43 protein-coding genes and 2 pseudogenes (1 of these 45 running past the window's edge) are annotated in these 57,671 nt (G+C 40.7%); 22 read left to right on the top strand and 23 right to left on the bottom strand.

Features of this window, described 5'->3' with window-relative positions; all coding sequences use genetic code 11:
* On the top strand, positions 1 to 464 hold the 3' portion of the coding sequence (locus U2718_RS26495; protein ID WP_341997145.1) for a hypothetical protein. 91 nt of this gene lie to the left of the window's left edge; only the last 464 of its 555 coding nucleotides appear in the window; its start codon lies beyond the left edge, outside the window; its stop codon occupies positions 462 to 464.
* On the opposite strand, the gene U2718_RS26490 is transcribed toward U2718_RS26495, so the two are convergent.
* From U2718_RS26490 to U2718_RS26470, 5 genes and pseudogenes are all read right to left on the bottom strand, one after another.
* Positions 461 to 1,621 (bottom strand): histidinol-phosphate transaminase, encoded by a 1,161-nt coding sequence (locus U2718_RS26490; RefSeq protein ID WP_341997147.1) that lies wholly within the window; start codon positions 1,619 to 1,621, stop codon positions 461 to 463. The two genes, U2718_RS26495 and U2718_RS26490, sit on opposite strands and share 4 nt — an antisense overlap.
* Positions 1,622 to 1,674: 53 nt before the next feature.
* Positions 1,675 to 2,316: a YqiA/YcfP family alpha/beta fold hydrolase gene (locus U2718_RS26485; RefSeq protein ID WP_341997149.1), complete on the bottom strand. Its 642-nt coding sequence runs from the start codon at positions 2,314 to 2,316 to the stop codon at positions 1,675 to 1,677.
* Positions 2,317 to 2,407: 91 nt separating this feature from the next.
* The gene (gene gor, locus U2718_RS26480; protein WP_341997151.1) at positions 2,408 to 3,787 is read right to left on the bottom strand and encodes a glutathione-disulfide reductase; all 1,380 of its coding nucleotides are present in this window, start codon (positions 3,785 to 3,787) and stop codon (positions 2,408 to 2,410) included.
* 33 nt (positions 3,788 to 3,820) lie between these two features.
* The gene (gene gorA, locus U2718_RS26475; RefSeq protein WP_341997242.1) at positions 3,821 to 5,170 is read right to left on the bottom strand and encodes a glutathione-disulfide reductase; all 1,350 of its coding nucleotides are present in this window, start codon (positions 5,168 to 5,170) and stop codon (positions 3,821 to 3,823) included.
* A 345-nt stretch (positions 5,171 to 5,515) separates the two neighbouring features.
* Positions 5,516 to 5,819 (bottom strand): annotated as a pseudogene (locus U2718_RS26470) (TROVE domain-containing protein); the annotation flags it as partial.
* A gap of 236 nt (positions 5,820 to 6,055) precedes the next feature.
* Here U2718_RS26470 and U2718_RS26465 point away from each other — a divergent pair.
* Positions 6,056 to 6,802, top strand: a complete 747-nt coding sequence (locus tag U2718_RS26465; RefSeq protein WP_341997153.1) for a hypothetical protein — start codon at positions 6,056 to 6,058, stop codon at positions 6,800 to 6,802.
* A 48-nt stretch (positions 6,803 to 6,850) separates the two neighbouring features.
* On the opposite strand, the gene U2718_RS26460 is transcribed toward U2718_RS26465, so the two are convergent.
* Positions 6,851 to 7,993 (bottom strand): quinone-dependent dihydroorotate dehydrogenase, encoded by a 1,143-nt coding sequence (locus U2718_RS26460; protein WP_341997244.1) that lies wholly within the window; start codon positions 7,991 to 7,993, stop codon positions 6,851 to 6,853.
* A 184-nt stretch (positions 7,994 to 8,177) separates the two neighbouring features.
* Here U2718_RS26460 and U2718_RS26455 point away from each other — a divergent pair, with 184 nt between their 5' ends.
* The 3 genes from U2718_RS26455 (at position 8,178) to U2718_RS26445 (ending at position 12,636) form a co-directional block, all read left to right on the top strand.
* Complete coding sequence (locus U2718_RS26455) at positions 8,178 to 11,033, top strand: GAF domain-containing protein (RefSeq protein ID WP_341997155.1); 2,856 nt, start codon at positions 8,178 to 8,180, stop codon at positions 11,031 to 11,033.
* Positions 11,034 to 11,449: 416 nt separating this feature from the next.
* Positions 11,450 to 11,620 carry a DUF2256 domain-containing protein gene (locus U2718_RS26450; protein WP_341997157.1) on the top strand — a complete coding sequence of 57 codons (171 nt, stop codon included), beginning with the start codon at positions 11,450 to 11,452 and terminating at the stop codon, positions 11,618 to 11,620.
* A 50-nt stretch (positions 11,621 to 11,670) separates the two neighbouring features.
* Positions 11,671 to 12,636 carry an isoaspartyl peptidase/L-asparaginase gene (locus U2718_RS26445; protein WP_341997159.1) on the top strand — a complete coding sequence of 322 codons (966 nt, stop codon included), beginning with the start codon at positions 11,671 to 11,673 and terminating at the stop codon, positions 12,634 to 12,636.
* Between the two features lie 160 nt (positions 12,637 to 12,796).
* Here U2718_RS26445 and glmU read toward each other — a convergent pair whose 3' ends face one another.
* The 3 genes from glmU to U2718_RS26430 all read right to left on the bottom strand — a co-directional run bounded on the left by glmU (position 12,797) and on the right by U2718_RS26430 (position 17,037).
* Positions 12,797 to 14,152, bottom strand: a complete 1,356-nt coding sequence (glmU, locus tag U2718_RS26440) for a bifunctional UDP-N-acetylglucosamine diphosphorylase/glucosamine-1-phosphate N-acetyltransferase GlmU (protein ID WP_341997161.1) — start codon at positions 14,150 to 14,152, stop codon at positions 12,797 to 12,799.
* A 110-nt stretch (positions 14,153 to 14,262) separates the two neighbouring features.
* On the bottom strand, positions 14,263 to 15,504 hold the full coding sequence (locus tag U2718_RS26435; protein ID WP_341997163.1) for a two-component system response regulator: 1,242 nt from the start codon (positions 15,502 to 15,504) through the stop codon (positions 14,263 to 14,265).
* Positions 15,505 to 16,080: 576 nt separating this feature from the next.
* Entirely contained in the window at positions 16,081 to 17,037 is a 957-nt protein-coding gene (locus U2718_RS26430) for a tRNA (5-methylaminomethyl-2-thiouridine)(34)-methyltransferase MnmD (protein ID WP_341997165.1), read from the bottom strand.
* Between the two features lie 143 nt (positions 17,038 to 17,180).
* Here U2718_RS26430 and U2718_RS26425 point away from each other — a divergent pair, with 143 nt between their 5' ends.
* A complete protein-coding gene (locus U2718_RS26425) occupies positions 17,181 to 17,993 on the top strand; it encodes a sulfurtransferase (RefSeq protein ID WP_341997167.1) in 813 nt (270 codons plus the stop codon).
* A 69-nt stretch (positions 17,994 to 18,062) separates the two neighbouring features.
* Here the strand turns inward: U2718_RS26425 and U2718_RS26420 are convergent, their stop codons facing one another.
* The gene (locus U2718_RS26420) at positions 18,063 to 19,451 is read right to left on the bottom strand and encodes a hypothetical protein (RefSeq protein WP_341997169.1); all 1,389 of its coding nucleotides are present in this window, start codon (positions 19,449 to 19,451) and stop codon (positions 18,063 to 18,065) included.
* 373 nt (positions 19,452 to 19,824) lie between these two features.
* Between U2718_RS26420 and U2718_RS26415 the strand changes: the two genes are divergently transcribed.
* Complete coding sequence (locus U2718_RS26415; protein WP_411813371.1) at positions 19,825 to 21,282, top strand: hypothetical protein; 1,458 nt, start codon at positions 19,825 to 19,827, stop codon at positions 21,280 to 21,282.
* A 70-nt stretch (positions 21,283 to 21,352) separates the two neighbouring features.
* On the opposite strand, the gene U2718_RS26410 is transcribed toward U2718_RS26415, so the two are convergent.
* Positions 21,353 to 23,764: a serine/threonine-protein kinase gene (locus U2718_RS26410; protein ID WP_341997174.1), complete on the bottom strand. Its 2,412-nt coding sequence runs from the start codon at positions 23,762 to 23,764 to the stop codon at positions 21,353 to 21,355.
* Between the two features lie 709 nt (positions 23,765 to 24,473).
* Here U2718_RS26410 and U2718_RS26405 point away from each other — a divergent pair.
* The 4 genes from U2718_RS26405 (at position 24,474) to U2718_RS26390 (ending at position 29,090) form a co-directional block, all read left to right on the top strand.
* Positions 24,474 to 24,998 carry an NYN domain-containing protein gene (locus tag U2718_RS26405; RefSeq protein ID WP_341997176.1) on the top strand — a complete coding sequence of 175 codons (525 nt, stop codon included), beginning with the start codon at positions 24,474 to 24,476 and terminating at the stop codon, positions 24,996 to 24,998.
* An 86-nt stretch (positions 24,999 to 25,084) separates the two neighbouring features.
* Positions 25,085 to 26,680 carry a 2-isopropylmalate synthase gene (locus U2718_RS26400; protein WP_341997178.1) on the top strand — a complete coding sequence of 532 codons (1,596 nt, stop codon included), beginning with the start codon at positions 25,085 to 25,087 and terminating at the stop codon, positions 26,678 to 26,680.
* A gap of 144 nt (positions 26,681 to 26,824) precedes the next feature.
* Positions 26,825 to 27,223: a photosystem II protein Psb27 gene (gene psb27, locus U2718_RS26395; protein ID WP_341997181.1), complete on the top strand. Its 399-nt coding sequence runs from the start codon at positions 26,825 to 26,827 to the stop codon at positions 27,221 to 27,223.
* A gap of 400 nt (positions 27,224 to 27,623) precedes the next feature.
* On the top strand, positions 27,624 to 29,090 hold the full coding sequence (locus U2718_RS26390) for a family 10 glycosylhydrolase (RefSeq protein ID WP_341997185.1): 1,467 nt from the start codon (positions 27,624 to 27,626) through the stop codon (positions 29,088 to 29,090).
* A gap of 16 nt (positions 29,091 to 29,106) precedes the next feature.
* On the opposite strand, the gene U2718_RS26385 is transcribed toward U2718_RS26390, so the two are convergent.
* From U2718_RS26385 to U2718_RS26375, 3 genes are all read right to left on the bottom strand, one after another.
* On the bottom strand, positions 29,107 to 29,832 hold the full coding sequence (locus U2718_RS26385; RefSeq protein ID WP_341997186.1) for a hypothetical protein: 726 nt from the start codon (positions 29,830 to 29,832) through the stop codon (positions 29,107 to 29,109).
* Positions 29,833 to 30,139: 307 nt separating this feature from the next.
* The gene (locus U2718_RS26380; protein WP_341997188.1) at positions 30,140 to 30,544 is read right to left on the bottom strand and encodes a hypothetical protein; all 405 of its coding nucleotides are present in this window, start codon (positions 30,542 to 30,544) and stop codon (positions 30,140 to 30,142) included.
* Positions 30,545 to 30,546: 2 nt separating this feature from the next.
* Positions 30,547 to 31,518 carry a hypothetical protein gene (locus U2718_RS26375; RefSeq protein WP_341997190.1) on the bottom strand — a complete coding sequence of 324 codons (972 nt, stop codon included), beginning with the start codon at positions 31,516 to 31,518 and terminating at the stop codon, positions 30,547 to 30,549.
* Between the two features lie 226 nt (positions 31,519 to 31,744).
* Here U2718_RS26375 and U2718_RS26370 point away from each other — a divergent pair, with 226 nt between their 5' ends.
* The gene (locus tag U2718_RS26370; protein ID WP_341997191.1) at positions 31,745 to 32,065 is read left to right on the top strand and encodes a hypothetical protein; all 321 of its coding nucleotides are present in this window, start codon (positions 31,745 to 31,747) and stop codon (positions 32,063 to 32,065) included.
* On the top strand, positions 31,984 to 32,382 hold the full coding sequence (locus tag U2718_RS26365) for an HNH endonuclease signature motif containing protein (RefSeq protein WP_341997193.1): 399 nt from the start codon (positions 31,984 to 31,986) through the stop codon (positions 32,380 to 32,382). Before U2718_RS26370 ends, U2718_RS26365 begins: the two co-directional genes overlap by 82 nt.
* 149 nt (positions 32,383 to 32,531) lie before the next feature.
* On the opposite strand, the gene ndhD1 is transcribed toward U2718_RS26365, so the two are convergent.
* From ndhD1 to U2718_RS26345, 4 genes are all read right to left on the bottom strand, one after another.
* Entirely contained in the window at positions 32,532 to 34,118 is a 1,587-nt protein-coding gene (ndhD1, locus tag U2718_RS26360; RefSeq protein ID WP_341997195.1) for a photosynthetic/respiratory NAD(P)H-quinone oxidoreductase subunit D1, read from the bottom strand.
* 214 nt (positions 34,119 to 34,332) lie between these two features.
* Positions 34,333 to 36,429: an NAD(P)H-quinone oxidoreductase subunit 5 gene (locus U2718_RS26355; protein WP_341997198.1), complete on the bottom strand. Its 2,097-nt coding sequence runs from the start codon at positions 36,427 to 36,429 to the stop codon at positions 34,333 to 34,335.
* 422 nt (positions 36,430 to 36,851) lie between these two features.
* Positions 36,852 to 37,232, bottom strand: coding sequence for a thioredoxin family protein (locus U2718_RS26350; RefSeq protein ID WP_341997200.1), 381 nt, complete (start codon positions 37,230 to 37,232; stop codon positions 36,852 to 36,854).
* A gap of 422 nt (positions 37,233 to 37,654) precedes the next feature.
* The gene (locus U2718_RS26345) at positions 37,655 to 38,371 is read right to left on the bottom strand and encodes an NnrU family protein (RefSeq protein WP_341997201.1); all 717 of its coding nucleotides are present in this window, start codon (positions 38,369 to 38,371) and stop codon (positions 37,655 to 37,657) included.
* A 213-nt stretch (positions 38,372 to 38,584) separates the two neighbouring features.
* Here U2718_RS26345 and U2718_RS26340 point away from each other — a divergent pair, with 213 nt between their 5' ends.
* From U2718_RS26340 to U2718_RS26325, 4 genes and pseudogenes are all read left to right on the top strand, one after another.
* The gene (locus U2718_RS26340) at positions 38,585 to 39,604 is read left to right on the top strand and encodes a LysR family transcriptional regulator (protein WP_341997203.1); all 1,020 of its coding nucleotides are present in this window, start codon (positions 38,585 to 38,587) and stop codon (positions 39,602 to 39,604) included.
* A gap of 89 nt (positions 39,605 to 39,693) precedes the next feature.
* Positions 39,694 to 41,109 carry a serine/threonine-protein kinase gene (locus tag U2718_RS26335; RefSeq protein WP_341997205.1) on the top strand — a complete coding sequence of 472 codons (1,416 nt, stop codon included), beginning with the start codon at positions 39,694 to 39,696 and terminating at the stop codon, positions 41,107 to 41,109.
* Positions 41,110 to 41,263: 154 nt separating this feature from the next.
* On the top strand, positions 41,264 to 42,298 hold the full coding sequence (locus tag U2718_RS26330; protein WP_341997207.1) for a PstS family phosphate ABC transporter substrate-binding protein: 1,035 nt from the start codon (positions 41,264 to 41,266) through the stop codon (positions 42,296 to 42,298).
* A gap of 84 nt (positions 42,299 to 42,382) precedes the next feature.
* Positions 42,383 to 43,434: pseudogene (locus U2718_RS26325) on the top strand (PstS family phosphate ABC transporter substrate-binding protein).
* Positions 43,435 to 43,629: 195 nt separating this feature from the next.
* Here U2718_RS26325 and U2718_RS26320 read toward each other — a convergent pair.
* Complete coding sequence (locus U2718_RS26320) at positions 43,630 to 44,388, bottom strand: Crp/Fnr family transcriptional regulator (RefSeq protein ID WP_016874375.1); 759 nt, start codon at positions 44,386 to 44,388, stop codon at positions 43,630 to 43,632.
* Between the two features lie 263 nt (positions 44,389 to 44,651).
* Here U2718_RS26320 and U2718_RS26315 point away from each other — a divergent pair, with 263 nt between their 5' ends.
* A complete protein-coding gene (locus U2718_RS26315) occupies positions 44,652 to 45,476 on the top strand; it encodes a DALR anticodon-binding domain-containing protein (RefSeq protein WP_341997209.1) in 825 nt (274 codons plus the stop codon).
* A gap of 371 nt (positions 45,477 to 45,847) precedes the next feature.
* Here the strand turns inward: U2718_RS26315 and U2718_RS26310 are convergent, their stop codons facing one another.
* The gene (locus U2718_RS26310) at positions 45,848 to 46,726 is read right to left on the bottom strand and encodes a Cof-type HAD-IIB family hydrolase (RefSeq protein ID WP_341997212.1); all 879 of its coding nucleotides are present in this window, start codon (positions 46,724 to 46,726) and stop codon (positions 45,848 to 45,850) included.
* 631 nt (positions 46,727 to 47,357) lie between these two features.
* Here U2718_RS26310 and U2718_RS26305 point away from each other — a divergent pair.
* Both U2718_RS26305 and polA read left to right on the top strand, forming a co-directional pair.
* Positions 47,358 to 48,191, top strand: a complete 834-nt coding sequence (locus U2718_RS26305; RefSeq protein ID WP_341997214.1) for a DUF4114 domain-containing protein — start codon at positions 47,358 to 47,360, stop codon at positions 48,189 to 48,191.
* A gap of 48 nt (positions 48,192 to 48,239) precedes the next feature.
* On the top strand, positions 48,240 to 51,203 hold the full coding sequence (gene polA / locus U2718_RS26300; RefSeq protein ID WP_341997216.1) for a DNA polymerase I: 2,964 nt from the start codon (positions 48,240 to 48,242) through the stop codon (positions 51,201 to 51,203).
* Between the two features lie 104 nt (positions 51,204 to 51,307).
* Here the strand turns inward: polA and U2718_RS26295 are convergent, their stop codons facing one another.
* Positions 51,308 to 53,080, bottom strand: coding sequence for a serine/threonine-protein kinase (locus tag U2718_RS26295; protein ID WP_341997218.1), 1,773 nt, complete (start codon positions 53,078 to 53,080; stop codon positions 51,308 to 51,310).
* 399 nt (positions 53,081 to 53,479) lie between these two features.
* Positions 53,480 to 54,097, bottom strand: coding sequence for a PEP-CTERM sorting domain-containing protein (locus tag U2718_RS26290; protein WP_341997220.1), 618 nt, complete (start codon positions 54,095 to 54,097; stop codon positions 53,480 to 53,482).
* A gap of 738 nt (positions 54,098 to 54,835) precedes the next feature.
* On the opposite strand from U2718_RS26290, the gene U2718_RS26285 reads away from it, so the two are divergent.
* The gene (locus U2718_RS26285; protein ID WP_341997222.1) at positions 54,836 to 55,081 is read left to right on the top strand and encodes a hypothetical protein; all 246 of its coding nucleotides are present in this window, start codon (positions 54,836 to 54,838) and stop codon (positions 55,079 to 55,081) included.
* Positions 55,082 to 55,325: 244 nt separating this feature from the next.
* Here the strand turns inward: U2718_RS26285 and U2718_RS26280 are convergent, their stop codons facing one another.
* Positions 55,326 to 56,882, bottom strand: a complete 1,557-nt coding sequence (locus U2718_RS26280; protein ID WP_341997224.1) for a GTP-binding protein — start codon at positions 56,880 to 56,882, stop codon at positions 55,326 to 55,328.
* 218 nt (positions 56,883 to 57,100) lie between these two features.
* Here U2718_RS26280 and U2718_RS26275 point away from each other — a divergent pair, with 218 nt between their 5' ends.
* A complete protein-coding gene (locus tag U2718_RS26275) occupies positions 57,101 to 57,625 on the top strand; it encodes a DUF937 domain-containing protein (protein ID WP_341997225.1) in 525 nt (174 codons plus the stop codon).
* The last annotated feature ends 46 nt before the right edge of the window (positions 57,626 to 57,671 follow it).

Genomic DNA, 57,671 nt, shown 5'->3' with positions numbered 1-57,671 from the left:
ATGGGGCTGAGCGATCTTATGGCTCGGATATCCTAAAAAAACTATTAAGCGGAAAAGTATTCGTGATCAACAGTCGAAAACGAAATGGATTAATACTTTTTAAACAGTATCATGCAGAGTTTGCGGGGCCGGGAGCAGCAGTAGGTGGCGATTATGATCGTGATTGTCAAGGGGCGCTGCCAATAGGAAATCTGTCTTTATTGCCACCTGAAACTAATGAAGAGCGACAGAAAGCTTACTTAATTAGGCGGCAGTGGATTCGGTTGATCAAGCAAATTACAGAAAACCAACTTCCCCAGCAGCGAGTCCAAAAGATCCTCGATCAATTTGAACAATATTTTCCCCCTGAGGTTGTGGCTTTGTTACCAGATGAAGCTTTTGCCCTTTTAGTAGGTGTCTTGCCGCAAACTGTGGCAGTAGTGCGCCGCTTGGGCAGTGAGGTAAATCACAGATTTTATTACTAAGCTAATGGTTTTAATTTGAGATTTGCGAGAGCAACTTGCAAGTTATTCAAAGTGCGGGCGTTTTCCTCAGCAGTTCCAATAGTAATTCTCAATCCGCCATAAATCTCTCGTACAAGAGTACCATTAGCTTGAAGTTGGTGATTAAGGGCTTTTAAAGTGGTGTCTTGGGCTTGAGAGGTAGTTTGTTTCAAACGCAAATAGATAAAGTTAGCAGCACTGTCCCAAACTTGCAGTTCTGGTTGCTGTGATAAAGTTTCAATGAGTTTAGCTCGTTCATTTAAAGCTTGCGGTACTGAACCTAGCAACAGTTTACGGTTTTGTAAAGCAACTAATGCCCCAGCCATTGAGAGACTCGGAAGGTTGTAGGGTAGGCGAACCTTTTCTAATATTGCAATTAGCTCAGGATGGGCTATGCAATAGCCAACGCGCATGGCAGCTAATCGGAAAGCTTTAGAAAATGTACGCAGTATCACCCAGTTAGAGCGCTGTAACAATTCATTGACTATAGTAATTTGACTGAATTCAAAATAAGCTTCGTCAATTACGACTAAAATATGCTCTGGCAGACTTTTTAACCATACTATTTCTGTTGCGGTTAAAGCATTGGCGGTAGGGGAATTGGGATGAACTACAAAAACTGCCCGGATCGGAGGATTGTGATTTTGCTCTATGGCTGCTTGTGCTGCTTTTAAATTAATTTCAAAATTCGTTTCATTTCTGTTCACCTCTACGACTGAAATTCCCAAAGTTTTTGCCAAAATCGCATACATAGAAAAAGTCGGAGTGGCAACAAGAATAGAACCTTCTCCCAGACAAGTGGCGATTAATAACGAACGGATGAGTTCATCTGAACCATTACCAACAGAAATATTAGTAGTAGTGAAAACAGATGAGGAAAAGCCCGCTGACTCATTGACATACTCAGCGATCGCGCTTTTTAATTCCTCGTGAGCGCCATCGGGATAACGATTTGTCTCTATTACCTGCTGATACGTCCATGCCAGCTTTTCTTTTAACTCTGAAGGCAAATCATAAGGGCTTTCATTAGTATCTAGACGATCAAGCTGAGTTGCTGAGACTGGTTGGGCTGTATCGCTCCCAGGGTGGGGTTTATAAGCAGTAAATAGAGCTAAATCCGAGCGAATGAATGGCAGCATAAATTAGTCATTAGTCAATGGTCATTGGTCAAAGAACTAAATATTATACAACTTCAAGGTAACTGGCAAAAGTGTTTAATTGCCTGCCAAATTTCTGCCATGACATTACCTAAGGCATGATCGCTCTCAAGTTCCGCTAACTTTACCCAGGGACGCAGTTTCGTAAAATCGTAACTGGCTTGAATTGGAATAACTTCATCATTTTTTCCGTGCAAAATCAGGGTAGGAATAGGACGTTGTAAATTTTCTTCTTGATATTGCACAGCATCTGTTATGAAATCATAACTTAGAGGCAAGGATTTTTCCTCCCCATAGTGATAAACCATTAAATATTTTTCCTGCTGCCAACGTTTGATTTTTTCATCTCCTAAAGTTGGTAACCAGTGAGATAAAAATTCAAAAGCTGGCGCTAACAAAACAAGTTTTTCTACTTGTAAATATTTTTGTCCTAAGTGGGCAGCAGTTAAGCCACCCAAACTTGAACCAATCAGAGTTACTGGTGAAGAATTTGGAGGAAATTCTGCGGCGACTTGATTTATCTGTCGCGTAATTGTGAGATGAGAAAAATCCCCAAAATTCAAATCAGGAATTTGCAGTTTGATATTGCATTCTGCAAAGCGATCGCTTATGTACTGAGCTTTGGCAGAATGAGGACTGGATGCAAAGCCGTGAAGGTAAATATATTCACTAGACATTCAGCTTTTCTCAGTCAGATCATCCTTAATCATTAGTCATTTCTCATTGGTGACTGACAAATGACTAATGACTAAATATTACAAATAACTATCAACGCATTGTGACAAACTCTTCTGCTGCTGTGGGGTGAATACCAACAGTCGCGTCAAAATCCTTTTTAGTTGCACCCATCTTGACAGCGATCGCCACACCTTGAATGATCTCCGCTGAATTTTCTCCTACCATGTGAGCACCCAACACTTTGTCGGTGTTAGCATCGACTATCAACTTCATCATTGTTCTTTCTTCAGCACCAGTCAAGCTGTGAAACAAGGGTCGAAAGCGAGCGCGATATACTGTTACTGCATCATCTCCGAATTTTTGACGTGCTTCGGCTTCCGTCAAACCAACTGTAGCAGCTTCAGGTGTTGAAAATACGGCTGTTGCCACATCTTCGTGACTAAATACACGACGGTTATTACCGTATTCACTATCTGCAAAAGCACGTCCCTCACCGATTGCGACCGGAGTTAAATTTATCCTGTCTGTAACATCGCCAACAGCAAAGATATTTTCCTGGGAAGTTTGGCTATATTCGTTGACAGCGATCGCATTCATCGTACTGTATCCTGGCCCCTCAATCGCACTAGGTACTAGTTCAACTCCTGCATTGTCCAAACCTAATCCCTCGACATTGGGAATACGACCTGTTGCTACCAAAAATACATCAGCAATGACTGGTTCTGTACTATCTCCAGATAAATTTAGCTTCAGTCCTTCTGGCACTTTTTCAACTGTTTCCACCACTGTATTTCGGATAATTTTAATTCCGTGGTTAGTCATTCCTTCTTGAATGTTGGTGCGAATATCTTCATCAAAACCCTTTAGTATCAGTTCTTTACGGATAATTTGGGTAACTTCACATCCCAAACCACGCATAATACAGGCGAATTCAGTGCCAATATAACCAGCACCAATCACAGCGATGTGTTTTGGTTTTTCTTTGAGGAGAAACATTTCGTTGGAGGTAATACCATATTCCATCCCCGGCAACTCTGGTTTGATGGGACGTCCCCCAACAGCAATTAAAATTTTGTCTGCTGTGACTTTGCGTCCATCAACTTCTACAGTGTGCGGATCTACTAAAGTTGCATGACTGGGGATGAGTTCCACCCCTGCTTTTTCTAAGTAGGTGATATGCAGGTGCGATAGTCGTCTGACTTCCTTATCTATAGCTGTAATTAAATATTCCCAATCTAACTCGGCTTCACCTACTTTCCAACCGTAGCCTGCGGCGTCGTGAAATAACGCGGGAAAGTGGGAACTATAAACCATGAGTTTTTTGGGAATACAGCCACGGATGACACAAGTACCGCCAACTAAATCTTGCTCGGCGATCGCTACTTTTGCTCCATAGCTGGCAGCACGTTTGGAAGCCGCTAAACCTCCAGAACCAGCACCAATGACAAACAGGTCGTAATCGTATGTCATAAATTATTATTTTTTGTAGTTCCAGCCCTTAATTTAATTTAACGTTAGGAACTCCTCTGCTGTAGTTGGGTGGATGCCAATTGTATCATCTAGATCTTGCTTGGTAATACCTTTGCTAATTGCCACAGCAAGGCATTGAATGATATCTGCGGCGTTTTCACCAACCATATGAGCGCCCAAAATTTGCTCTGATTCACCCTCTACAACTAATTTGAGCATTGCTTGCTCATCTTGGTTGCCCAACTTAAACAATAGGGGTTGAAAGCGATCGCGGTAGATTTTTATAGATTCACCAAATTTTTCCCGTGCTTTTGCCTCAGTCATTCCCACGCTTGCTGCTTCCGGACGCGAAAAAACGGCGGAAGGCACATAATCATAATTGAGTTTTTGCGACTTTTGGCCAAAAACTATATTGGCAAAAGTAACGGCTTCTGCTTTGGCAACAGGTGTTAACTGCAAGCGGTTAGTACAGTCACCGACAGCAAAAATATTTTCCTGGGTAGTACGATTATCTGCATCAACTTGGATTTCACCTTTGTCACCAACTCCCACTCCAGCATTTTCCAAGCCAAGATCTTTAGTATTCGGAATACGACCTGTGGCAACTAAGATAGTATCTGCTGCTATCGTGATTGAGTTATTGCCAGCGATGGATAATAACAAGCCTTCATCACCACCATGTTTAATTTCTTCAGCACTACAGTTGGTGAAAAACTCAATACCTCGGTTTTTGAGACTTTGTTGAACGCCAGAGCGAATATCATCATCAAAACCCGATAGAATCATGTCATCTGTTTCCACAACTGTCACTTCGCAACCAAAAGCGTTCATCATACTGGCAAATTCTACACCTATGTAGCCACCGCCAATCATTGCCAAGCGTTCTGGTAAGTAGGGTAGATTAAACATCTCGCGGGAAGTAATGCTGTATTCTATTCCAGGGATAGGCGATTGCATTGGACGTGCGCCGACGGCAATTAAAATTTTGTCAGCTGTAAATTTGCGATCGTCAATATTTATGGTATGAGCATCAATGAAAGTAGCATGGCCGCGAATTAAGTCAATTCCAGCTTTTTGCAACTGCTCAAAATATGAGTAATTAATACTTTCTATCTGTTGGTGTACTGAGTGAATAAAATACGTCCAGTCGAAGTTTCTTGGACATTCGCTCCAACCGTAACTATGTGCCATCTGATTTTGAAGAGCAAAGTCTGCGGCGTGTACTATAAATTTTTTCGGAACACAACCGCGATTTACACAAGTACCACCCAGAGCTTCTTGTTCGGCAACGGCAACACGAACACTAAAAGAAGCTGCTTTTTTTGCTGCTGCTAGTCCAGCTGGGCCAGCACCTATTACAAATAAATCATAATCAAAGGTCATGGCTGTTAAGAAGTATGAAGAGCATTGTGTCTTCATCTTCACAGTTCCCAGGTATGGGAGCATCTATCTTGCATATTGATTTTGCTGTTAGATGCGAATCATACTAAGGGTATAGATGTTGGTGCAGAATTCTTCTATCACTGAATATCCTTGCCTGCCAAGCGTTTCTCATAGTCTTCCAAATTAGATCGGTAGTTATAAAAGTCTGATTCAGCGTAAATCAGTAGATTCACAACTGACTGTACAAATGGTTGCGTCAAGAAATCGTCGTAAATAAAAGAGTATGTTCATAGCCAAAGTCTGCCAAGGCGTTTCAAAACATTTCGCTGTATGGGTTTCAATAGGATTGGCACTACGGACAACAGAAGCAAAGATGTTAGTAAAGGCGTTTTTCGCTTCTGGTGCTTTACCTATCGACAGTAAAACCAACGCAAGGATATGCGCACTTGTTAATAGCCCATCCATCGCTAGCGTAGAGGATTTCTTCTACCACACCGCTGGATTTTCAGCTATAGCCTCCGAATAACTGTTGCAAAGTCTTCTGTTAATTCTTGTTTGCCAGCATAGTAGTGATTTGGGCTATACCAATTAACAAACAGCGCCGCAGCATCTTTCAAATACCAGCATCAAACATCCAGCCGTCAGATTTTACCCTTTTGCCCAAGTTTGAATGCCAATTTTTGCCTGCTATTTATTTTTAGATAAAAAATTTTCGATTTTGTACCCAATTGCTAAGGAAAACCAGAGGTGGCTGCCTAGTATAACCATTAACCTACATAGGTTTTGCCGGAAAATATTTGGCAAATAAACTAAAGCTACAAATATTTGCCTAAATTTTTGCCAAGATAATATCATTTCCTTAAGAGTCACTTGGCAAAAATCGGCATGAGTGAAAAATCAATAGAAGACTACGGCGAAGATTATGGCAAAAGTTACCTAATTCTGCTTTTGCCACTATCATTTTTGATTATTTTTCTAGTTGCTACCTGGCGAATTTGGTTGGCGGCGATTCTACTGATATTGGGCTTCAATATTTGGCAGTACTATCAATGGCAAAAGTGGTGTCTGCAAGTTAACCCGCTGTTTAATCAGTTGATGCGGGAAAACCAAGGCAGAATAACGCCTATGGACTTGGCAATAAAAGGCAATTTTGCGGGAGATGTGGCAAAACGCTACCTAGATGCAAAAGCGTCAGAATTTGGAGCCAACATTGTTACTTCTGAAGACGGTAACAAGGTCTACCACTTTATCACTGTCAGCACTCTAGGTAGTATCCTTGACAGTAGCGAACCAGTTAAAGAGCTTCCTCCTTCTCAACATGATATTCAACCTGTTGACAATTGGTTAGCGCCTCCTTCACCCAAATTTACTGAGGAAGAACTAGAAACAGAAACCATAACACACACAAATCTAGAGGAAATTAAAAAACCACTAGAAAAACAACTGACTTTTGGCTCTTTGATCCAATCTGAATTGGCAAAACGGCTCAATGTTTATTCCAGCACAGTGTATAAACGGCGAGACGATCCAGACTTTTATGAATGGAGTCGCAGCAGAGATCCGGATGGTATTGCTTGGGTATATTCTCCAGAAACTAAGGAGTTTTTTCCTATGGAAGAAACTAAAAGTTAATAGGCAAGCATACAAAAGGTAAAGGAAACAGTCTAGTTGATTCTGTTTCTAATTTTTACTTTTTACTTCTAGTCCCACGGCTTCGGAGATGGAATTTAATCCAGTTGTTTCTAACTTTGCAAGCAAGCCTTCGAGAATACGGCGCACTATCATTGGCCCAGAGTAAATCCAGCCTGTGTAGACTTGGATGAGGCAAGCACCAGCAGTTATTTTCTCCCAAGCGTCTTCTGGGGTAAAAATACCACCAACGCCGATGATCGGCATTTTACCTTGAGTTTGCTGCCAAATAAACCGAATAACCTCTGTGGAGCGATCGCGTAATGGCGCACCACTAATTCCACCCGCTTCTGCTTGGGGAGATTTGCCTGTTTGAGCAATTACCTGTGTTTTCAAACCATCACGGCGAATGGTGGTATTGGTGGCGATTATTCCTGTTAAGTTGTAGGTTTCGACTAGGGAAATAATGTCAGCGATCGCTTCCCATTCCAAGTCAGGTGCAATCTTGACAAATATTGGCTTTTGTGGATTATTCTCTTGTTGTAATCTCTCCAAGATAGAACTGAGCATAGCTGCATCTTGGAGCGATCGCAATCCTGGTGTGTTGGGAGAAGAAACGTTCACAACAAAGTAGTCTCCCAATTCCTTCAGCAAGCGAAAGCTATTGAGATAATCATTTTTCGCTTCTTCTAAGGGTGTTACCTTAGATTTGCCCAGGTTTATACCTATAGGTATTGAAGAGGATTGGTGCTGGTTGCACTCTGCTAAACGTGCTGCCATTGCTGCTGCACCGCTATTATTAAAGCCCATGCGATTGAGAGCAGCTAGATCTAAGGGCAAGCGAAATAAGCGGGGACGGGGATTGCCAGGCTGGGCATGAAAGGTTACAGTTCCCACTTCTGCAAAGCCAAAACCAAAACTTGGCCAAATTTTAGTGGCAACACCATCCTTGTCAAATCCAGCAGCCAAGCCAACTGGATTAGAAAAATTTAGCCCAAATAGTGTTTGTTCCAGACGGCGATCGCGCTTACACAACGATTGCTGCAAGCGTTTGTTTACGAAGCTAGCAGGTGGGTGATCATGATTATTTGCCAGCCACTGTAAACTGCTAATCGTTGAGGAGTGTAGCCACTCTGGATCTGCATTGAGGAGGTTAAATAGAATGGGACGAATCGCAACTTGATAGATATCCATTTCTTTGAGTGCCAACCCGCCCTACCTGATCAAATTTTGTAAAACGAAACAAATAATAATATATCGCACAGGTAGTTAGTCAGGTCTATAAAAATTCGTCACTTAGCATGAGCGGAAATATTTAGTTAGAGCTTGATTCTGGGCATCTTATGTATAAACCAGTGACGTTGACTTAAATTACCAAATGAGGCAGCCATATAATTTCACAGCCGCCGACGAACAAATACTTTCGCTTGGACGCGTTTTTCAAACTCTCAGGGAAGAGGATAATTTTGATGCTCTGATCGGAACTACAATTTCCTATCTGCAAGAACAGTTTGAATACAACCTGATTTGGATTGCTCTTTACGATCGCCTAAATCATGTGTTGTTCGGCAAAGGAGGCATTACTCCTAGTAGTGACATCAGTTACTTAAAACAACGAGTGGTTCTCAATCCTGGGGATTTACTAGAACAAGTAGTAATTGAACAGCATCCTTTAGGTGTGCCGGATTTGCGAGCGGAAATTCGGGCTGAGGGATGGCAACAATTAGCACAAAAATTTAATATCCAGGGGACAATTATCGCGCCAATTTCTTACAAGAATCGCTGCTTAGGTTTGGTGCTACTTGGTTCGCAGCGTTGGGGCTACTTACTCAGTGGCGTAACTAGAGCCAAATTGATGATGGTTTTAGGCGAATTGGCAGCGGTAATTTATGAAATGGAGATGGATTTGCAGCACAAGCAAACCAAGCGCTTCGACGAGCTATTGTTACCATTGCTAGAAAGTCTGCGAACCCTTAATAATCTGGAGCAAAGATTAGAAGCATTAGTAGAGGCAACTCATCAATTTGTTGTGCCTGCCCGAACCAGGATTTACTGGTTTGACAGGGAAGAACGCTACTTTTGGCGACGGATCAGTAACAAAAATATCAATCGCGGTTTTCTTCCCAAGGCACAGGAAGCGGTAACTAGAATTACTGTAAATGATTTAAGTGACTTTTATTTTGCTTTATCACTAAATGAAATTGTCTGGATTGGAGAAGGACGCAGTTCCCTACAAAGTAATTTTACATTGAAGTTGCTGCAAAGACTGCAAGTGCGTAGTCTTTTAGCTGCTCCGATTATTTGTCAAAAAGATTTGCTGGGCTTTTTAGCGGTGGAAGCCACTGAACCACGAATTTGGGCAGAGGCAGATAAAAATTTCACTAAGGGTGCTGCGGGGTTGATTTCCTTACTTGCCCCGTTAGAAGAAACAGAAAGTACCATCCAAAAAATTCAAGATCATGCTCACATTACAGGTCATATTGCCCAAGGAATCTATAGTGATTATCAGGTTCAAGAAATTTTAGATAACTGTGCAACAAAAATTTTGCAACAACTTTCGGCAACCAGGTTTTTGCTATTGCAATACGATCCTCAACAGAATAATTATCAAATTTTTTACCAAAGCCATTTGCATAGTCATCGTCTGCCAATATCTACTCTCGATGCCCTCAAAGACGTAGATTGGCAATTGCTGTTACGTTCAACTCAAGGAGTGGCAATTGAAAATCTAGAGGAAGATTTGCGATTTTTTAATTGGCATCCTTCCTTAATCAAAAATGGTGTGCGATCGCTTGTGATTAGTAATTGTGCTCCCAACTCTCCACCCCATGCACTATTGGCGATCGCAACCGAAGCCCACCGCAGTTGGACATCCTTAGAAAAGGAATTAGTACAGATTGTTGCTCAACAACTTGGTGTAATTCTGCGTCAAAGGCAACTATACCAGCGCACAGAACAACAACAAAAAATTTTACACAGCTTTCAGCGATGTCTTCGGATTCTGGAAGATTCCCAAAGTGCTAAAACTCAACCTCTACAGCATCTGGAACAGACTGCTCTAGAGCAAATCGCATCTATTCTCAATTGTTCTCTAGCAGTACTGATAGCTTGGCAATCAGGAGAAAATGTTGCAAAAATTATACCCGGAGTTATAGCCAATTCTCATTTTGACATCTTGACTGATACACCTTTGCCATTACAAACAGAAGCTTTGATTCAGTGGGCGCTAGCTACAGATGGAATCTTGGCTCTAACAGTAGATGATTTACCCCCGACAACAAAGAAATGGTTTAACGGTGCTGGCATCGGTCAAATTTTGGTGATGGCATTACGTACTACCCCTGATCATCATCCTACAGGTGTAGTCGCGCTCGCCGATCATTTAGAGCGTCAATGGTCAGAAGATTGCTTGCGTGTCACAGAAACTTTAGTTTACCAAATGGCTTGGTCGCGACGATGGCTGCAAATCTCTCAAATGCTTCAGTCTAGAACAGAAGAACTCAGCCTACTGAATTGGTACAAACATCGTCGTTTAGAAGATTTGCAAAGAACGGTGACGCAACTACTGACTCAAATGCAGGATTTGGGCATTCCTGAGAATGAAATGACTCAGATGCGCTACCAACAATTGCTATGGCAACTAGATAAAACCAACGCTTCTATGAAAGCGCTATTAAAACTTGAAGTGTGGCAGTTGCAAATGAGTTGGGAAACTATACCCATTGCAAGTTTGCTGAAGCGATCGCTCGAACGAGTAGACAATTTACTCAAACAACAAAAGCTGTGGGTTGGAGTACATGGTTTAGGACAACAACAGCAAGCTCCAGAATCAGAGCAAAACCATTCTCTGTTGCCTCAATCCTCGTTAGCGATCACAGGTGATATTGTCAAAATTGAATTGGTTCTCCATGAATTATTAATTGCTGCCTGTCAACGTTCTACTGATGGAGGAAGAATTGATATTTGGTGTCGCCGTTCAGATGAAGGCTTATTAGAAGTGTCCATTACAGATAATGGCTTTATTGAACCGCAGTTACTGACAGAGCTAGTTCAAGATACATCCAAAGATGTGCTGGCTTCTTCTCGTTTTGAGCAACCACTGACTTTACACTTGCAGATCTGCCAAAAACTTATGCACCAACTCGGAGGAGAATTACATATTTATCAATTACCAGATGGTCGAGCTGTTAGTCGCTTGCTTTTACCGCTAGCTAATAGCATTAATCCACTTTGACTATGCCATAGAACATGAAGTAAAGCAGCAGTAAAACGATTAGACAATGTTGCACAAGAAAAGCTACTGCCTTGCCGCGGTTCTCCTGATGGTAGCAAGTGGTGTATAAAATCCGCAGACAACTTTTCTCCTACTGCCTAGATGTGGAGAATAGCTTACAGTCCACAATATTAAATAACTGAAGCTATTTGCTTGTAAGTATAAATTTGTAATAGATAAACTCTATACAGAAAAAACCTAAGATGTTTACCATGATTAATTTATAGAATTTTAAATTTTCATGACAATATTTTGAATTAATTATCAATGACTGATTTCTTGTTGTATCTACAAAAAGTATTCTGTGTTTGTAACAAACTGGTTATAATTGATTCTCATCTCTGGTGGAATCAATCTTACATTCGCATAGTATAAACATGGGACGTGCTCGTTCTAAATCCGATCTGCCCACAAAAATTTGTCCGGTATGTCAACGTCCGTTCACTTGGCGTAAGAAATGGGCAGATTGCTGGGACGAAGTGAAATATTGTTCAGAACGCTGCCGTCGTCGCCGTTCTTCCACAACTACAAACGAAACTAATAATTAGTAAATATACTTAGACACTTAGACTCAGATTGCTCAAATATTCAAGGGGAGATGAAATCGCAGGTGCAACCAAAATTAATTATTCACGGGGGGGCTGGTAGTTCTTTGCATGGAAAAGGTGGAGTAGAGGCTGTGCGTAAATCGCTCTATAAAGTTGTGGAAGAGGTTTATTCTCTTCTGTGTTCGGGAGCAACTGCCACAGAAGCGGTTGTACTAGGGTGTCAAATGTTGGAAGATAACCCTTGCTTTAACGCTGGTACTGGCTCTGTGTTGCAATCAGATGGCCAAATCCGCATGAGTGCCTCTCTCATGGATGGTACAACCCAAAGCTTTAGCGGTGTAATCAATATTTCTAGAGTCAAAAATCCAATCGAACTGGCACAAGCCTTACAAAGCTCTCCTGATCGAGTTTTGTCTGATTATGGTGCCGCAGAATTAGCACGAGAACTACAAATTCCTAGCTATAACGCTTTAACTGATTTACGGTTGCAAGAGTGGATTCAAGAACGCCAAGAAAACTTTCAGCGGGCAATGGCTGGCGTAGTAGCAGAACCAGAATTGGTAGAAAGTAGTAATGCCCGACGTGGCACAATAGGTGTCGTTGCTTTAGATACCCACGGTCATTTAGCTGTTGGTACTTCCACTGGTGGCAAAGGGTTTGAGCGAATTGGACGTGTTAGCGATTCGGCGATGCCGGCTGGTAATTATGCTACACAGTATGCAGCAGTTAGCTGTACTGGTATTGGCGAAGATATTATCGATGAGTGTTTGGCACCACGGATTGTGGTGCGTGTTACTGATGGGATGTCACTTAGGGAAGCAATGCAGCGTTCTTTTACAGAAGCATCTCAGCATCAGCGTGATTTTGGAGCGATCGCCCTGGATGCTAATGGAATGATCGCTTGGGGTAAAACCAGTCAAGTTTTACTGGCTGCCTTTCACGACGGTGAACAATTTGGCGACACTTTAGAAATTCCCGAAGGAACAGAAGTGGGCTGCATCGAAAACATAGGGTAAAAACATAGGGTTTAGGGGCTAAGAAGAGAAGTGGGGGAGTGGGAGAGTCGAAGAGGAACAGATAAGGGAGATAGGGAAGATGGGGAAGAATTTACTCTTATTACTTCCTCACCTCCCTCAACTTTCTCAACTCCTTGTCCCCCTGTTGCCCTTCCTCTTCCTATTCCCTAGCTTTTGGATGCCAATCTGGTTTAATCACTTGGCGTTCGCGGGCAATCACCAAGCAATTATCAGGAACATCTTCTGTGATTGTGGAGCCGGCTGCTACGTAGACATCATTGCCCAAAGTAATTGGTGCTACTAAAACGCTATTTGAACCGGTTTTAGTGCGATCGCCGATTGTAGTAGAGTGTTTTTTTATACCGTCATAGTTAGCAGTAATTGTACCTGCACCGATATTTACTTGATTACCAGTAGTGGTATCACCTAAATAGGAGAGATGGGCAGCGTTGGTGCGATCGCCCAATTTGGTATTTTTTAATTCTACAAAGTTTCCAATCCGGCAACCTACACCGACTTGTGCATGGCCGCGTAAATGGGCATAAGGGCCAATTCGGCTTCCTTCCTGAACAATGCTATCTGTTACTACAGAATACAGAACGGTAACATTTTTACCTATTTGACTATTTTCAATTAAACTTCCTGGGCCAATCTGGCTACCAGTCTTAATAACCGTATTTCCTCGTAGATGGGTTTGAGGTTCAATAATTACATCTGGCTCTAATTCAACAGTGTCATCAATTGTAATGCTGGTAGGATCGATGATAGTGACACCAGCCATCATCCATTTTTCCTTAATGCGTCTTTGCAAAATTTCGTAGGCAGAGGCAAGTTGCAGGCGATCATTAATGCCAAGGATTTCTTGATAATCTGCAACATCTACTGCCATAACGGGTGAAACTTGCGTAACGGCATCGGTAAGATAGTATTCTTTCTGGGCATTATTTGCCTGCAAGTGCGGCAGAATTTTAGCTAAATCCTGCCAGCGAAAACAGTAAACTCCAGCATTAATTCGGCGATTTTGTCTTTGAGCAGGAGTACAATCTTTTTCTTCAACAATTTGTTGGACAATATTTTCGCCGTTACAAAAAACGCGTCCATAACCTCTGGGTTCGGTTAGATACGCAGTTAGGATAGTAGCGGCATTTTGATTTTCTTTGTGGATTTGCAACAGATGTTTTAGGGTTTCGGTGCGTAATAGTGGTACATCTCCGTTTAGCACCAAGACATCACCCGTGTATCCTTCCAAGTAAGGAAGTAATTGTTGGATCGCATGACCCGTCCCCAATTGTACACTCTGTTCGACATACTCCAAGTCTGGAATCGACAGCGTGGCTGTTTTAACTTCTTGGGCTTGATATCCCACTATTAATATTTGACGCGAAGGCGAAAGCGGTTGGACACTTTCGATCACCCTTTCTACTAGCGATCGCCCACCCAAAGAATGCAAAACCTTGGGAAGGTTGGATTTCATCCGTGTCCCGCGTCCTGCCGCTAGAATTGCTACAACTACCATAATTAGCTATCGGCTAACTGAAATTTTGATGAATAAACTCGGTCATTTGAGATTCAAATCTCAAATCATACCAGCTATTCATTGAACGCCGAAATGTCAATAACTTGCAACTATAATATGTTATTTGATAATTTACAATTACAAATAAATTCCGCAAATTTCTGCATTAATTGCGGATTTCGCCAACCTTTGGCTGTTTCTTCTTGCATGATAGCCAGTGCTTCTTCTGGTGTGAAAGCTCGTTTGTAGGGGCGTTCGCTAATTAAGGCATCATAAATATCAATCATTTGAAATACTTGTGCTAAACAGGGAATCTCATTACCTTTGAGTCCATCGGGATAGCCCGATCCATCCCAGCGTTCATGGTGATGACGAATAATAGGAATTACACCCCGCATACTGCGCAGTGGCTGGCAGATTTTTTCACCAATTAAAACATGACGCCTCATAATTTCCCACTCTTGGGGAGTAAAGCTTCCTGTTTTCAGCAGAACTGCATCAGGAATACCCACTTTCCCAATATCATGAAGATAACTACCCCACACCAAATCGCGAATTTGAGTGCGTGAAAGATTGAGGTATTTACCAAAAGCCTGTCCTAATACTACTAGCCGTTCGCAATGATCGCCTGTATTCGGATCGCGGCTTTCGATTGCTCTGGCAATGGAAAACAACACTTGTTCGGCGTGATCTAAATCCTCATTGAGACGCTTCTGGCGTACTAGGGACTTAACTCGTGCTGCCAATTCTACCCGATCAAAGGGTTTACTCAAGAAATCATCCGCACCAACCTCTATTCCCCGAATACGTGATCGCCGATCATTTAATGCTGTTACAAAAATTATTGGTATTAACCGCGTATGCTCATCTTGCTTCAGTAACTGACAAACTTCAAACCCATCCATTTCCGGCATCATTACATCTAATAAAATCAAGTCCGGTTGTTTTTGGGTTACCAATTCAACAGCACTAAAACCACTATCCGCCTCGATCACTTCGTAGCCTTCCATTGCCAATAGTGCAGCAGCAGTCATACGACTGGCAGGATGATCGTCAACTACCAAAACCTTCGCTGCATCTGAGTCTGAGCGATTTAGTATAGATGCTTTACCAGGTAGGTTTGTAGATTCTAGTGAATCATAACCAAAATTAACTTGAGATTTGTTCCAAGAAGGTAAAGTGTTTATATGTTCAACGTTCAATTCTTTTTGAGATAAGTATAAGGAATAATTTTCTGTACTAGGTGAGGCTACAGTATAGTTTAAATTATTGCTATGAACTGTGTTTAAAGGATTTGACACATTGAGAATCGATTCGACAGAGCCTGTATGGTTGGATGTCCATTGAGTCACAAGGCACTCCACTTTTTCTGAGCATTTACTAGAGTTAGCTTAAAAAAACCATTTTAGTGTTTGGCCGTTATTTTAGTTTGGAGCTTCATTTTCTTTTTTCTCTTCAAGGAAGAATTGATTGTTAAAACAACAGCAATTTTTTTATTTATTTAGAACATAATTAATGTCAAAAATTTTCTAAATATAATTTCAGTACAAACAATTTTAGTCAAGGGCAGTTCAGATTTTTCATAGAAATTTATGAGTATAATAACGGTAGAGAAATTTATCATCGTTCAATTTATTTAAAAGCAGAAGTTTCAGGTAGAGCAAGTTAGTATAATGTACTTAACTACCAAGGTAAGAAAGAGCGTCAAACTAAAGCAATCAATATAAGGTACTAAAGATAAACTACTGAGTATACAAGTAACTTATATCACAGTTATAGTATTTATACTATCGGAATAACAAACTGTAAAGCAAGTAAAATAAATTACATACAAGTACGTTAGTTTCAAAAATAGAGTATTTTTATATTTGTTAACGAACAATAGCTAGACAGAGACTTTCAGGCAAAGAAGATTTTACTGAAACTATTCATTCTTCAGTTTTGAAGAGCCAACGTTTTCGCCAACGAGACGTCGGTTCCAAAGAAGAAGCTTGTTGTTCTTGTTGTCGCCGTTTGAGTATGACGTTCGGAGAGTCTTGCAATTGAGGATCGCGGTAAGGAATGGCAGCACGAGTTAGCAAATGTTCCTGTTCGGCTTGAGAGAGCGGTGGTAATGACGCAAAGACACGGAGAGTAGGGGACGCGGAGAGATTTTTTGAGAGATTCCCCGCATCTTCGTATTCCCCTGTCTGCGTGTCGCGATTGTGGGCTGCAACAGTACCAGGCGATCGCCTCCCTACTGGAGGAGTTGAACCGATTTGTAAGCCAGCAGCTAAAAGTGCCGTACGTACAGCAGCAGCACAGGAGTAAGTCGCAATTAAGCCATCTTCGTGCAAACACAGAGCAAGTTGTTTGATAAATTCAATAGTCCATAGGTGCGGACACTGAGGCGGAGAAAATGGATCAAGAAAAATTGCATCCGCTCGGAAACCTGAGTTGTAAACTTCCCTAATCGTAATTCTGGCATCGCCAATTAGTAGCCTAGCTTGCAGGTAATTGGTTTGAATTTGATGCTCGAAAGCCAGTTGTGTGAGAATTTTGGTGTGCTCGTAATTCCAGTGATCAAATAAGTGATGAGCGATCGCAGCTTGTGGCACAGCTGGATTCTGTTCTAAACCAATTATTTCTACATCACAATTAGGATTGACAGCCCAAATAGATTGTAAAGCAGCCGCTGTATTGTATCCTAAACCATAGCAAACATCCAATAACCGCAGCATCGATTTATTTGCTTTTAAAGTTAATTGAGTCGGCTCGACAAACTTAAAAAAACTTTCCTGACGCGCTCCAAAATGGCTATGGAAAGACTCACTAAACTCTTTAGAAAAGAAGGTGAAGGAGCCATCAGCTGTAATTTCAGGTGTAAAATCGTTTAAGTTTGACATTCTATGGATTAGGAAGAGGACACGGAGAGTAATAAACCACTAACCACTGTACGGGCGGGTTTATTTAAATATTTCGGCATCCTAGAGAGATTGTTGTAAAAACCCGCCCCTACCACTAACTAATGACCAATGACTAATGATAAATGACTATGATTGTTGTTTCCCATGAGTGGCTGTTGGAACATCTTGAAGATCCAGAAGTCGTTATAGTTGATTGTCGTTTTTCTCTTGCCGATCCGCAACAAGGAAAACAACTTTACCAAATCAACCATATCAAAACAGCTTACTATCTAGATTTAAACGAGGATCTTTCTAGCCCTGTGGCAAAACATGGAGGAAGACATCCTTTACCCAATCCCAAGGAGCTAGGTGACAAATTAGCCAACTTGGGGGTGAATTTCCAAAAAACTTTAGTTGTAGCTTACGATGATTCTCGCCTTGCATTTGCAGCCCGTCTTTGGTGGTTATTGCGCTATCTTGGACATGAAAAAGTGGCGGTATTAGATGGTAGCTTTAGCAAATGGCAAAAAGCCGGATATCCTGTCACAGATATTATCCCTGAATCTCAGAAAGGAAATTTTGTCCCGCAGATTCAAGCGCAGATGATGGTGGATCGAGAAGTTGTAATTAATCGGAAAGATTTGCCAAATGTGGTGTTAGTAGATTCGCGAGAAAGCGATCGCTACCAAGGCATTAGGGAACCGATTGATAAAATTGCCGGTCATATTTCTGGTGCAGTAAACTATCCCTGGCAAGAAGTAACAGACTCTTCGGGGTACTTACTTTCATCTTCAGAGCAACGCCACCGCTGGTCAAAGCTAGACAACGCCGAAGAAGTTATAGTGTACTGTGGTTCTGGTGTGACTGCTTGTGTCAATTTACTATCTTTAGAACTGGCTGATATTCACACAGGCAAACTTTATGCTGGTAGCTGGAGTGATTGGATTAGTTATTAGTCATTTGTCATTTGTCATTAGTAAAAATCTCTGGACTCTGGACTTTTGACTATGGAATCTGGACTAATTTCAAAACCGTCCTAATTGCAAATTGTAATTCACACTAAAAAACCAGCCATCAAAATCAATAAAGGGGTCAGTAGAACCACCTAATGTCACTCCAGTTTGCAAATTAATATTGGTGTGATCTGATATTCTATAATTCAAGTGACTATATAAACGATGATACTGATCCTCTCTGTCGCGCTGGCTAAAGTTTGACAAGCCAAACTGGTAATTCAGCCCCACCTGAACATATCTTTGCAAATAGTAGTTTAAAGAAACCCACAAAAAATTACTGATTCGGTTACGTTGTTCTTGTGGATCGGTAAAACTAACACGAAATTCGTAAAAGCTGTCTAGCATCAACCTTGATGTTAAAGAATCTCGCCGCCCCAGAGACAAACGCAGCGAATTCTCGTTTAAAAAGCGATCGCCTGCTTTAAAAAAATCTCCATCTCTGGCATAAAATAATTGTTGATTAGTCCAACCAAATTCTCCGTACATTCGCCTTGTCAGCTGCTGATAAATACTGAGGTTAAATCTTACCTGGTTGTAGTTGTATTTTCCTTGATTTAAGTAACGATAGATACCACCGTCAATCGATCCATTCAGGAAAGTATTACTTCCCAAGGGTATCGGCATAGAAGCTAGTGTCAATCCAGAAAAAATCAGAGCATCTTCGATGGGATCTACAGCGGAGGAAAAAATATTACTTGTCTGAAAGTAACTTACATAAGCCTGTAAATAACCTATTGGCTTAAATGGAACTGCAAGTTGTTCTATAGGTAAAGGCTGCGGTTGTTCCAAAGGAAGTGGCACTTCTCTAAGTCTTAGTTTGCCTAGTTCTTCTTCAAAGATAGATTCCGAAGCTGGTTGCTTATTTTCTTGCAATCTTTGCAGTAGTCTTTGAAGTCTCTCTTCACTATCCACTATCTCAGGTGTTTTTAGCTTTTCATCGATTTGTGTGGGAGAAGGCAGAGGAATCTCGGTTGGCTGTGTTTCTAACTGTGGTGGTTCATTTGTCTGTTGATTATTGCCCACATTAGCTTTTGGCAAAGGAGTAGATTGTGAGGTTAGTGGTTTTGGCTGTATCAGAGCAGGTGGAGTCTGAGAACGTAAATTTTGTACATCATTTTTAGAGGCAGCTTCATTATTGGTACTACTGTTCTTACTGGTAGTCTGCAACGAGCATGATCGCTGAGATTTGACATAAACAGCCTCTGGCTGTTGCTGCTGGCATGGCAGAGGAGTTACCTCGACATCTACAGAAGGGTTTGTCACTCCAAATTTATCTTGAATGCTCTCATAGTTTGAATTTACAGCCCATGTCCGACTAATATTGGTAAAACACCAGTTTGTACTACTGGATATTAACAATATTAGAGACCACAAGTTTTTCCAGCCTTCGGATTGCATATTAAATTTGTTTTAGTCAGCTTAGACTTATAAGCTTTTTCAGAAGTTCCAAATTATTAATCATTAAGTTCTCAAGTAATTTTATTTATTCACAGATTAAATTTATGTTAATTTGGAAAAATCAAAATGTTGTCAAAATAAAATTTTATCATCTTCATAGTTGAGTACTTTTCATGTGTGTAGCATTAATTAAATATACTTAAGCGTCAAGTTAGACGTCTAACGTGAGTGTGTTTAATCAGTTTGAAGTTGTAATTAAACATGAACAAATTGTGTCAAGAATGTAGACATAGCAATTAGCAGATTCAATCTTTTACATTAAAACCTGTCTTGCAAGAGTTTGGTGTCAGTGAGTTTATCCAAGGCTGTAAAAATGTTTCGCAAGTTATTCCCATTAATGGTAGTTGGTTTCTGGGGGATTTTAGTCGTACCTTTGTCAGAACGGGCAAGTGGTTCTACTCCACTAACTAGAGCTGTGATTTTAAACCTCCGTAACTGGGTGCAGCTCATCCCTCACAATCAATCCCAGCGCCCAGCACGTAAATTAGATGCTATGAATCCTGGGGATGGCTTGCATACAGGGCGATTTTCCCTTGCAGAATTACGATTCAATGATGGCTCTTTGGCAAGAGTAGGGGAACAAGCAATATTTCGGTTTATACCTAAGACACGTAATTTTAGATTATCAAATGGCACTGTATTGTTGCTCATCCCACCAAAAAAAGGGGTAACACGTGTGAACACACCAAATGCAGCAGCAGCCATTCGAGGTTCTGCATTGTTTGTGCGCTATGACGAAAAAAAAGACACTACAGTAGTAGCAGCATTAACGAATAGCGGTATAGAAGTTTTCAACAAAGATGCTACTCAAAGGCAGGAGTTGAAAGCGGGACAATTGGCAGTAATAGTTAAAGGTAGATTACAAGGTTTATTTGAATTTGATTTAAGGAATTTTTATGATACTAGCTATTTAGTTCAAGGACTAGATTTGCCTCAACGTATTGCGCCTGCTCCAGATCCGGCAATCGCCAAAGTTCAAGCTGAAACTGCTGCTGCTGTGTCTTCTCAGATACCAGTTATCGGTAAGGGAGTAGTGGAAAACCCATCTTTTATCAAGTTAAGTACTAGTCCCTCAAATTCGTCTGGTAACCCTAAAGTCAACGAAAATTCTTCTACAAATACCTCTCAAGAAACAAAAAAAGATTCATCAAATACCACTGAGCAAAAAGATAGTGGTGATACCACTAACAGTAATAAACAAACAACAAATAATACTAATAATTCCAACAATAACTCTAACAATCAAAATACAGAGGCAGATAATTCCAAAACTCAAAACACTACTACAGATACTTCCAACTCAAATAATCAAAATACTACTACAGATACTTCCAACTCAAATAATCAAAATACTACTACAGATACTTCCAACTCAAATAATCAAAATACTACTACAGGTACTCCCAACTCAAATAATCAAAATACTACTACAGGTACTCCCAACTCAAATAATCAAAACACTTCTCCATCAACTTCAACCACAGATAATTCTCCCAAGCAAGAAACTTCTCCATCAACTTCAACTACAGATAATTCTCCCAAGCAAGAAACTTCTCCATCAACTTCAACTACAGATAATTCTCCTCAACAAGAAACTTCTCCATCAACTTCAACTACAGATAATTCTCCCAAGCAAGAAACTTCTCCATCAACTTCAACTACAGATAATTCTCCCAAGCAAGAAACTTCTCCATCAACTTCAACCACAGATAATTCTCCCAAGCAGGAAACTCCTGAATCGCAAACTTCTGGCTCAAACGCTGGAGGATAGAATAATCAAAAACTTCCTGCTTAACACTTTGTTAGCTTAATGCCGAATAGCTCATCAGAACTGCCGAAATTTATTCTTGATTTTCTTCTATTTCAGGTAATAAATATGTAGAAAAGGTTAAATTTTGAATGTCATCATCTTCAGACGCTTTTATCCAAAGTGTTGTAGAAGTGTCGAAATCTTCTAAAAACAGAGTACTTGGTAAGGATTTGTCTCTGAATAAAAAGTCTCTATCTTCAGAAGAAATGAATTTGTTTATTGCCTCAAGTACCTCTAATGCAGATTGATAGCGCTGTTGAAAATCTTCCAACACCATTTTAGAAATAATTTCAGCCAAAGCATGGCTGATATGTGCTTTATCACTCCATTTCAATTCACCATTTGCATCTGTTTCTAATTCATGAGGCGAGATGCCAGTCAAAGCTTTAATGGCAATCATCCCTACAGCATAAATATCACTACTATATTGTGGGCGTCCAAAACATTGCTCACTTGGTGCATAACCTTTAGTACCAATACCAATAGTAAATGCTGTTTGCTGTTGAGTTTCTAACTGTTGTATGACTACTTCCTTGACAGCTCCAAAATCAATCAGTACTAACTTACCGTCTGAGTCTCGCCGGATGATATTACCTGGTTTAATATCTCGGTGAATGACACCATGTTGATGGACAAATGCCAATGTTTGCAATAAGTCTTGTAAAATCTTGATCGTATCCGTTTCTGAAATTCTTTTACCTGAGGGTAGTTCTTGACTGAGAGCGTGACCAACTATATACTCTTGAACTAAATAAAATTCTTCTTCCTCTTCAAAACAAGCTAAAAGTTGAGGTATTTGACTGTGAATACCCAATTTTTGCAGTGTTTGGGCTTCTAAATAAAATAATCGTCTAGCAATTTTTAACTGCTCCAATTTAGAGCTAACTGGTTTTAGCTGTTTGACAACGCACAGAGGATTACCCGGAAGTTGGGTATCTTCGGCAATGTATGTTTCGCTAAATCCTCCTGCACCAAGAACTTTAAGTATTTTGTAGCGCCCGCCCAGAATTTTTCCTGATAGTGCTATGTCAAGTTGTTGAAGCAAGTCTTGAAAATCGTCTTGATTGATAATTTCTTGAACAACAGGAGAAGATTTATATTTGTTGAAAATAGCCAGTAATTGCTGTTTTCTGAGAGTTTCTCTAACTATTTCTGTTCCTAAATATGAGATTCCCAGTGCTGCGATCGCTAACACTGGAACAGCAGTAGGAAAAATGATATGGTTAGAAACAAAAAATGCATAACTAATTACTAACCAGCCCATTGCCAAAACAGTGCTACAGAAAAATCTACTTATACCTCGCTTACGTTTGGCAACTATGACACTACATCCGGCGACTAAACATAGTACAAACACACCACGCCAAAATTGATTCTTAATTGCTTCGACAATACTTTTACCTGCCATCAAAGTAGCGATCGCGTTGGCATGAATTTCTACCCCCGACATCTGTTCTGGATACAGCCAGCTAGAAGCAGCAGGCACTGAATAGTAATCCTTTGTTAACTGAGCTGTTGCCCCAATCAGTACTATTTTGTCTTTAAATACCTTTCCCTGTTGTAAATAAGTATTCCAGTTTTCTGGATCAAATACGTGCCAAAAGGGTATCGTTTCAAATGTCCCTGCACTGCCATAAAAATAAATGTGATCGCCTTTTGGTTGAGGATAATTAATTTGGGATGCCCTCAAAACAATTTCGTCAAAAGAAGGCATATTATCTATTGGCATCCAACCCTGTTTTTCGGCTAGTAATTTCGGAAATTCGTTAGCTAATCGATGAACTTTGTTATCTACCTCTTTGGGAAAATTAACTGAGCCAATTGACACTGAACCTGTACGAAATAACTGCTGAGGTTGTGTTAATTGCCAGAAGATGCCTTGATGCGTTTCAAAATTTTCGTATAGTGCGGCTAAAGAAACCTTACTACCATAACGCTGTAATACTTTTTGCAACTGGCGATCATCTTTTTCGCCGTAGCTACTTGGTAAATCAAACACAACATCCACCGCCACATGGCGCACTCCTGCCTGTACCAATTTTTCAATTACTTGAGCATATGCCGCACGTTGAAAAGGAAATGCTTTAAGTGGTTCTAAGTATGCATGAGCTTGCGGATCTCTGTGATAGTGGTATTCCGGCTCTGATATAGACTGCTCATCAATTGCCAAAATTATAATATTCTCTGGAGGTGCTACGGAACCCCGCAAGATAAAAAAACCACAATAGACTTGGTTTTCAATTAATTGCACCCAGCCAAAGCTATAGGCTGAAAGTAATGTAGCTCCTATAACTGAAGCGCCAGCCAGCAAATCGCCCAAACGTGCTATCAACTTTGAGTGACGTAGCGATTTTGTCAAAGTCGCTTTTGTTGGTTTACTAGAAAATTGATTGGCAGTAGAGACATCTTTTTTGGTTAATGTATATTTAGGTTCTTCTGCCATATCGTATTCCTGAATGATTTACGTACTATGCTTTTATTTATTTACCCACTCTTTTAGAGCAACTAAAGTTGAATAGGGCTTAAATGAAAAACTTATACATTTGTAAACTATCCTTTATTATTAAGCAAAATTGCGTTATTTCAGCTTTTAAAAGCTCTATTCTGCCATTTAGCCATTATCTAACTTCTTACTTAACTTAGCTTTTAAGAGTATTTTTGCAAAGACAGATGAGTTTCAGCGAGATGTTACTACCAAGATTAAGCTGTTACCCCAGCCAATCAGTACACCCCAAAATTTCTTTGGGTAAATTTCCTATAGGTTATACATATAAACTTCACATCCATCTTGTACAATACTTTGTCTCCCCAGAGGAATATTCCCAGCCTTAAATTTTCCTTGAAGCTTATTCCATACCATTTTAGGAGTAAACTTGATTGGTATACAGGTGTTGAAAGCTTTTACTCAGTCAATTTTATTGGTAAATTTTGATCACAGGGTGCAACCAATCGCGCTAAGTGTGAAAAAGTAAAGCACCAAATAAAGGTTAACACCAATGTTTAAGTCTGATTTCTACTTTCACAAGAGGTTATATAAAAGCTATATATGACAACATAATTTATAGGTAATGGCAAATTTACTATTTTATAATTGCTATAATCTATTGTTCACTCTAAATTCTTCTTTATCTATCTATTAGGTGTAAATTTCTATGGGTTCCTCGATGAATCGTCTGTCTATTTTTGTAGACGGAAATAATATGTTCTATGCTCAACAAAAAAATGGTTGGTTTTTTGATCCACGACGAGTATTAGAATACTTCAAACACGAACAGTCGGAAACAACCTTAATTAATGCATTTTGGTACACTGGCTTAAAAGATCCACAAGATCAGCGAGGTTTTAGAGATGCTTTAATTAGTCTTGGATATACAGTTAGAACTAAAATTCTGAAAGAATACTATGATGATGCTTCTGGTCGTTACTCACAAAAAGCTAACTTAGATATTGAAATAGTTGTAGATATGTTTAATACAGTAGATCAATACGATCGAGTTGTTTTATTTAGTGGTGATGGAGATTTTGAAAGAGCTATAGAGCTATTACGTTCAAAAAATACTCATATTACAGTAGTATCAACAGAGGGAATGATAGCAAGAGAATTGCGTAATGCCACGGATAGATATATAGATTTAAATGATATTCGTGATCAAATAGAAAAAACAGATGCATCCTAATCTTGGTAGTTATTTAGATTTTTAAAAGTAAAAAGTTAGGTTTAAGTATTTTAAGCGATAAATAAAAACTAAACAAAGAACGGCAAATGAAAACTAAACCAGAACATATAATCATTTTTGATACCACACTTAGAGATGGCGAACAATGTCCAGGAGCGACTTTAAATATTGATGAAAAGTTAACAATCGCCAAACAATTAGCGCGTTTAGGTGTAGATGTAATTGAGGCAGGTTTTGCCTTTGCCAGCCCAGGAGATTTTGAAGCAGTTAACAAGATTGCTCAAACTGTAGGAACAGAAGATGGGCCAATAATTTGCAGTTTAGCAAGAGCGCGCCAAGAAGATATTAAAGCTGCTGCTGAAGCTATCAAACCAGCAGCAAAAGGACGAATTCACACTTTTATTGCTACTTCAGATATTCATCTCAAATACAAGCTGAAAAAAAACAGGCAAGAAGTATTGGCGATCGCCCAAGAAATGGTAGCTTATGCTAAACAATTCACCGATGATGTGGAATTTTCTCCTGAAGATGCTGGGCGATCTGATCCAGAATTTCTCTATGAAGTTTTAGAGCAAGCAATTTCTGCTGGAGCCACAACAGTTAATATTCCTGATACAGTTGGTTACACTACTCCAAGTGAATTTGGAACACTGATTAAAGGAATTAAAGAAAATGTTCCTAATATCAATCAAGCAATTATTTCCGTTCACGGCCATAATGATTTAGGTATGGCAGTTGCTAACTTCTTAGAAGCAGTCAAAAATGGTGCTAGACAGTTAGAATGTACTATCAACGGCATTGGTGAGCGCGCAGGAAATGCAGCACTAGAAGAATTAGTAATGGCTTTGTACGTGCGGCGTCAATATTTTAATCCCTTCTTAGGACGCCCGGTTGATTCGGAAGAGCCTTTAACCAATATTGATACCAAGCAAATTTACAGAACTTCCCGTCTAGTTTCCAATTTGACAGGAATGTTAGTACAACCAAATAAAGCCATTGTTGGTGCTAATGCCTTTGCCCACGAGTCGGGAATTCATCAAGATGGTGTGCTAAAAAACAAGCTCACCTATGAAATTATGGACGCCCGATTAATTGGTTTGACAGAAAACCAAATTGTTTTAGGCAAACATTCCGGCAGAAACGCCTTCCGCACCCGCTTGCGTGAATTGGGCTATGAACTGACAGAAACTGAATTAAATCAAGCATTTGTCAGGTTCAAAGAAATAGCAGATAAAAAGAAAGAAATTACAGATTGGGATTTAGAAGCAATTGTTAACGATGAAATCCAACAAGCTCCCGATCTATTTAAGGTAGAGTTGGTACAAGTTTCCTGTGGTAGCAATGCCAAGCCCACTGCTACTGTGACTTTGTGCACTCCAGAAGGCGAAGAATTAATGGATGCTGCTATTGGTACTGGGCCAGTGGATGCTGTATATAAAGCTATTAACCGTGTTGTTAATGTACCCAACCAGTTGATTGAGTTTTCTGTACAGTCAGTCACAGCTGGAATTGATGCGATCGGGGAAGTAACTATCCGTTTAAAACACGAAGATAGAGTATTTTCCGGTCATGCTGCAAACACTGATATCATCGTGGCGTCAGCGCAGGCATATGTCAATGCATTGAATAGATTATATGCTTGGTTGCAACTTCAATCTAAACAAGAGCAAATAACTGCTTAGTTAAAGCCCAAACAGGCTTTGCCTCAACTCCTCTCTCACAAAATTTAGGATTGTGCGTTGCGGGGAACTCCTCCAGAATGATCCCCATGATACCAATCCAAGATAGGATGGACGTTGATTTACGTATTGTTTTACATAATGCTTATGAAGCGCTATTGGTCACGTCTGCTTGCCCTAGTCTTAGTTGTAGCGATCGGCTTAATGGGTTGTTCCGGAAGTCCGGATGGTTTGAGCGGTGATTATCGCCAAGATACCCTAAGTGTAGTTAGTACTTTGAGGCACGCCCTAGATTTACCAGACAATTCACCAGAACAATCATCAGCACAAGCAGAAGCGCGTCAAAAAATTAACACTTTTGCAGCACGCTATCAAAGGGACAGTTCTGTTACTGGACTAAATTCCTTTACAACTATGCGAACAGCCCTTAACTCTCTTGCCGGACATTACAGTTCCTATCCCAATCGTCCTGTTCCACGGAAGCTCAAGGATAGGTTAGAGCAGGAGTTCAAGCAAGTTGAGGCGGCACTAATGCGTGGCGCTTAACTATTTGATATGCAAATCTAAAAGTCCATAGTCAAACATCCTTGATTTAGGCTATGGACTTTTACCTATTGATTATTTACTAATATTTCCTATAGTTATCATTATTAAATATAATGCAATAACTCTTTTGAAAATATTTTTACGTATTATTACTGTTAAATAATTTAAAAATTAATACGTAGAAATATTCTATATTCCTCTCCTACAAATTAAATAAATAGTAAAAAGCGGCAACAGAAATAGGAGATTGGAAGTCTTTGTAAAAGTAGGTTTTAAGCTGCCTATCACTCAATTTGAAATTTTTATGCACCTCCGTCTCAATCATAGGAGTTGGAGTTGATATTGATTTGTAATTCTAGTTTTACGTATGTCCAAGTGTTCCTTGAATGTTGCAAAACCAATGTTCTTTTGGCTACGTCTAAGTGCTACCATTCTCAGTAGTTCTTTGCTGATTCCATACTTGAGAATTCAACCTGTACAGGCACAAGTAAATCAACTTTGCCAGTTATCAACAGCAGAAGCGCGAGAAAAAGAAAACTTACGTTTAGCAGCACTAAGAGACAATCAAGAAGCTAAAAATAAATATCAGCAACTGCTGCGACAACATGCACAAACTTTGCAAGAATGTCGCAATCGAAATTGGCCTCAAGTCCAAGCAGTTTGGTTGCGTTTGTATCCTTGTGATGTTCGCCCAGGAGAAGTCGAACACATCATGGATCGAATTGTGAACAGGGGCTATAACCAAGTTTACTTGGAAGCTTTTTACGACGGGCAAGTTCTACTGCCAGCAGCTAATAACCCCACAGTTTGGCCTTCTGTAGTTCGTACTCCAGGAGCAGAACAAACCGATCTACTTTTAACAGCAATCCAAAAAGGGCGAGAACGAGGACTTAAAGTCTATGCTTGGATGTTTACAACAAATTTCGGTTATACCTATGCCCAACGCCGCGATCGCGAAAGAGCGATCGCTCGCAATGGTAAAGGTCAAACAAGCCTATATGTTGTAGATAATAACTCGCAAGTATTCATAGACCCCTACAACTTGCAAGCAAAACGTGACTATTATCAAATGGTACAAGAAGTGATACGTCGACGTCCGGACGGAATACTATTTGACTACATACGCTATCCTCGCCAGGCAGGAAGTAATTCTATCGCCACCAAAGTTACAGATTTGTGGCTTTATAGTGAAGCTACCCAACAAGCCTTATTTCAAAGAGCGCAGAATAATAAAGGACAAGAATTTATCCGACGCTTTTTGAGTAAGGGATACGTCACAGCTGGGGACATTGCTGAAGTTGATAAACTCTATCCTCAAGAAGGTGAACCTTTATGGCAAGGACGCAACCCACCGATAGAGCAAAAGTCAATTCTACCTCCAGAACAACGACAACCACAATTACAAATGGAGTTGTGGCAGCTTTCAGTTGCTCACGCTATGCAAGGTATTCTGGATTTTGTAAACCTAGCAGCCTATCCAGCTCAACAGTTAGGTATTCCTGCCGGAGTAGTCTTTTTTCCTGATGCTAACCAAAATGTTGGGCGAGGGTTTGATTCTCGCTTGCAGCCTTGGGATAGATTTTCAAGTAAATTGGAGTGGCATCCAATGTCTTATGCTAATTGCGGTAATGTTAGTTGTATTGTCGCACAAGTGAAACAGGTATTAAATACAGCAAATTTTAGTACTCAGGTAATTCCAGCTATAGCGGGTGCTTGGGGCAAACCTGTAAATGGTCGTCCATCCATAGAAACGCAAATGCAAGCACTTCGCCAATTTGCACCACGACTACGAGGAGTAAGTCATTTTGCTTATTCTTGGCAATACCCAGAGCATGATAATAATCGCAAATTTTGCCGCGCCCAGTAAGTAAATCTACTACAAATTAGCTGGCTTTGGGAGAGGCGATCGCCTGAGTATATAAAGTTTCAAAAATTACCATCATAAAATCAAGTAGTTCTGTCTCTGTAAGGTGATGACGTGATCGCTTGCCATACTTCTGCTGCAAATACTGCTTCCCCTCCTCCTTCGTCCAGCCTAATTCTGCTAAGTATGTGTCAATTTTAACCATCATTATCTCGCGCAGTTGAGCTATTGTTAAACGCTCAGAAATTTCTGTATGCTTTTGACTTGAGTGATGAAGATGATTGATTTTTAGACTTACTTTTTCCCCTAAAGCTTGCCAATTAAGCTCTTTGTGTCCGTCCCAATTAACATCTATAGCTCGATAATTTTCTGGATCGTAAATTGCACAAAAGACTATAGTTCTCTCGCCAGGACTGACAGTGATAGTAATTGGTTTACGCAATTGTTCAAAAGTAAGGGCATCCAACGACAGCAACAAACTTTTAGAAAAGTAAGAATCACTTCCTGAGCGGATAATATAAGGTTTATCTGCCAAAATAGATAAATCCGTTTTTTCAGCTTCTCCAAATGAAGTTTCAACTTTTTTGTTAACTTCTATTCCTGTAATCACCCCAGTTAAAGCTTTATCATAAATTGGTATTTGTCTTTTATCTTCAGAGAGCATATACCAACAGTAATCGGATTCTCGATTGACAAAAATGTACTGACTTTTTGGAATTTGTCCAAACCCCAATTTAATTTCCATATTCCCTATTTATGCTCCTATCTGTTTATTTGTTTGATACTCAGCTTTAAACCCCTTCATCAGCAAGAATGAGTCACCATATACTAATGATTCCCGTAATAATGACTACTCCATCACTCAGTAGCAGGAATTTGAGATTGAGGTAATGAGCGATCGCCTGTTGATAGAGGCTGAAAAGTAAATATATTTGTTGGTACAATTGTACTATAAAATTACCTTTAGTTAAATGTAGAGACGCGAATTTACCCTACAAGAACCCCTGCGGTGTACGCCTCTCTACTAGCTTCTGGGGTGTCTTGTTACAAAATCAAAAAGTCCATTCGTGGTTCGGATCGTTCAATGCAGCGCGGACAGATGCTAGATTAGCAAGTTCTTTGAATGGGCTTGATTTCGCTATTTCTGTAATTGAGTTTAAAGTAAGAGCGAGTTGCTCATTATTACCGGATGCGATCGCACTATCAACTACAGCAAATAAAGCGCGAAAATTTTCTGCACGTTCATCAAAAGAGCGATCAAGGTACGCCATCAACAACTCTCGCTGGGCGTTAATTCTGGTGATTGTTTCTTTCTCCCAAGCTTCTATTTCGCGTCGCTTCGTCTGTTCTTGTTCGGCTATCTTGAGGTAATCGGTGTAGGCTGAAACCATCTGTTGTAAGCATTCAGCAGGATTTATTTTTTCGACTACAAAAGTAGTTATTTTCTGTACAGACACGCTTAATTGTCTCCCAAGGAGCGGTATTTAGCTTGGATAGTGGCAGTAGCAGCATTTATCTGTCCTTCACCATCTAAAACAGGAGTTTTCATAATTTCTGCAAGAGCTTTCACCAGAAGTGCGACTTGTTGAAACTTGCTGGCATCACGGTTTTTATCAAATGATGGCAGTGATTCTAGTTCGTTGAGACCCAAAACAGCATAGTCATTGAGGGATTCGAGCAGATTTCTTAACTCGTTAATTCGTCTTCTTACTTGTTGCATAAAGTCTTTAGCAGCGTTCATCTTAGCAATTGCTGTATTGACTTCTGCTTCATACTCCCGTGCTTTTGTCAAAGCTTTCTCACCCTCACCAGCAAGTACAAAGCCACCAATAAGTAAAGCTGGGCCAACAGTTATACCACCTAATACAAGAGAACTAAGCGCCATTCCACCGCCATTAGCAACTAATGCGCCACCACCCAACCATGCGAGAGTAGCGTTCCACGCGGCTGCACCACTAAGCCCTGATATAGCTGCTCCAGTGCTAGCAACTCCCACAGAGGTGGCAAGACTCATTGCCCCACCATAACCTGCTGCTGCTGCTCCAATAGCCTTAACGCCTCCTTTGAAGAATTGTTCAGCTTGTAGTGCGGCAGTTTTATACTCCTTGATTTGTTGAATTGAAATATCTTCTAGTCCTTCTAAAAACTCCTTTTCACTTTGTTTTGCTGTACCAATGTTTCGCTCAATGAAGTCAACAAAGCGTCCAATTGTATACATCATCACATCAAGCTGGAAGTGACCATACTCTTCTGCTAGGTTGTTAGTGCCTTCCCAGTATTCTTTTAAGTCGCTGACTGCATCCTCGTGTCGCTTTTGAGCGCGTTTCCCAATTTCCTTTGCCTCATTCATATCGGAAAATCCTACTGCTCCTGCTCCTGCACCAACAACGCCAGTAGCTAAGGCAATAGCTCCTAAAATTAGTGGAATCATGAATACTCCTGATATTTATTTACTGCTTAAAAATTGTTAACTACAGATTTTCTCTGTTACTGCTGAGTAGTCTTAGTCTTATATATAGAGTTCCCTGATGAACAAATTAGTAACCATTTTTTTGCAGCTTATCTTTAAAAGTTCGATGAAGGTATCTCAAACAATTTCTAATGAGTTTTGCTGATATTTGCTATTATCGTGATACTAAAGGCATGAAAAGAACACCATGATTGCTCAAGAAATGGTTCAACCTTCATTCTTCATGCGCTCTGGAGTCAGGATGAGCCAGCTTGGAGATGTCCATATCTTCAAATTTACAGATGAATTACAGTCTCGGTTTGAAGAACTTCTGGTAAAGAACAAACAAGATATACTCACCAAAGAAGAGCGGGCTGAACTGGATGGAATCTCTGAATTATCGCGAATTTTTACTTTCATCAATGCCCAACTTGCAGCCCAAGCTAAATGGTGTCCAACTCAACTCGAAAACTTGTACGACGACGAGCCAGATTCCTCTGCGAGTATTGCCACTCCCCAGAATACCTAAGTCCAAATCGTTTCACTATTGACCACATCCAGCCTCAGTCTTTAGGCGGTTCTGATGATGTTGAAAATTTAGCTTTGGCTTGTCATCGCTGCAACAAGCGTCGCTACAACTTTACAAAGGGAACAGACCCTCAAACTCAGGAAATAGTACCTTTATTTAATCCCCGTCAGCAGCTGTGGTCTAAGCATTTTATCTGGACAGTAGATAGTTTGAAGATCTGTGGAGTTACTTCCATAGGTCGTGCTACGTGCGATCGCCTAGATATGAATGATGAAAGGCATGACGAGGGAGCAATTCAAGATGCTCGTAGGTTTTGAGTAGAAGCTGGTTGGCATCCACCCGTAGACGATCCTCGTCAATCAGCATGAAATAAATTGAGGAGCGATCGCACACAAAAAAGGGCAGGCAAAAACCTACCCTGTGAAATATTAAGAAAAGTAAAAGTCATCTATTTTTCTTTTATCTTTTACTTTTTCCTTATGTCTTCACCAATAGCAGGCGCATTTAGCGATACCGCAGGCGCTTTTTGTTGAGCTAATGACGGTACAGCATCTCGCAATCTTTCAGTTAGCTGTACTGTCGAAGCATCGTATACCTGAGTCAATATCTTGGGATACAAACCAATCCCAATAATTGGCACTAACAAGCAGGCGATGATAAAGATTTCGCGGGGTTCGGCATCGATGAGTTTCTGGTGAGAAACTAATTCTTTGTTCTCTTCGCCGTAGAAAATTTCCCGCAGCATTGACAGCAGGTAAACCGGAGTTAAAATTACTCCAACTGCCATCAAGAACACCACAATAACTTTGAAAGTGGGGTTATAGACATCGCTAGTAGCAAATCCTACGAATACCATCAACTCTGCCACAAAACCACTCATTCCGGGTAATGCCAAAGACGCTAAGGAACAAGTCGTCCACATAGCGAAAATCTTGCCCATTTTCTTGCCGACACCGCCCATCTCATCCAACATCAGGGTGTGGGTGCGATCGTAAGTTGCTCCTACCAAAAAGAATAAACTTGCTCCAATCAAACCGTGGGATACCATTTGCAGCATTGCCCCATTCAAACCCAAATCGGTAAAGGAAGCAATACCAATCGTCACAAAGCCCATGTGGGAAATCGAAGAGTAGGCAATCTTCCGCTTCAGATTGCGCTGCGCAAAGGATGTGAGGGCTGCGTAGATAATGTTAACTACCCCCAATATCACCAATACAGGGGCAAAATAAGCGTGAGCATCGGGAAGCATCTGAGCATTCATCCGAATTAAGGCGTAACCACCCATTTTCAGAAGAATACCAGCCAGTAACATATGTACGGGAGCTGTGGCTTCACCGTGAGCATCTGGTAGCCAGGTATGGAGTGGGAAGATAGGCAACTTGACAGCGTAGGCAATCAAAAAAGCACCATACAGCCAGAGTTGAAGGTTTAAGGCATAGTCTTTTGCAGCGAGCGATCGCATATCAAATGTGACCGTATCACCATAAAATGCCATCGCCAAGCCAGCTACCAAAATAAACAAGGAACCGCCGGCAGTGTACAAAATAAACTTAGTCGCTGCGTATTGCCGTTTTTTTCCTCCCCAAATTGCTAACAGCAGGTAAACCGGAATCAATTCCAGTTCCCATACCAGGAAAAACAACAGCATATCCTGGACGGCGAATACAGCAATTTGTCCGCCATACATCGCCAAAAGCAAAAAGTAAAATAGCTTGGGTTTTAGCGTCACAGGCCAAGCCGCCAAAGCCGCCAATGTGGTAATGAATCCAGTCAAAATAATTAGGGGCATTGACAAACCATCTGCCCCTACTGACCAATTCAAATCCAGCTGTGGAACCCAGGCATAACTCTCAAATAACTGCAAATTCGGATTGGAGAAGTCATACCCAAAATAAAAAGCAGTAACAATCAAGGCAAAATCGATCAACCCAACAATCAGGGCATACCAGCGCACTGTTTTGCCGTCTTTATCTGGGATGATCGGAATCAGCAGCGATGCTACTACGGGTAACAGAATAATTGTGGTCAGCCAAGGAAAATTAGCTGTATTCATCGAAGTCGTTCGTTATGTAAGGGCTTAGGCTACTAGCTATTAACTAGCAGTTTTTTCGCGATTAGGCCTTCATTTGTTAGGTTGATTTAACAAAAATCAAAAAAGATAAAGACAGGTAAATACATTTACCTGCCCTCATCCTCATAACACAAACTTATTGAGCAATAAATAACTCATGAGATAGCAACAGTGATTACTTACAACTTTGGTTAATTTAAGTTACACCAAAGACAATCACCAAGCCCAAGACTGCCGCAAACACAATTAAAGCGTAGAATTGAGCGCGACCGTTTTCAAAGTATTTCAAGCCTTCGCCGCTGACAAGGGTGAAAAAGCCTGTAAGGTTGACGGCACCATCGACAACGCGGTAGTCAACTTCCATCACTTGTCTAGCTAAACGACGTGAGCCAAGCACAAATACGCGGTGGTAAATGTCATCGAAATACCACTTGTTGAGAGATAACTCATAAAGTGGTTTAATTTGGGCCGCGATCGCCACTGGGTTAATCTTACCCCACAAATAGATTAAGGAAGCTACCGTAATCCCAATTAAGGAAATTCCCACTGAACCACCTGCCATGATGTAAAACTCATGCAGGTCAACTTCTGCGGCTTTTGCCACTACTTCCTCAAGGGTTTCGTTAGGGGAATAGATAAACTCCTCAAAGTAGTTAGCAAAGGGTGTCCCCACCAAACCAATCAACACCGAAGGAATTGCCAGCACCACCAATGGTAGGGTCATTGTCCAAGGGGACTCGTGCGGATATTCACTATGATTGTGTCCGTGGTTGTCGTGCTCGTGGTGTTCTTCGTGGGCTTCCAGTTCTCCTTTAGTCATCGCACCAGGGCCAAAAGCAGGAGTTCTTTCAAAACCCGTAACAATCGCCATGCCGACAGGAGACTTGAGCTTATCCCACAACTGGGTTTTATTGCCCCGGAATTGACCTTCAAAGGTGGTGAAATACATCCGGAACATATAGAAGGCAGTAATCCCGGCTGTGAGCCAGCCTACACCCCATAGCAGTGGGTTAGAGGCAAAAGCGGCACTGAGAATTTCATCTTTTGACCAGAATCCAGCAAAAGGCGGGATACCAGCAATTGCCACGCAACCGATGAAGAAGGTAAGTGCTGTAATCGGCATGAACTTACGCAGTCCACCCATTAAGCGCATATCCTGTGCCAAGTCAGGGTTATGACCGACGACTGCTTCCATGCCGTGAATCACCGAACCTGAACCCAAAAACAGCATCGCCTTAAAGTACGCGTGGGTCATGAGGTGGAAAAGCCCAGCCGAGTAAGCGCCTACTCCCATTGCCATCACCATGTAACCAAGTTGGGAAATGGTGGAGTAAGCTAAACCCTTTTTGATGTCATTTTGGGTAATGGCAATTGTTGCCCCCAAAAAAGCTGTAAACGCCCCAGTGTAGGCAATTGTATTCATTGCCGCCGGAACGTGTTCAAACACTGGGTACATCCGGGCAATCAGGAAGACGCCTGCTGCCACCATTGTTGCCGCGTGAATCAAGGCTGAGATGGGTGTAGGGCCTTCCATCGCATCTGGTAGCCAGACGTGGAGGGGAAATTGGGCTGATTTAGCTACCGGGCCTAAGAAGACTAAAATTGCAAACAAAGCTGCCAGAACATTACTGAGCGAACCTGTATGCAGCAGTTGGGCAAGGCGATCGCCCATGATCTGAAAATCAAAGCTTCCTGTTGCCCAGAATAGTCCCAAAATACCCAACAAAAGACCAAAGTCGCCGACGCGGTTGGTAACAAATGCTTTTTGGGCTGCATCTGCTGCTGATTTGCGATCGTACCAGAAACCAACCAGTAGATAAGAACACATACCTACTAGTTCCCAGAAGATGTAAATCTGCACTAAGTTGGGACTTACCACCAGACCCAACATCGAAGAGCCAAATAAGCTGAGATAGGCATAGAACCTGACATAGCCAGGGTCGTGCGCCATGTAGCCGTCAGTGTAAACCATGACTAAGAAAGCTACTGTCGTCACAATCACTAGCATCAAGGCTGTCAGGTGGTCAATAGTGTAGCCCATGCTCAGATGAAAATTGCCCGCAGCCGCCCATTCTAGGGTGCGAAGATAAGGGGCGTGTCCATGCAGTTGACTCCATAATATGGCAAACGACAGCCCCATCGCCGCTCCCATGAGGGAGATAATCAACACGGCGTTAAGCTGTCGTAAACGGTTCGTCACCTGATTGAGAGAGATTAATCCCAGCCCAACCAACATTGCCCCTAAAAGAGGTAATACCGGAATCAGCCAGGCATATTGATAGATTACTTCCATCACTGACGCCTACTTTTAGAATTCTTCATGAAAAAGGATGAAGGCCAAAGGATTTAAGGATGAAAGAATGTGCAAATTTCGCACGGTTATTGAGACTGCCTGCTTTTGGCACTTTAACACCCCTTGTTGTGGGCGAAATGTTTTGTGTGAGTAAAGTACAAGCTTCGACAGGAACCAGGAGCTAGACATTGTTTCATACTTTAACCTTCATACTTCAGCCTTTCGTTGATTAACTTGTCGGATCTGTTAATAATTGTGACACACACCCTTCACGATAAAATACCCCACCCGATACTGATTGAGTGAGGTAATTAAACATGGTTTTATATTTTTGGCATTTTTTGGCAGTTATAAGTCAAAAGTTGATAGCATAATTTTTTTTACTTTATAACCATTGACTCTTGACAAAGAATGTTTTTATGCTAAACAATTCCCAGCTCTGCTGTTTTAGTACTTTTGTGAACTTTAGGATGCTTGCCGTAACTAAGTTTTATTGCTTCTAAAGCCTGAAGTAAATCTTCACGCCCCCGAAAACCTTCCAAACGTTGCCTAACAATGCCATTTTCAATCAACAGCAAAGTTGGTAATGATTTGAGTCGATATGTAGTAGACAACTTGAAATTATCATCGGCGTTAATACCGACCAATTTAATTTGCTCGCCGCATTGCGATTTAAATTGCAATAACAAAGGGTGAATGATGCGGCACAAGCCACACCAAGGAGCTTCAAAATTTACCAAAACAGGAATCGGAGATTCTAAAACTTCTTGAGTAAACGTCCGCTCACTAACCGACAACACCATGATGCCTCTAAAATTATAGGGTTTTCATATCCAAATAGCGATCAACAGTAGTAGGGTAAGCCAGTAACTGTCAATAGACGCTTTCAGGGCATAATTACAGATGTACAAAAATTTTAGCCTTGATTTTATCTTGCTCATAATTGATGCTGGCACAAAAGCTAATGCATCAACCGTAGTAGGATTTTAAGGTTTTTCACTCCTGTTTGCTCGTCTAGAGAAGGAAAGTTAAACGTTCCGTTCCTTTTACTTAAAACGTTGATAGCTGACAAACAACTATCAATAATTAAAGTCTAAAATTTGCTAGTTCTACCTTCCCTGACAGCTACTTCAATTTATCCTACATTGAATTGGTAGTAACTGGTGAGCCAAAATGCTCATCTGGTTTCTATCCTATGCTGCTGTCAGTTTTGTTTCAACCTGGATCACCATTGTACCCTACTAGTTGCCGTCAACAATAGTGGATGAGACCACCATAGAAGTAATACAAATATCGCTACTCCCACATAGGCAGGGCGCAAAAATTCTCGCCATTCCAGATGTTGACGCCCATCTAGAATGGCAGCAAAAGGCATAATGCTCGTGCGTTCTTTGAGAGTGGCAAACGCTTTGCCATAGCGCCAACTTAAGCGGCGATCGCCATGCCAGACACCAAACAAGTGGTGCAAAATTAATCCTGCGGAAGTAACAAGGGTAAATGTAGTACCCAACCAGAGAGTATGGGCTACACACCAAATTATCTGTCCAACCATTTGAGGATGGCGGGTAATACGAATAATTCCTGTTTCATAGAGATGAACTTGTGGTTTGGTGACGGCAGCAATTTCTAGTAGATTGAAAGTAGCAGGATATAAAAATAAAAAAGATATTGCTGATAAAATCCAGACTAATGCCTTTACCCCAGGTAAACCTTGAATCTGCCAAAGTTGCAAACCATCATAACGGTGGTTAAAAAAGTAAATGATTAAGATTACAGCTAAAGGCAGGCTGATTAACGCAAACATAATGCGATAGAGGCGTGGGCCTATGTGTTTTTCTGCCCAAGGCCGCAAAGCAGCTCCTCCACTATGGGCAATTGCAAAACCTAATTGTAATCCCAAGATGACGAGATGGCTGGTAGTTAACCAAGATGGCAGCATCATAAACATAAGTGAAGTAACTTAAAGCAAGCTTAATTCAGTACAATCAATACCACAAAGTATTCAAAGGGGGACTTTAGTCAAGATGTTGTGTTACTGTCTTTTGCGGATAAAGCCTCCAAGTTTAAGATGCAATAAATTACGCCTAGCCAGAATACTATAAATTGCGGGTTTATTGCCAATGCTGCTCCTTTCAAAGTTTGTGGGTTGAGCCTTATGTCTGACCTTCCTTTCACATTAGATCAGTTACGTATTCTAAAAGCGATCGCCGCAGAAGGGAGCTTTAAGCGTGCTGCTGATAGCCTCTACGTCTCCCAACCTGCCGTCAGCTTACAAGTACAAAACCTTGAACGGCAACTCGATGTTCCCCTATTTGATCGTGGAGGACGCCGCGCACAATTAACAGAGGCAGGACATCTACTCCTAAGTTATGGAGAAAAAATCCTTAGTCTGTGTCAGGAAACCTGCCGTGCGATCGAGGATCTACAAAATCTTCAAGGTGGTACTTTAATTGTCGGGGCTTCTCAAACTACCGGTACTTATCTCTTACCCCGGATGATTGGGTTGTTTCGACAAAAATATGCAGATGTGGCGGTGCAATTACATGTCCACTCTACTCGCCGAACAGCCTGGAGTGTTGTGAATGGACAAGTTGATCTGGCAATCATCGGTGGTGAAATTCCTGGTGAGTTGGCAGAATCATTAGAAATCATTCCTTACTCTGAAGATGAGTTGGCGCTGATTTTACCTGTCTTTCATCCTTTTACAAAACTTGAAACCATTCAAAAAGAAGACCTATATAAATTACAATTCATAGCTCTCGATTCCCAATCGACAATCCGTAAGGTCATCGATCAGGTTTTAGCACGACATGATATTGATACACGGCGTTTAAAAGTGGAAATGGAACTCAATTCTATAGAAGCAATTAAAAATGCTGTGCAATCTGGTTTGGGAGCCGCTTTTGTTTCTACTTCCGCGATCGCTAAAGAATTACAAATGGGAGTTCTACACTGCACTCCCATTGAAGGTGTGATCGTCAAGCGAACACTGTGGCTAATTTGTAATCCCAATCGCTATAGATCCAAGGCAGCAGAAGCTTTTAGCAAAGAAATTCTCCCTCAGTTTGCTGCCCCTGGGTGGAATCTTGATGTGTTAAAATCGTCACACCATCATAGAAGTATGGCAATCAATACAACTTTAGATACGGACACATCTCACTCTGATGAGAGTTAAAATTTAGTCATTCGTCATTTGTCATTTGTCCTTTGTCATTCAGTAATGGCTGGTGATTAATGACTAATGACTGATGACAATTGACAAGTATGGAAACTTATTGCACTCGTCCCGGTTGTCCCCGTCCGCAAAACTATTTTCAAGATTTAGATGATCATTCCACCTTAAGAACAGTGCAGCAAAAATACTGCACAGCTTGTGGTATGCCCCTGATTTTAGTTGGTCGCTATTTACCTACAAAGTTATTAGGTAAAGGAGGATTTGGGGCAGCTTTTTTGGCACGCGATCGCTATACTCCTGGGATGCGTCAGTGTGTGGTTAAGCAATTCCAACCAGCAGGCAATTTAACCACTACTCAATTGCAATTAGCCCAAGATTTGTTTGAGAGAGAAGCTGTAGTCTTAGAAGAAATTGGCACTCAACACGACCAAATTCCCGATTTATATGCTTTCTTTCCGGTGATAGTTTCTAGTTTCTTACAACCAGGGAAGCAAGACCAATTTTTTTATCTCGTCCAGGAATACATTGATGGACAAAACCTTGACGAGGAATTAGCCCAAAAAGGTAAGTTTTCCGAACCAGAAGTATTGGAAGTACTGCGAGAAATTTTGAAGGTATTGCAGTTTGTTCATCACAAAGGCATTATTCACAGAGATATCAAGCCTTCTAATATCATGCGCCATCGTAACGGCAAACTTTACTTGTTAGATTTTGGCGCAGTTAAGCAGGTAGCTAATGCTGCATCTGGAGCAGCAGCTTCAACAGGAATTTATTCTTTGGGCTTTGCACCGCCGGAACAAATGTCTGGGGGACGGGTATTTCCATCTACAGATTTATACGCATTGGCTGTAACAATTGTAATTTTGCTCACGGGTGAGAATGATGTAACTCAATTATTTGATGTGTACAGCAACCAGTGGAAATGGCGCAGTCAAACTACAATTAGCTCTTATCTAGCTGATATTCTCGATCAGATGCTGTTACCTGCCGCCAATCAACGTTTTCAGTCAGCCCAAGAAGTTTTGGACGCTCTGAATGCACCACCGCAACCGATTGTACCTACCAAAATTCACCCCCAACAACCCAACCAATTACGACAACCGCAGCCTGTACCAAATCAACCCCAACAGCAACCATCTCGAACTTCCTCCGTAGCACCGTTCTCCACTTGGGAGTTTTTAACAGGTGCAGGATTTAGTGGGTTTGAGGGTGGATTAATTGCGATCGCCCTCTATAGTTTGATAAAATCCCCAGTCATTACTCTTGCTGCTTCCGCGCTAATTTTAGGCATACTAATTTTCGCTCAAACCAGACGATGGATTGAAAAATGGGATTTATTAATTATTCCTGCTATTACTTTTGCGATTATTTTTTTTGTACCCTTATTCCAAGCGGGTATTAGCATTCAACAAATTATTATTCTATCTATTGCAGCTGGATTAGTAACAATTGCAGTTACAGCACTATTTCGTCTGATTTACAAATTATTGTCTTTAATATTTTAACAGCTTAATACTCTTCACAAGCGAATCTTTCTCTTGAATTTGCAGCAGCCGTGAAGCCTTGATTAAAAATATGTAAGGTTAACCATTTCTTAACCTACATAAATTAATTAAAAGGTTGAAAATAGCTGTAATAGCAAAAATTTTAAAAACTTTGATGTCTAAAAAAAATGAAACTACAGTTTTAGTTTTAGCCTTAATGATTACCTTCGGGGTTGTAGGCGGTGGATCGTTATGGTTAGCAAATAATTCTGGTATCAAATTATTTGACGCTAACAATAATATGTCTCAAACTCTTAAACAACCTGATATTGATAATTTTGCCCAAATTCCAAATGTTCCAGCAGGCTTATTTAGCTACGGTGGTAGTACTACTTGGGCTCCAATTCGTAAAGAAGTTGATACAGCAGTTCAGACAGTATTTCCTCAATTTCAACTACGCTATACAGATCCAACTACAGGTGCTCCTGGTTCTGGAAGCGGAATTAAAATGCTGTTAAGTAACCAGCTAGCTTTTTCTCAGTCTTCACGTTCAATTAAAGACGAAGAATTTAAACAAGCACAACAACGAGGTTTTACACTCAAAGAAATTCCGGTAGCGATTGACGGCATTGCGATCGCAACTCACCCTCTCCTTAATATTCGCGGTTTAACAGTTGCCCAACTCAAAGATATCTACACTGGCAAAGTTACCAATTGGCAAGAATTAGGCGGGCCAAATTTAAAACTTACACCATATTCTCGCCGCCAACAAGAGGGAGGCACTGTAGAATTTTTTGGGGAAAATGTCTTAGCTGGAGAGAAATTTGGTAACAACGTTCAATTTATCTCTACTACAACCCAAGCTTTAAAAGAAGTAGCAAAAAATCCTGGCAGTATTTACTATGCCTCTGCCCCAGAAGTTATTGGCCAATGTAGCGTTAAATATCTGCCACTAGGGCGCTCCACTGATAAATTGATTCCTCCTTACCAAGAGCCATTTGTCCCTCTTTCTCAGTGTCCACAGAAACGCAACCAGCTCAATGTAGCTGCCTTTCAAAGTGGCGAATATCCCATCACCCGTAGATTATTTGTAATTGTTAAACAAAACAACCAAAGCGATCAGCAAGCAGGAGAAGCCTATGCTAACTTGCTGCTTACAAAGCAAGGTCAAGAATTAATCTCTAAAACTGGATTTGTCAGGATTCGATAATTAAATTTATTTAGTGGATAGTAGTTATTGGTTAGTGGTATTTTTTACAACCCATAACTAGCAACCAATATCTGGTAAATTACTATGTCACAAAAAAATGAGACACCAATTCTGGTAGTGTCCCTATTGATCACAGTAGGACTTATAGCTGGCGGCTTCTGGTGGTTTACAAGAAAAACTGACTTGAATTTAAATCGAGTCTCTAAATCTCAACCTACTATTCCCAGTCCTAATATTACCAAGCCAGAACCTAGCAGTAAGACTTTTGCTTCTGTCCAAAATGTGCCGACAGGATTATTCAACTATGGAGGCAGCACTTCTTGGGCACCAATTCGACTTACAGTTGATTCGGCAGTTCAAGCTGCACGACCAGAATTTAGACTACGTTACGTAGAACCTAATACTGGCACTCCTGGCTCTGGTACGGGTATTCAAGCCTTAATTGATAATAAATTAGCGTTTGCTCAATCGTCTCGACCAATCTTGGATGAGGAGTTAGCTCGTGCCAAGCAGCGTGGATTTAGTCTCCAACAAATTCCTGTAGCGATCGATGGTTTAGCAGTAGCAGTAAATCCCAATCTTCCAATTCCAGGACTGACCATAGACCAGTTAAGGTCAATTTACACTGGCAAAATCACAAATTGGAGCCAAGTCGGAGGCCCCAATATTCCTATTAATGCATATTCTCGTCGCCTGAGTGATGGCGGCACAGTGGAGCTTTTTTCCCAAGATATCTTGGGAAAAAAGCTTTTGGATCTAATGTAGAGTTTCTTTCTACGACCACCCAAGCCCTACAAAAAGTGGCTAGTAATCTTGGTGGTATATACTATGCTTCTGCCCCAGAAGTTGTTCCTCAATGTTCAATCAAGCCCTTGCCGTTGGGGCGAACACAAGGGCAATATATTTCTCCATACCAAGAGCCATTCGTTCTCCCTTCAGAATGCCCTGGTAATCGGAATAAATTGAACATTGAGGCCTTCCAGTCAGGAAATTACCCGATCACCCGCAGTCTGTTTGTGGTGGTCAAACAGAATGCTCAAACTGATGAGCGAGCGGGTACTGCTTATGCCAACTTAGTGCTAACTGAACAGGGACAAGAACTTATCTCCCAAGCGGGGTTTGTCAAAGTACGCTGACACCTGTCATGAGCATATAGCTAGAGTAGTGCTTGCTTTTGTACACACCTGTAGAATCTTGCATTTTTTATGAGAACAACAAGATTCATTTCAGTGCCTTCTCTGTTGAAGAGTAGCGCCTTCTCCTGAAGTTAGCGTGGTTGGTGCTATTTTTATGGTAAGGCTGCTTCTCATTAGAGATTGCGCGATCGTACTTTAGCTGGCTCTATTAATCGACTCTGCTGGCAAGCAGATGAGATTATCCCCTTGAGTTAAAATCAAGCCGCGTTGACGCAACTTGCCCATCAAACGGGTGACAGTGACACGAGTCGAACCAATGGCACTGCCAATTTGGGCATGGGTAAGAGGGAAAGGTAAACAATAACCACGAATAACTTCAGGATCGGTTTCGCTCATTGCCGGCTCTCCATATTCCTCAATTAATAATGTGAGAAATCCTAGAAGTCGGTCAATTGTGCGGCGTTGTCCTAAAGCACTCAGCCACAGCAACTTGCGCTGGTGCTGTAACCTGAAGGCATCCATCACTTCACGACGGAAGTGAGGCCAGTTGTCTAAGTCGTGCCAGTACATCCAGAGCACCATAGTTTGGTCAACATGTGCATAAGCCTGGAGCGTGAATGGTGACTGAGCAACAATTTCAAACGGCTGTCCTGCACCAACAAATCCCAAGAAAGCTTCTTCTGGAGTTCTATTAATGCGTCGAGACGTTAACTGACTGGCTGTAGCACTTACTTGGGCGGTTCCTACCATACGGATCGCACCCCTTTGCACCAAATACAGCAATCCAGGTCGGGCTGGAATGCGCTCATCTTTGCTAAAGGTGCGGCAGCGATAGTGTTCCTGAGCCCAATCAAGAATCCGTTGCCAAGTTAAAAAAGGCCGTGATGCCTCAGAAAAAGAGGATGGAGATTGCATAGGTAACAAAGAGCGTTCGGCTGAAGACAAAGACGTCATAAAAAGGTGCAAGGAGTGTCTTCTTGTTGGCTAGTCAGGCTTAACACCTAACAGTGCCAGCCATCTAAAAGGTAGAAACTGAGCTTCTACTCTTTTGTATACTTATTACTGTACAATGATTGTAGTAAAATTTACTCTGTTTCAAAAAAAATTTGCACAATTCTAATTTTTCTTTCTCTAAATTAAAGTTCTATCCTAAGACAGATGACATAAAATTAACATTTCTCAAATATTCTAATTTTACCGTATTAACTATGCATTAAATGCTACAAGTTAGCAAATACACATCAATTAAACAGTTAGTACATTATTACTTGATGACTTCATTGAGTATTTATACTAAAGCTCATAGAATTGAATGCATAGTAGATAAGATAATTCCTCTATCTAAAGGAAGAGATAGTGAACGAGTTTTGTACATCACAGGTATTGCACTTAGGTTATCGAAATATGAGAATCTGCCTGCGATGGAAATTGCCAATGCGATCGCCTCTCATTTATTGATAGAGTCTAGCGACGTTTTCAGAGTTAGAATTATCCCGCCTGGCTGGATTCATTTAGAATTGGTTCATCTAGCTCTAGCTGCTTGGTTGAAAAAACTTGTATCCCTTGGAGTGGAAAAAGGGGGTACGAACAAAGAAATTGTCCTTGCGCCAGAGCATCCCGATGTCCAATTGTCTTCGTCTGTGTTTCCGGTTCAGTATGCTCATGCACGCTGCTGCTCGTTAATGCGATTAGCTCGGCAAGAAGAATTGTTTATTTCAACTGATGTAATATCTTGGTTGAACACAGAGCAAAAACTACGGTTCAATCATCCTGCTGAATTTCGTCTTATGAATGAATTGGTGCAAGTGATGGATGAATTAGAATATTCATCTACTGAGGCTTGGGTGAGGTGGGAAAAAGCGGCGCTTTCTCTAAGCCAGGCTTTTGAAAATTTCTGGTGCAATTGCCGCATTTGGGGTGAGGTTAAAACTACTTCACCAGAATTAGCCCTAGTTAGGCATGGATTGATCATAGCTACTCAATGGGTTTTAAAATTTCTGTTGGAGGAAAAATTAAATGCTTTTGCTCCTTTTGAATTATGAAGATGGCATGAAGTACAAAACTACTTCAACTGTCAGTAAAAGTTTTAAATGCTTTTCATAAAACAATAAATTCAAATGTATATCACTGACATTAATCAAAATTTTTGTAACAAGTATTGACTGGTTGAATCACTTAAGATATATTATCTGGTGTGTGAGGAGCGAACCAGCGAGGGTACCGAGACGAAACACGGCCAGTCGTCGGTACCCTTTCTGATTTTTAGATGAGCGATACGCTTTTCGCCATCTTTTTCTATTTTGAGAGACTATAGATAATAAGAAGTCCTGCACTCGTTAAATAGCAGGACTAAGTAGCTAAGATAAATGTGCTAGTAAATCTTAAGAGCTAATTTGTTTACTGCCGTTCTTCATTAAAGCAGTAGTGTTTCAATTGCCACTGCTACCCCGTTTTCTTCAACATTAGGTGCAATCCAATTAGCGATCGCTTGTACTTGTAGAGGCGCATTGCCCATTGCGACACTGATGCCAGCATAATTGAACATTTCCACATCATTAAAGTTATCACCAATAGTCATAACATTGTGAGATTGTAGTCCTAGTTGTTCTTCAGCTATGTAGCGTACTGCTGTTCCTTTGTTCGCAAAAGGGTTAGTTGCTTCAAAGAATGTAGCAACAGATTTGGTGAGATACAGTTCAGCAGGAGTGTATTGACTAGCCAAAGAGCCTAGTAAGTTGTCAATAATATCTGTGTCATCACATAAAGCCAAAATTTTTGTAGGTTCGTTGCTCAAGACTTGGCGTAAGTCACCTACGGGAATGGGGATAATACCAGAACGTTCTGCGTAAATTTGAGTTTCTACTGTGACTTCTCGGACGTAGAGTTGATCATTTATATAAAAGTGGACAGACAACAGCGATCGCAGTTCTGGTTGTTCAAAATAATCCAATAGCTGCTCGGCAATTTCCCTAGAAACAGGTAAATGTCGATGCATTGTTTGAGAGACTGGGTCTTGAATCCACGCTCCTTGATAGGCTATTAAAGGCAAAGTAGAGTTAATTTCTTGATGGAAACGCAAGGCAGAGCGATACATTCTGCCTGTCGCGATGACTACCTTAACTCCTTGGGCTTGCACCGTACTAATTGCTTGCTTCACGGGTTCGGTAATGATGTTCGATTGCCCGGCAATAGTTCCATCTATATCTAAAACAAGTAATTTAATGTCTGTAGATTGTGCAGCAATATCTGCAATACCAACTGATTCTAAGTGACGGGCAGATGCTTTCTGCATAAATTTAGTTGCTAATACTATAAAGTCCCAGCTAAGAGGTTATCAGGTTAAACCAGAAAATAGGAGTAGAATCTGGTGAAATAACCTCACAAGAAAATAGCGAGAACAGTTGAGTTCAGCCCCAATCACGTAGACACAACAGCAGTAAGCAGCACGTTGAACAGCTTTCAGAGGTAGCGACTGCGTTCATTGGTGGTGTTCTCGTAGATTATCCGGAGAACTTACCGTAAGAGTATACGAACCCCGTACTCCTACTCTACGAGAAGGGCTATTCTGGGAGAAGCTCTTCAAGGGAGAGTGGGGTAGAGTTACAACGAACAGAGAACAGAAATTTTTATACTTTGTTGTGAATATTAAGTTCTTGGGTATCTAAATAAAAAAGACGACTGATATTTTGTGGTAATTATTACTCTTGACAAATTAATGATAGTTCTAAATTAGAAAACTAACGTATAAATAATTTTTACTAAATCCAAGTAATTACTGAATAGCTACATAAATATTAAAGAGTCCACCAAAACAGATTTTGAATATAGACAATTCTCTAAAAACTAAGATATCAATTAAATTAATTAAGCCTCATTGCTTAACGAACTTTTCAGATTTTGAGTACAGATTAGAAAGCAATTATATGTTGAAAAAAACTTTGACAGGATTAGTTTTTGCGACTACTGCCTTGACTGGATTCTTGTCTCAAGTAAATACTGCATCTGCTGCTGGTTTTACATGGAATAATTCATGGCAACAACCACTAATACAAGGCAAACAAACAACTGGTTTTAATGACACTCCTTTCCAGCAATATGTGCAAGCAGAAAGAGTTGCACTGCCAAATAGTGGACAATTTCAATTAGATCCTAGTAAGTTATTCATGAAATACAGTCACGATGTTAATGTTTATTTCATTAACGAAGGTGCTGGTTATAGAAACCAGTTAGCTTATCAAGCAACAGGAGCTACGAACAAAACGGGGCTGGTATTTAATGACATTGCTTGTAGTGGCTCTGGGTGTGTGGGTAACTGGGGTGGTGATACATTAAAGCTCGGCGATGGAGTCAATCTTGGCAATGTTGCAGGAGGCACTCTATTGGATTTTTGGTTAAGGGCTGATGGCTTAAACCGTGGTGATTCTGCTAATATTTTTGGGACTAAAACTTCCTCAAATGCAGATGGGTTGCAGCACGTGGTTGCCTATGCTGTCGGTAATTACATTTTGATGGGTTTTGAGGATCTGTATGGCGCTTTGGGTGCTACAGGAAAAGATCCGAAGACTGGCAGAACAAATGAAGCTTCTGATCGTGACTTTAATGATGTTATTGTCGTTCTTGATATTGGTGCCGATAACGTTAGAGCTTTAACATCTGTTCCTGAACCGACAGTAACTTTATCAGTGTTAGGTGTGGGAGCATTAGGTATGCTAAAACTACGTCGTCGTCGCCAAAATCAAGTAGAAAAATCATCGTAACCTCAAATTAACTCTGACACGACGGAAGCAGCTGGTTACAATAAGGCTATGTCCCAAACAACACCTCCAAACCACTTGGCTTCCGCTTTTTCCAACTCAACACGCCCCACGTTCATCCTTATTGATGGACACTCACTAGCATTTCGTTCTTACTACGCTTTTGCTAAAGGAAGAGACGGCGGGCTGAAAACTAAGACGGGGATTCCTACTAGTGTATGTTACGGCTTTCTGAAATCTCTTTTGGAGGTAATGGCAAACCAACAACCACAAGCAATAGCAGTGGCTTTTGATTTGGGTTTGCCTACCTTTCGCCACGAAGCTGACGACACCTACAAAGCCGATCGCCCTGGCACACCAGAAGACTTTATTCCTGATTTAAAAAATCTCCATGAGTTGTTGGATGGACTGAATCTGAAAATTCTGACAGCTCCTGGTTATGAAGCAGATGATGTTTTGGGAACTCTAGCACAACAAGCTACTGTTGCTGGTTATAAGGTTAAGATTCTGACAGGCGATCGCGACTTATTTCAACTTATCGATCCTGAGAAAGAAATTAGTGTTCTGTATTTTAGTCCAGAAGCTCTCAAGCGTTCTACAGCTACAAATGGTATTACTGAGTTTGGACGAGAGCAAGTTCAAGAAAAACTCGGTGTTTTACCTTCACAAATTGTCGATTTTAAAGCCCTTTGTGGTGATAAATCAGATAACATTCCTGGTGTTAAGGGAATAGGTGAAAAAACTGCTGTACAGCTACTTAATACTTATGGTTCTCTAGATAAAATATATGCTTCTTTACCTGAAATTAAAGGTGCAATTAAGCAAAAATTAGAAGCTGGCAAACAAGATGCCGAAAAATCAAAGTATTTGGCAGCAATTGTGATTGATGTTCCTCTAGAAGTAAATTTAGAAGAGTGTCGATTAAAAGGGTTTGATAGCAGTGTTTTAGCACCTATTTTAGAAAAGCTAGAATTTAAAACTTTTTTAGGTAAGATTAACGAACTACAACAAAAGTTTGGTGGCACTGTTGCACAAATATCTTCTCCTACAACAGAAGAGCTAGCCGAAATTCAAGAAGAAAATCAAGATAATGATTTGTGGTTTTTTAGTGCTGTTGATACAGCATTGGCTCAACAACAGCCACAGTCCAGTGTCGCCATTAAACCACGTATTATTGATACAAAAGCTAAATTAACTGAGTTAATAAATCAATTACAGCAATTAACTAACCCTAATATACCTGTCGCTTGGGATACTGAAACTAGCGATTTGGAACCACGAGATGCTGAGTTAGTAGGAATTGGCTGCTGTTGGGGAATCCAGCTAGATGAAGTAGCTTACATTCCGATTGGACATAAGACTGGCGAAAATTTAGATAAAAATGTTGTGCTCCAAGCACTACGCCCAATTCTTGAAAATGTTAATTATCCTAAAGCTTTGCAAAATGCCAAGTTTGACCGCTTGATTCTGCACTCTCAAGGAATTAACTTAGCAGGGGTAGTGTTTGATCCTATGCTTGCAAGTTATCTCCTCAATCCTGATGGTAGCCACAATTTGAGTGATTTAGCTCAAAAATATTTGGGATTGACAGCAAAAAGTTATGCAGATTTAGTACCTAAAAGTAAAACAATCGCTGATTTAGACATTCCAACTGTTGCAGACTATTGCGGGATGGATGTTTACGCGACGTTTCAATTAGTGGCGAAATTGCGTGCAGAATTAGAGAAAGTTCCTGCTTTATATAAGTTATTAGTGGAAGTAGAACAACCACTGGAGCCTGTTTTGGCGGATATGGAATATCAGGGAATCCGCATCAACACAGCTTATTTGCAAGAACTTTCGCAGCAGATAGAAACGGATTTAGCGAAGTTGGAACAGCAAGTTTATGATATTGCAGGAGAAAAATTCAACTTGGGTTCTCCTAAACAATTGAGTCAGATATTATTTGAGAAATTAAAATTAAGTATCAAACATTCTCGAAAAATACAAACGGGATATTCTACCGATGCAGCCACACTGGAAAAATTAAGAGAAGTTGATACAACTGGTATTATTGATGCCATCATTGAGTATCGCACTTTGGCTAAATTAAAGTCTACTTATGTCGATGCTTTGCCATCATTGGTGCGTTCCGATACTCAACGAGTACATACAGATTTTAATCAAACAACTACATCTACTGGCAGGTTGTCTTCTTCCAATCCCAATTTACAAAACATCCCGATTCGTACTGCTTTTAGTCGCCAAATTCGTAAGGCATTCATACCAGAGCCAGGATGGTTGATAGTGGCTGCTGATTATTCGCAAATTGAATTAAGAATACTGGCACATTTGAGTCAAGAACCAGTATTAATTGAGGCTTATCAAAATAATGAAGATATTCACACAGTCACAGCACGACTGATGTTTGAAAAAGAAGATATAACTTCAGAAGAACGCCGAGTAGCAAAAACTATTAACTTTGGTGTGATTTATGGCATGGGTTCATTAAAATTTTCGCGTTCTACTGGTGTGGATAAAGCACTGGCTAACGAATTTATTAAGCGATTTAGTAAACGTTATTCTAAGATTTTTGAATATTTAGAAGGATTAAAAAAACAAGCGATCGCTCAAGGTTATGTGGAAACAATTCTCGGACGTCGGCGTTATTTTGAGTTTACCAGTAATAGCCTGCGTAATTTAAAAGGCAGTAAACCAGAAGATATTGATTTGAGTAAATTAAAGAATTTGGGTGCCTACGATGCAGGTTTACTGCGCTCTGCTGCCAATGCCCCAATTCAAGGCTCTAGCGCGGATATTATTAAAATTGCAATGATCAGGCTGCACGAAATTCTGCAAAATTATCAGGCGCGGTTATTGTTACAAGTTCATGATGAATTGGTGTTTGAAGTTCCTCCTGAAGAGTGGGAAGAATTACAACCACAAATTAAGTCAGTGATGGAAAATGCTGTGCAGTTGCGCGTACCTTTAGTTGTAGATGTGCGCGCAGGTGAAAACTGGATGGAGACGAAATAATCAGCAGGTTAAGTAGCTGGGCATAATTAAATGTAGAATGCCAATCTTTACAACCTGTTTAGGAAGGCTATTTTACCTTCTGCCCTCTGCCATCTGCCTTCTACTTATAAACGTGTTTGTAGTTGAGTATTTACCTCTTGCAATTCGCTTTCAGGATCGAAAGATTGTAGATTTGTGTTTGTACGACTGCGATTAACCACCTCCTTAATTTTTACCGTGCTAAGTATTTTTGATTGAGCTAGCTTTTGAGCTTCACCTTGTAGGCGTTGCTTGTGAGTGTACTCAATTAACTTAAGTTGAGCGGTTGCATACACCGACGTATTTTTGGGAATTTGTTGAAGATATTTGATCGCATCCTCAAATTTGCTTACTGCTGCTTGACGGTAAGCTTGTTGTAGTAAGAAAACTGCCCTTACTTGTTTTTTTTGGTTATATTCAGCTAACTTTTGTTGTACTAAAGTGTTCGCAGATGATTGTGGAGGAATTTGGCGCAGATAAGTTAAAGCAGTATTGAAATCTTTGACTGATGCTTTTTGGTAAGCTTTTGTTAACAGTTTATGGGTTTGTGTCTCGATTTTAACTTTTGCTTGCTCAACTATTTTGTCTGTTTTTGTCTGCCAATACAAATTATCAGGAACTTGAGATGCCGCATTCAGTGCATCTACCCATCTACCTTCATGCAAAGCTTTTTCAGCTGTTAAATAATTTTCAGCAGCAGTTTGCCACTGATTTTGCCATTTTTCGATGGTAGCTTGAGCTTCTGGATAGACATTGCTGCTTGAAGGAATTTTTTTTGCTAGAGCGATCGCTTCTTCTAAATCTCCTGCTTGATATGCTTTCGTTGCTTCATATAAAGTATCTGTTTCTGAGTGAACAGGAGAATTATTGACTAAGGCATATGCCCCAAAACCCATAGCCAATGAGTTTGCGACTAATCCAACTTTCATACCCAATAGTAGAGATGATTTGGAGGATTTGCAATGTTTATTATTTTCGGTTTTGGATGGGTTTGGCAATACAGTACTCTGCCCATTACCTGTTGATATTTGCTTGAGTGCTTGTAGTACTTCAGTTGTTGATTGAAAACGATCTTGGTGATTGTGGCGGATCATTTGGCTGAGGATAGCAGCGAGGCGATCGCTAACTGAAATATGCTCAGAACGCCAAATCATCTCGTTGCTACGAGGATCTGTTTTTAATTGCAATGGAGAAAGCCCCGTCAAAGCTTGGATTGCAATCATACCCAAAGCATAAATATCACTATTAGGTTGTGTTTGACCAATAAATTGTTCTGGCGGAATATATCCTAATGAGGTAACGGGAAATTTATCAATAGGCAATACTGCATCTGAGCCACAACCAATCGTCTGGATAGAACCAAAGTCGATTAAAACTAACTTACCATCACAAGCACGCCTGATTAAGTTATCTGGCTTAATGTCGCAGTGAATTACTCCTTGAGAATGAACGAATTGCAGAATACTTAGTACATCTTGTAACAATTCGATAACTTCACTTTCATTCCAGGAATAGCCCAAATGTTGGTGAATTGGTAATTCTGCGGTTAGAGCATGCCCTTCAATAAACTCTTGCACTAAGTAAAAACGCTGTTTTTCTTGAAAACAGGCAATCAGTTTGGGAATTTGTTTGTGTTTTCCCAAATACTTGAGAGTTTCAGTTTCACTGAGAAAGTGTAACCTCTGAGTTTGTAAGTACTCTGGTTGGGAACTAGAAACCTTGAGCTGCTTGATTACACATTTATGTTGTTCTTGTTCAAGATCTATAGCAATGTATGTTTGCCCAAAAACACCTGCATCAAGGATTTGCACAATTTGGTAACGTCCTTGCAGAACTTTACCAATCATGTGATTAGTCATAATCGCTGGTTAATTGCATACTTGTTATTTATTTTTTCGGATAATATCTGTTACTTCCGGAATTGTTATGTAACAAGTAGTAGAAAGTACCTTACAGGCTAGAAGCCTGAAGCTAGAGGAATAAAACTCGCCTACGCAGGCTATGTAAAAAAGGGGTTGAACAAGTAGATTTACTATCATATCAAGTCCAGCTAATCACTTAAGATTAAAATCTCTCTGCATCTCCCCTTCTGGTTTCCCGCATTTACCTTAATGATAAGTATTTAAGTGGACATGATATCACCTTTGTTTACCAAAAAAATAAAAGGGATTCTCTTTTGTTTTTTTGAGAACCCCTTTGTAAATATCAGCATCTAACAACTTGAGTTAAATGCTGACATATTTTGAAAACTATCCTGTTTAGGAAGCTTTAGCTTTTTGCTGCTTACGTTTCATCCACAACCCCATAGCACCAGCAACTGCTGTACCAGCAATAGTAATCGGTTCAGGTACAGGTTCACTTTTACCAGAAACTATAGCAATACTTCCAAAGGAACCGTCAAATGGATTATAGTCTTGGAACCCACCCTGGATCTTACCCTCTCCTTTAAATCCTGGTGGAAAGACTACAGAAAGAACTGAGAATGATGGAGGAGGAGTAAAGTCTGCTTCTGTAAAGCGGAGTGCATTTGTTTGTACAAAAGCGGAGTTGTTAGGAATCGATTTAGAGAATTTTTTCACAAAGTTGTTGGAGGAGTCAAATAAACTAACTTCCCAGTTCTGCAAAAACACTCCGGGGCCGTTATCTGGTAGTTTATCCGTATCTACTTCATAAGTTCCTTTAAAATAACCACCTCCCAAGAGCGTAGGTAGCCCAACTGAACCTGTGACAGCTTCGGGAGCAAACTGCCCAGAGATGTTGAATGCGGTGATGCTTGCAGCACTAACGGGGGCAGTTCCTACTGCACCAAGCATAGTAGCGCCAAGAACTGCGGTGGCAGCGAGCTGAGATAACTTTTTTGATGTTGCGTTAAGCATGAGTTTTGTTTTTCCAACAGTCAAAGACAAAAATCGAGAAGTTTTTTGCAAAATTTCGTAAAAGCTACACTTGTGTTAGGTACTTTGAGCCGCTGCTGTAGAAAAACGCTTGGTAGCATCTCTACACTAATTAAAATCGACTACAAGCATGAGAAAGATTAGTCGCTTTTAACTACATTGAGCTCTCCCACTTCGGAAATTAATATCCGGGCAGCTTTTGTATATTTGCAAAAAGTCTAGTGATTGCGACATTTCTGTATAAACAGCAATGCTCACGCACACAAACTTGTATCAGTTTCTATATGAAGTCTGTAAATTTTGGCAGCGATTAACTATCACTACGCAGCTTTAATGTATAGATTCAAGACTATATATAGGTCTTTTCCCTCTACATTTTCAGCTTAATCCCAGAATCTTGAGATTAAGTTCTATTTTTTACAGCTACTTCACAAGAGTTAATAGTGGCAATATTACTGAAAAATGGCAAGAATGTTTGTAACTTTTTAATCTAAGCTTTAGATTTAAATGTTAAATTTTGTTACAAATATCTAAGAAGCTACTAACCCAAGTTGTTAGCTAACCCAAAATGCAAGTCTGAATGACTAGAATTCAAAAGTGCGATCGCATTACTCAAATCTTGCACCTCGCCCTACAACGCCTGGAACTGAAGTACCAGGCTTATAGCTAAAGTCAGTTTTAACTGACTGAAATATATATTCAGTAAGCTTGAATCTCTAGATGAGCGATCGCCCGCTTGCTGGATTGTGTCTCAATCAGCTAAAGCATTTGCGACTATACAAAGTATGCCTCTCTAAAGCAGGATTATTCTCTCAGGCAATAGGCGATCACGCTGTGAATAGCTGGCACGCTGTGAATAGCTGGAAAGTAGCCAAGAGCAGAGAACGCATCAAGGAAGCGTTAGACAGGTTTATCAGTGAAGTTATATTGTCGTTAGATCACCAACTTGTGTTGTTAGATCACTGACCTGTGTCGTTAGATCGCGATAAGCTGACGTTAGATCACTGACCTGTGTTGTTAGATCACGATAAGCTGACGTTAGATCATCAACCTGTGTCGTTAGATCACTAACCTGTGTCGTTCTACCACTTCTTCTAAGATACAAGGTGTATTACGGCGGAACACCTAACGCACCCCGATAGACGTTTAAGATGGTGCGTTGCGCTGCACGACAACGCACCTTACTATTGTTTTATGTTTAATTAACTGATTAACCCTTTATTTCTTCATCCTGTTCAACTACCTCAGCTCTCTGTGCTAAAGGCTTTACTACTCGTGCGATCGCTTCCTGAATAAATGCCTTAATAAATTCGTCGCGGCGATTGAGTTGAAACTGACGCTGAACAACTTCTGTCATCCCACCATCGCCCCAATCTTGATCGTTACGAAAATACTCAATAAAACTTTTACCGGCAATGCGTGTCAGATATGCCGCTGTTACACCTTGAATCGCCCTGCCAATAATAAAAGTACCGACATTCAATTGCAAAGCGGTAGAAAGTAACTGAATTGCACCTTTAACAATTCCTAAACCAGCAATTGTTTTTGCCAGGGAAAGCGCTAGTTCGCGCCCGCGTTCCAAATTTAATTCACAACCGTAGACTCTGCCAAGTTCCACTACCATTTGAGCATTGACAGCAGCGGTTGCTAGCAAATCTACTACTGGTAATGGAGTCACCGACACCACGCCAGCACCGATCCATTGATATCTTTCTACAATTTTGTCAGCTTGACGGCGACGTTGAGCATCAATTAGTTTTCGCGCTTCTTCTCCCAAGCGCAAGGATTGCAGAAGAATATTATCTGCTACTAAATCTTCACCTTCTGCTCGCAAAATTGCCGCCATCCGTCGTAGTAATGGTAATATTTCTGGCTCAGGCTGGAAAATTTCCCCATTTTCTAATTGTGCAGGTTGGGGATTGGCTGCGATCGCTACCACGTCACCAGGAGCAATAAATCCCCGTACTCTTTGCCGCAACCGTGCTAAGATTGACTCTTTATCTTCTTCTGTATATAAATCAGTCTTATTTAGGATCAGTAGAGAACGCTTGCCGATTTCTGCCAATGCTCGCAATGGTTCATACTCCGATCGCCGTAAGTCATTATCCACCACAAACAACAGCAAATCTGCTTCTGTTGCCAGTTCTCGTGCCATTTGTTCCCTTTCGGTTCCCGCTACCCCCGCCTCTAATATTCCTGGTGTATCGGTAATTAAAATTTTGCGTTCTAAACCTTTTAAGCGCAGACAATAAGTTTCACCTGCCTGGGTTGTTCCCATCGGCGCATCTACCCTGCCTACCATGCGTCCCATAATCGCATTTACCAAAGAAGTTTTGCCAGCACTGCCCGTACCAAACACGACAACTTGAATTTCACCACGTGCCAAATTCACTTCAATTTCTCGCGATTTACTTAGTAATGCTTGGCGTGTGACTTCGTCTTGAATTTGGGATACCTGTTGCCTGACAGCTTCTAAGGTAGAAGAGGCTGCTTCGGATTTAGCAGCAGGAATTTGCACTTGCCTAACTTTTCTGTTTCGGCGTCGGGAACGCTGCTCGCCTTCCCGAATGATCACAAAATAATAGATAAAGGTGGCTATTAATGCTCCAATCAAGACAATGAGCAAAAACAGCAATAAATTCCCCAACAACGGAGAACTCCAGGTTAACTGCCCATAAAGCCGAGTTAGAGAATCAATTAGCCACAGACTGAGTCCTAAAATGACGATCAGCCCGATAATTAGTGTGACGATGCGCGACAGAGGCATGGTGGCAAATGCTAGTGAAACTATTTACGCACATGCTTCTAATCTTAATAGTTCCAGTGTTTTTCAACAGAGTTAGAGAGAAACTTCTATTAATGCGATCGCTCTACCAATTGCTAGAGGCATTATTTTAGTAAAAAACCTTATTTTTTTTATAGCCGTATTAGCCAGCACTAACAATTTGGTTTTGTTGGCATGAGTAAAAAGGGAGAAACAAGCTTATGAGGCTTTTTGAGCAAATTATCAATGCAATTGACAATCCCAATCAGCAAGGCAGTACTAGTCAGTTGGGTGATATTCTCAACACTGTACAGCAATTGAGTAATAACACTGGTACAAGCCCATCTACCATGCAATCAGCTTTGGGTATTTTAGGTGGTTACGTGCGATCGGCTTTACGAGAAAAGCAAGCTAACTATGGCAATCAAGAAGCGCAAGCTGTAGTCAATCAATATAGCGGCACCTCCCCTAATCCCCAAGCTGTAGCTAGTTTATTTTCACCGATGATGCAACAGCAAGTGGCAGAAGCGATCGCCCAACGCACGGGGATGAATGCAAATATGATTCAACAATTGTTACCGCTGTTGGTTCCTTTAGTACTGAATTTTTTGCGAACTGGTGCAAATGCCCAAAATCCTCAGACTGGCGGAAATTCTGTGTTAAATTCCTTTCTTGACACCGATGGCGATGGTGATGTAGACATTACTGATGCAATGCAAACGGCTCTGCGGTATTTGGGTAGATAATTGATAGTTGGTAGTTGGTTGTGGATTTGGAATAAATAAATATCTT

It is taken from the genome of Chlorogloeopsis sp. ULAP02, assembly GCF_038404745.2.
Lineage (GTDB): Bacteria > Cyanobacteriota > Cyanobacteriia > Cyanobacteriales > Nostocaceae > Chlorogloeopsis.
This window is presented reverse-complemented; position numbering and strand designations above follow the sequence as displayed.

Coding starts and splice junctions, on each gene's coding strand:
- psb27 (WP_341997181.1), top strand. CDS start 26,825: ATGAAGCGCTATTGGTCACGTCTGCTTGCCCTAGTCTTAGTTGTAGCG.
- U2718_RS26370 (WP_341997191.1), top strand. CDS start 31,745: ATGATTGCTCAAGAAATGGTTCAACCTTCATTCTTCATGCGCTCTGGA.
- U2718_RS26455 (WP_341997155.1), top strand. CDS start 8,178: ATGAGGCAGCCATATAATTTCACAGCCGCCGACGAACAAATACTTTCG.
- U2718_RS26420 (WP_341997169.1), bottom strand. CDS start 19,451: ATGCAATCCGAAGGCTGGAAAAACTTGTGGTCTCTAATATTGTTAATA.
- U2718_RS26310 (WP_341997212.1), bottom strand. CDS start 46,726: ATGCAGAAAGCATCTGCCCGTCACTTAGAATCAGTTGGTATTGCAGAT.
- gorA (WP_341997242.1), bottom strand. CDS start 5,170: ATGACCTTTGATTATGATTTATTTGTAATAGGTGCTGGCCCAGCTGGA.
- U2718_RS26340 (WP_341997203.1), top strand. CDS start 38,585: ATGTCTGACCTTCCTTTCACATTAGATCAGTTACGTATTCTAAAAGCG.
- U2718_RS26295 (WP_341997218.1), bottom strand. CDS start 53,080: ATGACTAATCACATGATTGGTAAAGTTCTGCAAGGACGTTACCAAATT.
- U2718_RS26375 (WP_341997190.1), bottom strand. CDS start 31,518: ATGATTCCACTAATTTTAGGAGCTATTGCCTTAGCTACTGGCGTTGTT.
- U2718_RS26410 (WP_341997174.1), bottom strand. CDS start 23,764: ATGGCAGAAGAACCTAAATATACATTAACCAAAAAAGATGTCTCTACT.
- polA (WP_341997216.1), top strand. CDS start 48,240: ATGTCCCAAACAACACCTCCAAACCACTTGGCTTCCGCTTTTTCCAAC.
- U2718_RS26305 (WP_341997214.1), top strand. CDS start 47,358: ATGTTGAAAAAAACTTTGACAGGATTAGTTTTTGCGACTACTGCCTTG.
- U2718_RS26335 (WP_341997205.1), top strand. CDS start 39,694: ATGGAAACTTATTGCACTCGTCCCGGTTGTCCCCGTCCGCAAAACTAT.
- U2718_RS26280 (WP_341997224.1), bottom strand. CDS start 56,882: ATGCCTCTGTCGCGCATCGTCACACTAATTATCGGGCTGATCGTCATT.
- U2718_RS26390 (WP_341997185.1), top strand. CDS start 27,624: ATGTTCTTTTGGCTACGTCTAAGTGCTACCATTCTCAGTAGTTCTTTG.
- U2718_RS26430 (WP_341997165.1), bottom strand. CDS start 17,037: ATGTCAAACTTAAACGATTTTACACCTGAAATTACAGCTGATGGCTCC.
- gor (WP_341997151.1), bottom strand. CDS start 3,787: ATGACATACGATTACGACCTGTTTGTCATTGGTGCTGGTTCTGGAGGT.
- U2718_RS26355 (WP_341997198.1), bottom strand. CDS start 36,429: ATGGAAGTAATCTATCAATATGCCTGGCTGATTCCGGTATTACCTCTT.
- ndhD1 (WP_341997195.1), bottom strand. CDS start 34,118: ATGAATACAGCTAATTTTCCTTGGCTGACCACAATTATTCTGTTACCC.
- U2718_RS26330 (WP_341997207.1), top strand. CDS start 41,264: ATGTCTAAAAAAAATGAAACTACAGTTTTAGTTTTAGCCTTAATGATT.
- U2718_RS26290 (WP_341997220.1), bottom strand. CDS start 54,097: ATGCTTAACGCAACATCAAAAAAGTTATCTCAGCTCGCTGCCACCGCA.
- U2718_RS26385 (WP_341997186.1), bottom strand. CDS start 29,832: ATGGAAATTAAATTGGGGTTTGGACAAATTCCAAAAAGTCAGTACATT.
- U2718_RS26285 (WP_341997222.1), top strand. CDS start 54,836: ATGAGCGATCGCCCGCTTGCTGGATTGTGTCTCAATCAGCTAAAGCAT.
- U2718_RS26490 (WP_341997147.1), bottom strand. CDS start 1,621: ATGCTGCCATTCATTCGCTCGGATTTAGCTCTATTTACTGCTTATAAA.
- U2718_RS26415 (WP_411813371.1), top strand. CDS start 19,825: ATGTTTCGCAAGTTATTCCCATTAATGGTAGTTGGTTTCTGGGGGATT.
- U2718_RS26350 (WP_341997200.1), bottom strand. CDS start 37,232: ATGGTGTTGTCGGTTAGTGAGCGGACGTTTACTCAAGAAGTTTTAGAA.
- U2718_RS26465 (WP_341997153.1), top strand. CDS start 6,056: ATGAGTGAAAAATCAATAGAAGACTACGGCGAAGATTATGGCAAAAGT.
- glmU (WP_341997161.1), bottom strand. CDS start 14,152: ATGGTAGTTGTAGCAATTCTAGCGGCAGGACGCGGGACACGGATGAAA.
- U2718_RS26445 (WP_341997159.1), top strand. CDS start 11,671: ATGAAATCGCAGGTGCAACCAAAATTAATTATTCACGGGGGGGCTGGT.
- U2718_RS26275 (WP_341997225.1), top strand. CDS start 57,101: ATGAGGCTTTTTGAGCAAATTATCAATGCAATTGACAATCCCAATCAG.
- U2718_RS26320 (WP_016874375.1), bottom strand. CDS start 44,388: ATGACGTCTTTGTCTTCAGCCGAACGCTCTTTGTTACCTATGCAATCT.
- U2718_RS26345 (WP_341997201.1), bottom strand. CDS start 38,371: ATGATGCTGCCATCTTGGTTAACTACCAGCCATCTCGTCATCTTGGGA.
- U2718_RS26405 (WP_341997176.1), top strand. CDS start 24,474: ATGGGTTCCTCGATGAATCGTCTGTCTATTTTTGTAGACGGAAATAAT.
- U2718_RS26450 (WP_341997157.1), top strand. CDS start 11,450: ATGGGACGTGCTCGTTCTAAATCCGATCTGCCCACAAAAATTTGTCCG.
- U2718_RS26365 (WP_341997193.1), top strand. CDS start 31,984: ATGGTGTCCAACTCAACTCGAAAACTTGTACGACGACGAGCCAGATTC.
- U2718_RS26315 (WP_341997209.1), top strand. CDS start 44,652: ATGCTACAAGTTAGCAAATACACATCAATTAAACAGTTAGTACATTAT.
- U2718_RS26400 (WP_341997178.1), top strand. CDS start 25,085: ATGAAAACTAAACCAGAACATATAATCATTTTTGATACCACACTTAGA.
- U2718_RS26460 (WP_341997244.1), bottom strand. CDS start 7,993: ATGGATATCTATCAAGTTGCGATTCGTCCCATTCTATTTAACCTCCTC.
- U2718_RS26425 (WP_341997167.1), top strand. CDS start 17,181: ATGACTATGATTGTTGTTTCCCATGAGTGGCTGTTGGAACATCTTGAA.
- U2718_RS26485 (WP_341997149.1), bottom strand. CDS start 2,316: ATGTCTAGTGAATATATTTACCTTCACGGCTTTGCATCCAGTCCTCAT.